At 72.9% G+C, this 46,940-nt stretch carries 33 protein-coding genes and 2 pseudogenes; 19 read left to right on the forward strand and 16 right to left on the reverse strand.

Going from position 1 to position 46,940, the window contains the following annotated elements; all coding sequences use genetic code 11:
* From ACIRYZ_RS14145 to ACIRYZ_RS14160, 4 genes are all read left to right on the forward strand, one after another.
* Positions 1-2,780 (forward strand): type I polyketide synthase (locus tag ACIRYZ_RS14145; RefSeq protein WP_402943453.1); only part of this gene is annotated, 2,780 nt, incomplete at its 5' end.
* 56 nt (positions 2,781-2,836) lie between these two features.
* Positions 2,837-7,249: a type I polyketide synthase gene (locus tag ACIRYZ_RS14150; protein WP_402944031.1), complete on the forward strand. Its 4,413-nt coding sequence runs from the start codon at positions 2,837-2,839 to the stop codon at positions 7,247-7,249.
* Positions 7,250-7,311: 62 nt separating this feature from the next.
* Positions 7,312-17,616, forward strand: coding sequence for an SDR family NAD(P)-dependent oxidoreductase (locus tag ACIRYZ_RS14155; RefSeq protein ID WP_402944033.1), 10,305 nt, complete (start codon positions 7,312-7,314; stop codon positions 17,614-17,616).
* Between the two features lie 56 nt (positions 17,617-17,672).
* The gene (locus tag ACIRYZ_RS14160) at positions 17,673-18,740 is read left to right on the forward strand and encodes an arylcarboxylate reductase (RefSeq protein ID WP_402943456.1); all 1,068 of its coding nucleotides are present in this window, start codon (positions 17,673-17,675) and stop codon (positions 18,738-18,740) included.
* A 45-nt stretch (positions 18,741-18,785) separates the two neighbouring features.
* Here the strand turns inward: ACIRYZ_RS14160 and ACIRYZ_RS14165 are convergent, their stop codons facing one another.
* Complete coding sequence (locus ACIRYZ_RS14165) at positions 18,786-21,224, reverse strand: AAA family ATPase (RefSeq protein ID WP_402943459.1); 2,439 nt, start codon at positions 21,222-21,224, stop codon at positions 18,786-18,788.
* 158 nt (positions 21,225-21,382) lie between these two features.
* Between ACIRYZ_RS14165 and ACIRYZ_RS14170 the strand changes: the two genes are divergently transcribed.
* A complete protein-coding gene (locus tag ACIRYZ_RS14170; protein ID WP_402943462.1) occupies positions 21,383-21,517 on the forward strand; it encodes a hypothetical protein in 135 nt (44 codons plus the stop codon).
* Between the two features lie 1,436 nt (positions 21,518-22,953).
* Here ACIRYZ_RS14170 and ACIRYZ_RS14175 read toward each other — a convergent pair.
* Both ACIRYZ_RS14175 and ACIRYZ_RS14180 read right to left on the reverse strand, forming a co-directional pair.
* Positions 22,954-24,189 (reverse strand): hypothetical protein, encoded by a 1,236-nt coding sequence (locus tag ACIRYZ_RS14175; RefSeq protein WP_402943465.1) that lies wholly within the window; start codon positions 24,187-24,189, stop codon positions 22,954-22,956.
* 87 nt (positions 24,190-24,276) lie between these two features.
* Entirely contained in the window at positions 24,277-24,570 is a 294-nt protein-coding gene (locus ACIRYZ_RS14180) for an AAA family ATPase (protein ID WP_402943467.1), read from the reverse strand.
* Between the two features lie 1,881 nt (positions 24,571-26,451).
* Between ACIRYZ_RS14180 and ACIRYZ_RS14185 the strand changes: the two genes are divergently transcribed.
* From ACIRYZ_RS14185 to ACIRYZ_RS14195, 3 genes are all read left to right on the forward strand, one after another.
* Positions 26,452-26,580: a hypothetical protein gene (locus tag ACIRYZ_RS14185; RefSeq protein WP_402943470.1), complete on the forward strand. Its 129-nt coding sequence runs from the start codon at positions 26,452-26,454 to the stop codon at positions 26,578-26,580.
* Between the two features lie 33 nt (positions 26,581-26,613).
* Entirely contained in the window at positions 26,614-27,486 is an 873-nt protein-coding gene (locus ACIRYZ_RS14190; RefSeq protein ID WP_402943472.1) for a tyrosine-type recombinase/integrase, read from the forward strand.
* A 415-nt stretch (positions 27,487-27,901) separates the two neighbouring features.
* The gene (locus ACIRYZ_RS14195; RefSeq protein WP_402943475.1) at positions 27,902-29,851 is read left to right on the forward strand and encodes a hypothetical protein; all 1,950 of its coding nucleotides are present in this window, start codon (positions 27,902-27,904) and stop codon (positions 29,849-29,851) included.
* Between the two features lie 274 nt (positions 29,852-30,125).
* Here ACIRYZ_RS14195 and ACIRYZ_RS14200 read toward each other — a convergent pair whose 3' ends face one another.
* From ACIRYZ_RS14200 to ACIRYZ_RS14210, 3 genes are all read right to left on the reverse strand, one after another.
* Entirely contained in the window at positions 30,126-30,332 is a 207-nt protein-coding gene (locus ACIRYZ_RS14200) for a helix-turn-helix domain-containing protein (protein ID WP_402943478.1), read from the reverse strand.
* Between the two features lie 83 nt (positions 30,333-30,415).
* Positions 30,416-30,886, reverse strand: a complete 471-nt coding sequence (locus ACIRYZ_RS14205) for a pyridoxamine 5'-phosphate oxidase family protein (RefSeq protein ID WP_402943481.1) — start codon at positions 30,884-30,886, stop codon at positions 30,416-30,418.
* Positions 30,883-31,608, reverse strand: a complete 726-nt coding sequence (locus ACIRYZ_RS14210) for a sigma 54 modulation/S30EA ribosomal C-terminal domain-containing protein (protein WP_402943483.1) — start codon at positions 31,606-31,608, stop codon at positions 30,883-30,885. Before ACIRYZ_RS14210 ends, ACIRYZ_RS14205 begins: the two co-directional genes overlap by 4 nt.
* 735 nt (positions 31,609-32,343) lie before the next feature.
* Between ACIRYZ_RS14210 and ACIRYZ_RS14215 the strand changes: the two genes are divergently transcribed.
* Together ACIRYZ_RS14215 and ACIRYZ_RS14220 are read left to right on the forward strand one after the other, a co-directional pair.
* Entirely contained in the window at positions 32,344-32,685 is a 342-nt protein-coding gene (locus tag ACIRYZ_RS14215) for an STAS domain-containing protein (RefSeq protein ID WP_402943486.1), read from the forward strand.
* Between the two features lie 116 nt (positions 32,686-32,801).
* On the forward strand, positions 32,802-33,149 hold the full coding sequence (locus ACIRYZ_RS14220; RefSeq protein ID WP_402944036.1) for an ArsR/SmtB family transcription factor: 348 nt from the start codon (positions 32,802-32,804) through the stop codon (positions 33,147-33,149).
* A gap of 31 nt (positions 33,150-33,180) precedes the next feature.
* Here ACIRYZ_RS14220 and ACIRYZ_RS14225 read toward each other — a convergent pair.
* Positions 33,181-33,552: pseudogene (locus ACIRYZ_RS14225) on the reverse strand (hypothetical protein); the annotation flags it as partial.
* 247 nt (positions 33,553-33,799) lie between these two features.
* Here ACIRYZ_RS14225 and ACIRYZ_RS14230 point away from each other — a divergent pair.
* The 7 genes from ACIRYZ_RS14230 (at position 33,800) to ACIRYZ_RS14260 (ending at position 37,300) form a co-directional block, all read left to right on the forward strand.
* Positions 33,800-33,997: a hypothetical protein gene (locus ACIRYZ_RS14230; protein WP_402943488.1), complete on the forward strand. Its 198-nt coding sequence runs from the start codon at positions 33,800-33,802 to the stop codon at positions 33,995-33,997.
* Positions 33,998-34,000: 3 nt separating this feature from the next.
* Positions 34,001-34,354, forward strand: coding sequence for an ArsR/SmtB family transcription factor (locus ACIRYZ_RS14235; RefSeq protein ID WP_402943490.1), 354 nt, complete (start codon positions 34,001-34,003; stop codon positions 34,352-34,354).
* Entirely contained in the window at positions 34,351-36,063 is a 1,713-nt protein-coding gene (locus ACIRYZ_RS14240; RefSeq protein ID WP_402943493.1) for a SulP family inorganic anion transporter, read from the forward strand. The genes ACIRYZ_RS14235 and ACIRYZ_RS14240 overlap by 4 nt, the downstream gene beginning before the upstream one ends.
* Before the next feature lie 106 nt (positions 36,064-36,169).
* Positions 36,170-36,568 carry an ATP-binding protein gene (locus tag ACIRYZ_RS14245; RefSeq protein WP_402943495.1) on the forward strand — a complete coding sequence of 133 codons (399 nt, stop codon included), beginning with the start codon at positions 36,170-36,172 and terminating at the stop codon, positions 36,566-36,568.
* 8 nt (positions 36,569-36,576) lie between these two features.
* Positions 36,577-36,753, forward strand: coding sequence for a hypothetical protein (locus tag ACIRYZ_RS14250; protein WP_402943498.1), 177 nt, complete (start codon positions 36,577-36,579; stop codon positions 36,751-36,753).
* Positions 36,750-36,881 (forward strand): DUF6126 family protein, encoded by a 132-nt coding sequence (locus ACIRYZ_RS14255; RefSeq protein WP_360429680.1) that lies wholly within the window; start codon positions 36,750-36,752, stop codon positions 36,879-36,881. Before ACIRYZ_RS14250 ends, ACIRYZ_RS14255 begins: the two co-directional genes overlap by 4 nt.
* Before the next feature lie 59 nt (positions 36,882-36,940).
* Positions 36,941-37,300: a zinc ribbon domain-containing protein YjdM gene (locus ACIRYZ_RS14260; RefSeq protein WP_402943502.1), complete on the forward strand. Its 360-nt coding sequence runs from the start codon at positions 36,941-36,943 to the stop codon at positions 37,298-37,300.
* A gap of 487 nt (positions 37,301-37,787) precedes the next feature.
* On the opposite strand, the gene ACIRYZ_RS14265 is transcribed toward ACIRYZ_RS14260, so the two are convergent.
* The 8 genes from ACIRYZ_RS14265 to ACIRYZ_RS14300 form a co-directional block, all read right to left on the reverse strand.
* On the reverse strand, positions 37,788-38,501 hold the full coding sequence (locus ACIRYZ_RS14265; protein ID WP_402943505.1) for a VIT1/CCC1 transporter family protein: 714 nt from the start codon (positions 38,499-38,501) through the stop codon (positions 37,788-37,790).
* Between the two features lie 93 nt (positions 38,502-38,594).
* Complete coding sequence (locus ACIRYZ_RS14270; protein WP_402943508.1) at positions 38,595-38,807, reverse strand: ferredoxin; 213 nt, start codon at positions 38,805-38,807, stop codon at positions 38,595-38,597.
* Positions 38,804-40,093 carry an NADH-ubiquinone oxidoreductase-F iron-sulfur binding region domain-containing protein gene (locus tag ACIRYZ_RS14275; protein WP_402943510.1) on the reverse strand — a complete coding sequence of 430 codons (1,290 nt, stop codon included), beginning with the start codon at positions 40,091-40,093 and terminating at the stop codon, positions 38,804-38,806. Before ACIRYZ_RS14275 ends, ACIRYZ_RS14270 begins: the two co-directional genes overlap by 4 nt.
* Positions 40,090-40,782 (reverse strand): ferric reductase-like transmembrane domain-containing protein, encoded by a 693-nt coding sequence (locus tag ACIRYZ_RS14280; protein WP_402943512.1) that lies wholly within the window; start codon positions 40,780-40,782, stop codon positions 40,090-40,092. Before ACIRYZ_RS14280 ends, ACIRYZ_RS14275 begins: the two co-directional genes overlap by 4 nt.
* Entirely contained in the window at positions 40,779-41,720 is a 942-nt protein-coding gene (locus tag ACIRYZ_RS14285) for an FAD:protein FMN transferase (RefSeq protein ID WP_402943515.1), read from the reverse strand. The genes ACIRYZ_RS14280 and ACIRYZ_RS14285 overlap by 4 nt, the downstream gene beginning before the upstream one ends.
* On the reverse strand, positions 41,717-42,139 hold the full coding sequence (locus ACIRYZ_RS14290; RefSeq protein ID WP_402943517.1) for a hypothetical protein: 423 nt from the start codon (positions 42,137-42,139) through the stop codon (positions 41,717-41,719). The genes ACIRYZ_RS14285 and ACIRYZ_RS14290 overlap by 4 nt, the downstream gene beginning before the upstream one ends.
* A 100-nt stretch (positions 42,140-42,239) precedes the next feature.
* Entirely contained in the window at positions 42,240-43,595 is a 1,356-nt protein-coding gene (locus ACIRYZ_RS14295) for an ATP-binding protein (protein WP_402943520.1), read from the reverse strand.
* The gene (locus ACIRYZ_RS14300; RefSeq protein ID WP_402943522.1) at positions 43,592-44,281 is read right to left on the reverse strand and encodes a response regulator transcription factor; all 690 of its coding nucleotides are present in this window, start codon (positions 44,279-44,281) and stop codon (positions 43,592-43,594) included. The genes ACIRYZ_RS14295 and ACIRYZ_RS14300 overlap by 4 nt, the downstream gene beginning before the upstream one ends.
* A 414-nt stretch (positions 44,282-44,695) precedes the next feature.
* On the opposite strand from ACIRYZ_RS14300, the gene ACIRYZ_RS14305 reads away from it, so the two are divergent.
* A complete protein-coding gene (locus ACIRYZ_RS14305; protein WP_402943525.1) occupies positions 44,696-45,250 on the forward strand; it encodes a hypothetical protein in 555 nt (184 codons plus the stop codon).
* 187 nt (positions 45,251-45,437) lie between these two features.
* Here ACIRYZ_RS14305 and ACIRYZ_RS14310 read toward each other — a convergent pair.
* Positions 45,438-45,604 (reverse strand): annotated as a pseudogene (locus tag ACIRYZ_RS14310) (IS21 family transposase); the annotation flags it as partial.
* Between the two features lie 193 nt (positions 45,605-45,797).
* Here ACIRYZ_RS14310 and ACIRYZ_RS14315 point away from each other — a divergent pair.
* On the forward strand, positions 45,798-46,748 hold the full coding sequence (locus tag ACIRYZ_RS14315) for a ferritin family protein (RefSeq protein ID WP_402943527.1): 951 nt from the start codon (positions 45,798-45,800) through the stop codon (positions 46,746-46,748).
* Positions 46,749-46,940: the final 192 nt, after the last annotated feature.

Below are 46,940 nucleotides of genomic sequence, written 5' to 3' on the forward strand. Positions count from 1 at the left end.
CCCACGGCATCAAGGTGGCCTGGCACGACCTGCTGCCCACAGCCGCCGCCCCCATCGACCTGCCGACCTACCCGTTCCAGCGCCAGCGCTACTGGATCGACCGCGAGCCGGGGGCGACCGACCTCTCCGGCGCCGGACTGGCCTCCCCCGACCACCCGTTCCTGCTGGCCGGCCTCGAACTCGCCGACTCGGACGGGCTGGTGCTGACCGGCCGGATCTCGCTGCACACCCACCCCTGGCTGGCCGACCACACCGTGCTGGGCGCCACCCTGCTGCCGGGCAGCGCCTTCGCCGAACTGGCGCTGCACGCCGCGGACCAGGTCGGCTGCCGGCAGGTCGAGGACCTGGTCCTGCAGGCCCCGCTGGTGCTGCCGGAGACCAGCGCCGTCGACCTCCAGCTGACCGTCAGCGGCCCGGACGCCTCGGGCCGGCGCAACCTGGCCGTGCACTCCCGGCCCGCGGGCGCCCCCGGCGCCCCCTGGCTGCAGCACGCCGCCGGCACCCTCTGTGAGGAACTGCCACCCGAGCCGGAGGAGTTGGACGTCTGGCCGCCGGCCGGGGCGGTCCCCGTCCCGCTCGACGACCTGTACGCGCAGATGGCCGAGGCCGGCGTGGAGTTCGGGCCGGCCTTCCAGGGCCTGCGGCAGGCCTGGCGGCGCGCCGACGAGATGTTCGGCGAGGTCCGGCTCGACGACCGGCAGCCGGGCTTCGGCCTGCACCCTGCGCTGCTGGACGCGGCCCTGCACCTGGTCAGCATCGGCGAGTTCTTCCCCGGCGCCACGGCCGGCCGGCGCCCCTTCGCCTGGAACGGGGTGTCGCTGCACGCCACCGGAGCCGCCACCCTGCGGGTCCGGCTGGCCCCGGCGGGCGAGGACGCGATCTCGGTCCAGCTCGCCGACCACACCGGCGCCCCGGTCGCGGCCGTCGAATCGCTGGTGCTGCGCGCCATGTCGCCCGACCAGCTGCAGCCCGCCGCGCCCACCGACGGCCTCTACCAGCTCGACTGGGTGCCCCTCGCGGTGGACCGGGCCAAGGCCGAGCGGCCGGTGCTGATCGGCTCCGCGCCCGCCGGCAGCGCACTGCCGGCCTACCCCAGCCTGGCCGCACTCGCCGAGGCGGTGGCAGCGGGGCAGGCGCCCCGGCCCGAGCTGGTCCTGCTCACCATCGCCGCGGGCGACCACCCGGCCGGGGCCGCCTCCGTCCGCGAGGCCACCGGGCGGTTGCTGGAGCAGCTGCGCGACTGGCTCGGCGACGAGCGGTTCGCCGCCGCCCGGCTGGCCGTGGCGACCACCGGCGCCGTGGTCACCGGTGACGGCGACCCGGCGGTGGACCTGGACGCCGCCCCGCTCTGGGGCCTGGTCCGTTGTGCCCAGGCCGAGCACCCCGACCGGTTCGTGCTGCTGGACCTGGACGGGCACCCCGACTCCTGGCGCACGGTGCCGGCGGCGCTCGCCACCGGCGAGCCGCAGCTGGCGCTGCGGGCCGGCGCCGTGCGGGTGCCGCGGCTGGCCCGGGCGCAGGCGGCGTCCCCGGCCGTGCCGGTGGCGCTGGGCGAGCCGGCCGGCACCGTGCTGGTGACCGGCGGCACCGGCGGGCTGGGCGCGCTGGTGGCCCGCCACCTGGTGCGGCGTCACGGCGTGCGGCGGCTGCTGCTGGTCAGCCGGAACGGGCTGGCCGCGCAGGGCGCGGCCGAGCTGCGGGACGAGCTGGCCGGGGCCGGCGCCGAGGTGACCGCGGCCGCCTGCGACGTGGCCGACCGGGAGCAGGTGGCCGCGCTGCTCGGCGGCATCCCGGCCGAGCACCCGCTGACCGCCGTGGTGCACTGCGCCGGCGTCTTCGACGACGCGCTGGTCACCTCGCTCACCTCGGAGCAGGTGGACCGGGTGTACCGGCCGAAGGTGGACGCGGTGCTGAACCTGCACGAGCTGACCGCCGGTCTGGAGCTGTCGGCCTTCGTGCTCTTCTCCTCGGTGGCGGGCACCTTCGGCGGCGGCGGCCAGGGCAACTACGCGGCCGCCAACGCCTTCCTGGACGCCTTCGCCGAGCACCGCAGGGCCCAGGGCCTGCCGGGCCTCTCGCTGGCCTGGGGCCTGTGGGCGGAGCGGCGCGGCATGGCCGGCCAGGTCGGCGACGGGCACATGGCGCGGGCCACCGGCCGCGGCGCGATGGCGATGTCCGCGGCTGAGGGCCTGGCCCGGTTCGACCTCGGGCTGGCGGCGGACCGCGCGGTGCTGGCGCCGGTCCGACTCGACCTCGCGGCGCTGCGCGCCAAGGCGGCCACCGGCGCCCTGCCGGCCCTGCTGCGCGGCCTGGTCCGAGTACCCGCCCGCCGGGTCGTGGGGGCCGAGGCGCAGGCCGCCGGGCTGGGCCACCGGCTGGCCGGACTGACCGCGGCGGAGCGGCAGCAGGAGCTGCGCGCACTGGTCCGGAGCCAGGTCGCCTCGGTGCTCGGCTACCCCGACGCCGGCGCGGTGGACCCGGAGAAGCCGTTCCGGGAGCTGGGCTTCGACTCGCTGACCGCGGTCGAGCTGCGCAACCGGCTCGGCGCCGCGACCGGCCTGCGGCTCCCGGTCACCGTGGTCTTCGACTACCCCCGGCCGGACGCCCTGGTCCGGCTGCTGCACGAACGGCTCTTCCCCGAGGCCCGACCCGAATCGGCCGCGCCGGCCGCCCGGCCACAGCAGCCGGCCGACCGCAGTGACGACATCAAGGCGATGGACGCCGATGCCCTGATCCAGCTGGCGCTGGGCACCGCCGGCACCGACTCCACCGCAGGTTAGGACGACGACGCATGGACACTTCCACGGACAAGATGGTCGAGGCCCTCCGGGCGTCGCTGCTGACCAACGAACAACTGCGGCAGGAGAACGAGCGGTTGGCCGCCAGGACCGGCGAGCCGATCGCGATCATCGGGCTCTCCTGCCGCTACCCCGGCGGCACGCACGGGCCCGAGGGCCTGTGGGCGCAGGTGGTCGAGGGCGTGGACACGCTCTCCGCGCTGCCCCGCGACCGCGGCTGGCAGGTGCCCGAGCCCGACGACCACGTCGGCGGGTTCCTGTACGACGCGGGTGACTTCGATCCCGGCTTCTTCGGCATCTCCCCGCGGGAGGCGCTGGCCATGGACCCGCAGCAGCGGCTGCTGCTGGAGACGGTGTGGGAGGCGGTGGAGCGCGCGGGCATCGACCCCCGGACGCTCGGGGAGAGCCGCACCGGAGTCTTCGTCGGCGGCACCCCGCACGAGTACGTCGCCGTCCTGGCCGCCGCCGAGGAGGCCGAGGGCTACCAGGTCACCGGCGCCTCGGGCAGCGTGCTCTCCGGCCGGATCTCCTACGCCCTCGGGCTGGAAGGGCCGGCGGTGACCATCGACACCGCCTGCTCCTCCTCCCTGGTGGCGATTCACCTGGCTGCCCAGGCGCTGCGCAACGAGGAGTGCTCGCTGGCGCTGGCGGGTGGCGTCTCGGTGCTCTCCACGCCAGGTGTGTTCGGCGAGTTCATCAAGCAGGGCGGGATGGCGAGCGACGGCCGCTGCAAGGCCTTCGCCGCGGCGGCCGACGGCACCGGCTGGGGCGAGGGCGTCGGCGTGCTGCTGCTGGAGCGCCTCAGCGACGCCCAGCGCAACGGGCACCAGGTGCTCGCCCTGGTCCGCGGCAGCGCCGTCAACTCCGACGGCGCCAGCAACGGCCTGACCGCACCCAACGGCCCGGCCCAGCAGCGGGTGATCCGCCAGGCACTGTCCAACGCCGAGCTGACGGCCGGTGAGGTGGACGCGGTCGAGGCGCACGGCACCGGCACCGCCCTCGGCGACCCGATCGAGGCCCAGGCCCTGCTCGCCACGTACGGCCAGGACCGCGAACAGCCGCTGCTGCTCGGCTCGGTGAAGTCCAACATCGGCCACACCCAGGCGGCTTCCGGCGTGGCCGGAGTGATCAAGATGGTGCTGGCCATGCGGCACGGCCTGCTCCCGAAGACGCTGCACGTGGACACGCCGACCCCGCACGTGGACTGGTCCGAGGGCGCGGTGGAGCTGCTGACCGAGCAGCGGCCGTGGCCTCAGACCGGCCGCCCCCGCCGGGCCGGGGTCTCCTCGTTCGGGATCAGCGGCACCAACGCCCACGTGATCCTGGAGGAGTCCCCGTCCCGGCCTGCCGAGGAGCCCGCGGCCGGGGCCGAACTCCCGGCCGTTCCCGTGCTGTTGTCGGGCCGGACCGAACCGGCGGTGCGCGCCCAGGCCGAGCGGGTCCGGGCGGCCGTCGAGGCCGACCCAGAGCTGCGGCTGGTCGACCTGGCCCACTCGCTGACGGCCACCCGCACGGCCTGGGAGCACCGGGCCGCCGTGGTAGCCGCGGACCGGGAACAGCTGCTGGCCGGCCTGGCCGCCGTGGCCGCGGGCGAGGCCTGGGCCGGGGTCAGCTCAGGGAGCACGGGCAGCGGCTCGCTCGCCTTCCTCTTCTCCGGACAGGGCTCGCAGCGGCCTGGCATGGGTCGCGAGCTGTACGCGGCGTTCCCGGCCTTCGCCGCGGCGCTGGACGAGGTCGCGGCCGAGCTGGACCCGCACCTCGACCAGCCACTGCGCGAGGTGCTGTTCGCCGCCGAGGGCACGGCCAAGGCCGCCCGGCTGAACCAGACCGCCTGCACCCAGGCCGCGCTGTTCGCCTTCGAGGTGGCGCTGCACCGGCTCTTCGAGTCCTGGGGGGTGGTGCCGGACCTGCTGATCGGCCACTCGATCGGCGAGCTGACGGCGGCCCACGTCGCCGGGGTGCTCTCGCTGCCCGACGCCTGCACCCTGGTCGCCGCGCGCGGCGCGCTGATGCAGGCGCTGCCTGCCGGCGGGGCCATGGTGGCCATCCGGGCCACCGAGGCCGAGGTGCTGCCGCTGCTGGACGAGCGGGTCAGCCTGGCGGCGGTGAACGGGCCGACCGCGGTGGTGGTCTCCGGCGAGGAGGAGGCCGTGCTGGCGGTCGCCGCGCGATTCGCCAGGACCACCCGGCTGCCGGTCAGCCACGCCTTCCACTCGCCGCTGATGGAGCCGATGCTGGCCGAGTTCGGCCGGATCGCCGGGACGCTGGCCTTCCACCCGCCGCGGATCCCGATCGCCTCCAACCTCACCGGGAAGCCGGCCGACCCGGCGGAGCTCTGCTCGGCCGAGTACTGGGTGCGGCACGTCCGGGAGACCGTCCGGTTCGGGGACGGCGTCCGGGTGCTGGCCGCAGTCGGCGTCGGCACCGTGCTCGAACTGGGCCCGGACGGCCGACTGGCCGGCACGGTCGCGGCCAACTGCGGCGACGGGGAGCCGATCGCCGCCGTCGCCGCGGTGCGGCACGACCGTGCCGAAGGCCCGGGCGCCATCGAGGCGCTGGCCCGGCTGCACGTGCGCGGGGTGCGGGTGGACTGGCCGACCGTCTTCGCCGGGACCGGCGCGCGGCAGGTCGCGCTGCCCACCTACCCGTTCCAGCACCAGCGGTTCTGGCTGGCCGCACCGGCGCGGGCCGCCGAGGCCGGCGACGCGCTGTTTCGGCTGGACTGGGTCGAGGTGCCGACGCCTGCGGCAGGCGAGGCGCCGCAGGTGCTCACCGTCCCGCACCGCGAGCTGAAGGACCCGGCCGGCACCACCGTCGCCGCCCTGGAGCTGGTGCGCGGGCTGCTCGCGGCCGGTCCGGCGGCCGGTCCGCTCCCGGTGGTGCTCACCCACGGCGCGATGGCCGCCCGCGACGGGGACCTGGCCGACCCGGCCGGAGCCGCCGCCTGGGGCCTGCTGCGCGCGGCCCAGGCGGAGCACCCGGACCGCTTCGTGCTGCTCGACTCCGACCGGGCCGACCCCGACCCGGCCTTGCTGGCCGCTGCGGCGGCCGCCGAGGAACCGCAGCTGGCGCTGCGTCAGGGCCGATTCCTCATACCGCGCCTGGCCGAGGCCGGCCCGGCCGAGGAGACGCCGAGCCCGTTCGACCCGGACGGCACTGTGCTGGTCACCGGTGGCACCAGCGGACTGGGCGCGCTGGTGGCCCGTCACCTGGCACGGCGTCACAGCGTCCGGCACCTGCTGCTGGTCAGCCGCCGCGGCGAGGCGGCCGAGGGCGTCGAGGCGCTCCGCGCCGACCTGGCCGAGGCGGGCGCCGAGGCAACCATCGCCGCCGCGGACGTCTCCGACCGCGCGGCGCTGCGCGGCCTGCTCGACGGCATCGCGCCCGAGCACCCCCTCACCGGCGTCTTCCACTGCGCGGGTGTGGTGGACGACGGCGTGGTCGAGGCGCTGACACCGGGGCGGATCGACCGGGTCTTCGCCCCCAAGGCGAACGCGGCCGTCCACCTGGACGAGCTGACCCGGGAGGCCGAGCCGGCCGTCTTCGTGCTCTTCTCCTCCGCCGCCGGCACCCTCGGCGGCCCCGGCCAGGCCAACTACGCGGCGGCCAACGCCTGCCTGGACGCACTGGCGCAGCAGCGCCGCGCCGCCGGCCGGCCTGCCGTCTCGCTGGCCTGGGGCCTGTGGGCCGAGGAGACCGGGATGACCGGGCGGCTCGGCGAGGCCGAGCGCTCCCGCATGGCCCGCTCCGGCCTGCTCGGGCTGACTACCCCGGAGGGCCTGACGCTGCTGGACGCCGCGTTGGCCCGGCCGGAGGCGGTGCTGCTGCCGGTGAAGTTCGCGCCCGCGCTGCTCCGGACCCCGGCGGACCTGCTGCCGCCGCTGCTGCGCGGCCTGGCCCGCGCCGAGGCCGAGCCGGGCGGGCGGGCCGACGCCTTCCTCGCCCGGCTGGCCGAGCTCCCGGGCCCGGAGCAGGAACGGGCCGTACTGAACCTGATCCGCGACCACACCGCCGCCGCGCTCGGCCACCCGTCGGCCGACCAGGTCGAGACGGGCCGCGGCTTCCTGGAACTCGGGCTCAACTCGCTCAGCGCGGTCGAGCTGCGCAACAGCCTGGGCGCGGCCAGCGGGCTGCGCCTCCCGGCGACCTTGATGTTCGACTACCCGACCCCGTCGGAGCTGGCCGCCCACCTGCTGGAGCAGCTCCGCCCGGAGCAGGCCGCGGCAACCGCCGAGCCGGTGCTCCGACAGCTCGACGAGATCGCCGACCGGCTGTCCGAGCTGGACCCGCGGGTGGACCTCGCCGCGACGGTCACCGCCCGGCTGCGGGACCTGCTCACGGCCTGGACCGACCGACAGACGGCCGACTCGTCCGTTGACGCACTCGACTTCGAGGCCGCCACGGCGGACCAGATGTTCGAGTTCATCAACAAGGACCTTGGACTCAGCTAACTACCACGCGAGGGCACTCCCCCATGGCAAACGAACAGAAGCTCCTGGACTACCTCAAGCTGGTGACCACCGAGCTGGGCCAAACCCGCACCAAGCTCCAGGAGGTCGAGGCCGAGCGGCACGAGCCGATCGCCATCGTCTCGATGAGCTGCCGCTACGCCGGCGGCATCGCGTCGCCGGACGACCTGTGGCGGCTGGTCGCCGACGGCCGTGACGCGATCACCGGCTTCCCCTCCGATCGCGGCTGGGACCTGGACGACCTCTACGCGAACGATCCGGAGCGCCGGCTCGGCGGCGGCTTCCTGCACAACGCCGCCGAGTTCGACCCGGAGTTCTTCGGGATCTCGCCGCGCGAGGCGCTGGCCATGGACCCGCAGCAGCGGCTGCTGCTGGAGACCGCCTGGGAGGCCTTCGAGCGGGCCGGCATCGACCCGGCGGAGGTGCGCGGCAGCAGCACCGGCGTCTTCGCCGGCGTCAACTTCAGCGACTACGCGACCCGGCTGCAGTCGGTGCCGGAATCCGTCGAGGGCTACCTGGGCCTCGGCAGTTCGGCCAGCGTGGCCTCCGGCCGGATCTCCTACGTGCTGGGTCTGGAGGGCCCGGCCGTCACGGTGGACACGGCCTGCTCCTCCTCGCTGGTGGCGATCCACCTGGCCGCCCAGGCGCTGCGCAACGGTGAGTCGACGCTGGCGCTGGCCGGCGGGGTGGCCGTGATGTCGACGCCGGGCTCGTTCGTGGAGTTCACCCGGCAGGGCGCGGTGGCACCCGACGGCCGCTGCCGGGCGTTCGCCGACGCGGCCGACGGCACTGGCTGGGGCGAGGGCGTCGGCCTGCTGCTGCTGGAGCGGTTGAGTGACGCCGAGCGCAACGGGCACCCGGTGCTGGCGGTGATCCGCGGCAGCGCCGTCAACCAGGACGGCGCCTCCAGCGGCCTGACCGCGCCCAACGGCCCGTCCCAGCGCCGGGTGATCCGTCAGGCGCTGGCCGCCTCCCAGCTGGCGCCCGCCGACGTGGACGTGGTGGAGGCGCACGGCACCGGCACCAAGCTCGGCGACCCGATCGAGGCCCAGGCCCTGCTGGCCACCTACGGCCAGGACCGGCGCGCGCCGCTGCTACTCGGCTCGGTGAAGTCGAACCTCGGGCACACCCAGGCGGCAGCCGGGGTGGCCGGCGTGATCAAGATGGTGATGGCGCTGCGGCACGAGACGCTGCCGCGGACCCTGCACGTGGACCGGCCCTCGGAGCAGATCGACTGGTCGGCCGGCTCGGTGGAGCTGCTGACCGAGGAGCGGTCCTGGCCGCGGACCGAGCGGGTGCGCCGGGTCGGCGTCTCCTCCTTCGGGGTGAGCGGCACCAACGCGCACCTGATCCTGGAGGAGCCGCCGGTCGCCGGGCCGGCGCCGCAGGCCGCCGAGCCGCCCGTGCGCGGCGTCACCCCGTGGGTGGTCTCGGGCGCCTCCGACGCCGGGCTGCGCGCGCAGGCGGCCCGGCTGCTGGAGGCCACCGACGGCCTGGCGCCGCTGGACGTGGCCCGGTCGCTGGCCGTCGGCCGGGCCCGACTGCCGCACCGCGCGGTGGTGCTGGACCCGGAGGGGCTGGCCGGCGTGGCCGGCGCGGTCCCGGCGGCAGGCGTCGTCGAGGGCGTGGCCGACCCGCGGCCCCGGGTGGCCTTCGTCTTCCCCGGCCAGGGCGGGCAGTGGGCCGGCATGGCGCTGGAACTGCTGGAGTCCTCGCCGGTGTTCGCCGCTCGGATGGCCGAGTGCGCCGAGGCGCTGGCCCCGTACGGGGACTGGTCGCTGACCGAGGCGATCGGCGATCCGGCGCTGCTGGAGCAGGTGGACGTGCTGCAGCCGGTGCTGTGGGCGGTGATGGTCTCGCTGGCCGAGCTGTGGCGGGCCTGCGGGGTGGAGCCGGTCGCGGTGGTCGGCACCAGCCAGGGCGAGATCGCCGCCGCCTGCGTGGCCGGCGCGCTCTCGCTGGCCGACGGCGCCCGGATCGTGGCGCTGCGCAGCAGGCTGGGCGCCCGCGAGCTGGCCGGCAAGGGCCACATGGCCTCGGTGGCCCTGCCGGTCGAGCAGCTGCGCGAGCGGCTGGCCCGCTGGGGCGAGCGGCTGTCGGTGGCGGGGGTGAACGGGCCGTCCGCCACGGTGGTGGCCGGTGAGCCGGCGGCGCTGGACGAGCTGCTGGCCGAGTGCCAGGCCGACGGGGTCCGGGCCCGACGCATCCCGGCGGCCTTCGCCTCGCACTCGGTCTGGGTGGAGCCGGTCCGCGAACAGCTGCTGGAGGCGCTGGCGCCGGTGGCGCCCCGCCCGACCGAGGTGGCGTTCTTCTCCTCGGTCACCGGCGGCCCCATCGACCCGGTCAGCCTGGACGCCGGCTACTGGTACCGGAACCTGCGCGAGCCCGTGGCGTTCCAGCAGGCCACCCGCGCACTGCTGGAGCACGACTGCACCCTGCTGATCGAGGTGGGCCCGCACCCGGTGCTGGTCCCGGCGATGCAGGACACCCTGGACGAGGCCGGCTCCGAGGCAGTAGCGCTCGGCACGCTGCGGCGCGACGAGGGCGGCCCGGCCCGGTTCGCCACCGCGCTGGCGCAGGCCTGGGTGCGCGGCGCCCGGGTGGACTGGGCGGCGCTGGCAGCCGGCGGTCGGCAGGTGGAGCTGCCGACCTACGCCTTCCAGCGCCGGCGCTTCTGGTTGGAGAGCACGGCCAACCGGCCTCGCACGACGGACTCCTGGCGCTACCGGGTGGTCTGGAAGCCGCTGGCCGCGCCGCAGGGCACGCCGGCCGGCCGCTGGCTGCTGGTCGGCGACGGCGTGGAGCTGCGCCCGGCGCTGAACGGCGCCGAGTTGGTCGAACTGCCGCTGCCCGAGCCGGTGTCGACCGGACTCCCGGACCGGACGGCGCTGGCCGAGGCGCTGCGCGCGTCGGCCGCCGAGCACGGCCCGTTCACCGGCGTGCTGCACCCGGCCGGGCCGGATCCGCGGACCGCGCTGACGCTGCTGCAGGCGCTCGGCGACGCGGGGCTGACCGCGCCGCTCTGGCTGCTGACCCGCGGCGCGGTGGCGGCCGCCACCGGCGACCGGGTGCTGGCCGAGCCGGCCGGGCTGTGGGGCCTCGGCCTGGTGGCCGGTCTGGAACTCCCCGACCGCTGGGGCGGCCTGGTCGACCTGCCGCCCGTGCTCGACGAGCCGGCGCTGGCCCGGCTCGGCGCTGTGCTCGCCGGTGCCGGCGGCGAGGACCAGCTGGCGCTGCGACCGGAGGGTGCGCTGGTGCGCCGGCTGGTGCGGGCACCGCTGCCGGACCGCGCCGCGCCCCGCGAGTGGCGCCCGCGCGGCACCGTTCTGATCACCGGAGGCACCGGGGCGATCGGCGGTCACCTGGCCCGCTGGCTGGCCGCCGGCGGCGCCGAGCACGTGGTGCTGACCAGCCGCCGCGGTCCGCAGGCGGCCGGCGTGGCCGAGCTGACGGGCGAGCTGGAGGAAACCGGCTGTCGGCTCACCGTGGCGGCCTGCGACGTGGCGGACCGGGCGGCGCTGGCCGAGCTGCTGGCCCAGGTCGGCCCGGTCACGGCGGTCTTCCACGCCGCCGGGGTGACCGCCTCCGGCCCGCTGACCGAGCTGACCGCGGCCGAGTTCGACGCCGTCGCCGCCGCCAAGGTGGCGGGCGCCCGCCACCTGGACGAGCTGCTGGCCGGTCAGGAGCTGGACGCCTTCGTGCTCTTCTCCTCCGGCGCGGCCGTGTGGGGCGGCGCCGGCCAGGCTGCCTACGCCGCGGCCAACGCCTACCTGGACGGCCTGGCCCGACAGCGTCGCGACCGCGGCGAGCCGGCCACCTCGGTGGCCTGGGGCGGCTGGGCCGGCGGTGGCATGCTCGGCGCCGAGGCCGAGCACGAGCTGCGCCGTCGCGGCGTCGGCGCGATGGCCCCGCACGCCGCGCTGCAGGTGCTGCAGCAGGCGCTGGACCACGACGAGACGGCGTTGACCGTGGCCAGCATGGACTGGGAGCGGTTCGCCCCGACCTATGCGATGGCCCGCCGCCGCCCGCTGATCGAGGACCTGGCCGAGGTCGCCGCCACGGCCGCCGAGGTGCCCGAGACGGCGGCGGACCCGCGGCTCGCGGCGCTGCGCCGGCGGCTGGCCGAGGCCGGCGACCCCGAGCAGCTGGTGCTGGACCTGGTGCGCACCGAGGCGGCGGCCGTCCTCGGCCATGACGGCCCGGACGCGCTGCACGCCCGCCGGGCGTTCCGCGAGTTGGGCTTCGACTCGGTGCTGGCGGTGGAGTTCCGCAACCGGCTCACCGCGGCGACCGGCCTCAAGCTTTCCGGCGCGGTGGTCTTCGACTACCCCACGCCCGCCGAGCTGGCCCACCATCTGACGGCCCGGCTACTGGAGCAGGCGGAGCAGCCGACCGTGGTCCAGGCCGCCGCGGGGAGCGACGAACCGATCGCCGTCATCGGGATGGCCTGCCGGTTCCCCGGCGAGGTGCGCTCCCCGGAGGACCTGTGGGAGCTGGTGCTCTCCGGCACCGACGCGGTCGGCGGCTTCCCCACCGACCGCGGCTGGCAGGCCGACGGGGTCGGCGGCTTCGTGCACGAGGCGGCCGAGTTCGACGCGGCGTTCTTCGGCATCTCGCCGCGTGAGGCGATGTCGACGGACCCGCAGCAGCGGCTGCTGCTGGAGGTGGCCTGGGAGGCGCTGGAGCGGGCCGGCATCGATCCTGCCGGCCTGGCCGGCAGCCCGACCGCGGTGCTGGCCGGCGCCTCCTCGATGGACTACACCACGCTGCTCGCCACCTCCACCCAGGCCGACGACGGCTTCGCGATCAGCGGTAACTCCGGCAGCGTCATCTCCGGTCGGATCTCCTACACCCTGGGCCTGGAGGGGCCGGCGCTGACCATCGACACCGGCTGCTCCTCGGCGCTGGTCGCGATGCACACCGCGGCCGCCTCGCTGCGCGCCGGCGAAGTCTCGCTGGCGCTGGCCGGCGGCGTCGCGGTGATGACCACCCCGGTGGCCTTCGCCGAGTTCGAGCGGCAGAACGGCCTGGCCGGCAACGGTCGTTGCAAAGCCTTCGCGGACGCGGCCGACGGCACCGGCTGGGGCGAGGGCGCCGGCATGCTGGTGCTGGAGCGGCTGAGCGACGCCCGGCGCAACGGGCACCCGGTGCTGGCGGTGATCCGCGGCAGCGCGATCAACCAGGACGGCGCCTCCAACGGCCTCACCGCGCCCAACGGTCCCTCCCAGCAGCGGGTGATCCGCCAGGCCCTGGCCAACGCCGCGCTCACCCCGCAGGACATCGACGCCGTCGAGGCGCACGGCACCGGCACCACCCTCGGCGACCCGATCGAGGCCCAGGCGCTGCTGGCCACCTACGGCCAGGACCGCGAACGGCCGCTGCTGCTCGGCTCGATCAAGTCCAACATCGGCCACACCCAGGCCGCGGCCGGCGCGGCCGGCGTGATCAAGATGGTGCAGGCGCTGCGGCACGGCGTGCTTCCGCGCACCCTGCACGTGGACCGGCCGTCCACCCACGTGGACTGGACGGCCGGCTCGGTCGAGCTGCTCACCGAGCAACTGGACTGGCCGGAGACCGGCCGCCCTCGCCGGGCCGGCGTCTCCGCCTTCGGCATCAGCGGCACCAACGCCCACCTGGTGCTGGAGCAGGCGCCGGCGGACGAGTCACCCACCGCCGACCCGGCGGCCCCGGTCCCGCCCTTCCTGCTCTCCGCCCGCAGCCGGGAGGCGCTGCGCGCACAGGCACGCGGCCTGCTCGGCTTCCTCGCCGACCAGCCGGAGCTGCCGCTGCCCGCGCTGTCCCGGTCGCTCGCCGTGGGCCGCACGGCATTCGAGCACCGCGCGGCGATCGCCGCTGAGGACCGGGACGGGCTGCTGCAGGCGCTGACCGGGCTGGCCGAGGACCAGGCCGAACCCGGACTGGTGCAGGGCCGGGCCGGCGAGGGCCGACTGGCCGTGCTCTTCTCCGGTCAGGGCTCGCAGCGCGCCGCCATGGGCCAGGAGCTGTACGCGGCCTTCCCGGTCTACGCCGCCGCCCTGGACGAGGTCTGCGCCCAGCTCGACTCTGACGTGCGGTCCGTGCTGCTGGCCCCGGCGGGCTCGCCGGACGCCGACTCGCTCGACCAGACCGGCTACGCCCAACTCGCCCTGTTCGCAATCGAGGTGGCGCTGTTCCGGCTGCTGGAGTCCTGGGGCGTGCGCCCCGACTACCTGCTGGGCCACTCGGTCGGCGAGATCGCCGCGGCCCACGTGGCCGGGGTGCTCGACCTGCCGGACGCGGCCGCGCTGGTCAGTGCCCGGGCCCGGCTGATGCAGCAGCTGCCGGCCGGCGGCGCGATGCTCGCCGTGCAGGCGGGCGAGGCCGAGCTGGCCGAGCTGCTGGCCGGGCCCGGGAAGGAGCTGAGCCTGGCCGCGGTCAACGGCCCCCGGGCCGTGGTGCTCTCCGGCACGGCGGAGGCGGTCGAGGCCGCCGGGGCCGCGCTCGCCGAACAGGGGCGCCGGACCAAGAGGCTGCGGGTCAGCCACGCCTTCCACTCCGCGCTGATGGAGCCGATGCTGGCCGAATTCGCCGAGGCCCTGGCCGGGTTGACCTTCGGCCAGCCGCGGATCCCGGTGGTGTCCAACGTCACCGGCCGGCTCGCCGACGAGCGCATCGCCACCCCGGAGTACTGGGTCGAGCACGTGCGCGGCACGGTGCGCTTCGCCGAGGGCGTCGCCACCCTGGCCGAGCACGGGGTGACCAGCTACCTGGAGGTCGGCCCGGACGGCACCCTCACCGCGCTGGCCGAGGAGTGCGTCCCCGACCCGCAGGCCGCCCGGTTCGCCGCCACCCAGCGCAAGGACCGCCCGGAGACCGCGACGCTGTTCGGCGCGCTCGGCACGCTGCACACCGCCGGCACCGGGATCGACTGGCCCGCCGTCCACCGGCCCGCCGGCCACCTGGTGGACCTGCCCACCTACCCGTTCCAGCACCAGCGGTTCTGGCCCACCGCCCGCGCCGGCTCGGCGGCCGACGTGGCCGCTGTGGGCCTGGCCGCCGACGGTCACCCGCTGCTCGGCGCAGCCGTGGCGCTGCCGGACTCGGGCGGGTTCCTCTGCACCGGAACGCTCTCCCTGGACCGCCAGCCCTGGCTGTCCGGCCACTCGGTGGCCGGCCGGGCGCTCTTCCCCGGCACCGGGCAGGTCGAGATGGTGCTGCACGCCGCCGCCCAGGTGGGCTGCGAGCGGATCGAGGAGCTGACCCTGGAGGCGCCGCTGCTGCTGCCCGAGCGTGGCGCGGTGGCAGTGCAGGTCGCCCTCGGCGCACCGGACGAAGCCGACCGCCGCACGGTGAACGTCTACGCCCGACCGGAGGCGGCTCCGGCCGAGCAGCCCTGGCAGCGGCTGGCGACCGGCCTGCTCGCCCCGGCTGGTACCCGCCCGGCCGCTGAGCTCGCCGCCTGGCCGCCGCCGGGGGCCGAGCCGCTGCCGATCGAAGGCGGCTACCAGCGGTTCGCCGAGTGGGGCCTGGACTACGGCGGCCCGTTCCGCGCGGTGCGCGCGCTCTGGCGCCGGGACGCCGAGCTGTTCGCCGAGCTCCAGCTGCCCGAAACCGACGTGACCGGCTTCGGCCTGCACCCGGCGCTGTTCGACGCGGCGCTGCAGGCGGTCGGCATGGACCCGGCGGCGACCGACCCGTCCGGCGTCCCGTTCGCCTGGTCCGGGGTCACGCTGCACGCCACCGGCGCCACCGCGCTGCGGGTGCGGCTCGCCCCCGGCGGGTCGGGCCTGGCCCTGCACCTGGCCGACCACACCGGCGGCCCGGTCGCCACCGTGGAGTCCCTGGTGATGCGCCAGATGACAGCGCAGCAGGTCGCCCCGGCGGACCGGCCCGGCTCGCTGCTCCGGCTGGACTGGGTGCCGGTGCCGGTCACCGCGTCGGTCCGGTCGACCGAGCCCTGGGCGGTACTCGGCTCCGGACCGCTGCCGGCCGGCCTGCCGCTGTTCCGCTACGCCGACCTGGCTGAGGCGGCCTGCGCGGTGCGGGCCGGCGTGCCCGCCCCGCCGGTGGTGCTGCTGCCCTTCACCGGCCCAGGCGCCGCCGGCCCCGAAGCGGTCCGCGCCGCCGTGCACCAGGCACTCGAGACGCTCCAGGCCTGGCTGGCCGACGACACGTTCGACCGCTCCCAGCTCGTGGTGCTGACCCGGGGCGCGGTCGGCGAGGCCGAGGACCTGGCCGGCGCCGCCGTCTGGGGCCTGGTCCGCACCGCCCAGTCCGAACACCCGGGCCGGATCCTGCTGGTGGATCTGGACACCGACGGCTACGAGGCGCTGCCCGCCGCCCTGGCGACCGCGGCCGCGGCGGACGAGCACCAACTGGCGGTACGTGGCGAGGCACTGCTGGCACCCCGGCTGAGCCCGGTGCGCCTCGCCGCCGACCCGGTCCAGCCGGCCTGGGACCCGAGCGGCGCCGTGCTGGTGACCGGCGCGACCGGCGCCCTGGGCCGGTACACCGTGCGCCACCTGGTGGTCGAGCACGACGTCCGGCACCTGCTGCTGGTCGGCCGACGCGGCACCGACGCCCCTGGCGCCACCGAACTCCTGGAGGAAATCGCCGAGTTGGGCGCCCACGCGGAACTGGTGGCGTGCGACGTCGCCAACCGCGAGGCGCTGGCCCGGCTGCTCGCCGCCCACCGGGTGACCGCCGTGGTGCACATCGCCGGCGTGCTCGACGACGGCGTGGTCACCGCGCTGACCGCCGAGCAGCTGGACGCGGTGCTGCGGCCCAAGGTGGACGCCGCCTGGAACCTGCACGAGCTCACCGAGCACCTCGAACTCACCGACTTCGTGCTCTTCTCCTCCATGTCCGGGGTGATGGGCAACCCGGGCCAGGGCAACTACGCCGCGGCGAACACCTTCCTGGACGGCCTGGCCGAGTACCGGCGTACCCGCGGGCTGCCGGCCCGGTCGCTGGCCTGGGGCATGTGGGACACGGCCGACGGGATGGCCGGCGCGCTGGCCGCCCGGGGCGACGCCACCCGAGGTGGCGCCGCCCTCACCCCGGAGCAGGCGCTGGACCTCTTCGACCTGGCTCGCACGACGGAGCCTGCGGCGCTGGTTCCGGTCCGGCTGGAGCTCTCCCGGAGGCCGGCCGACGGGCCGGTGCCGACGCTCTTCCGCGGCACCGCTGCGCCCCGGCGCACGGTGGCGGCCGATCCGGCCGCCGACTCCGCAGCGCTGCGCGAGCGGCTGGCCGGGCTGGCCTGGCCCGAGCAGCGCGAGCTGGTACTGCGGCTGGTGCTGGCGGAGACCGCCCGGGTGCTCGGCCACACCGGCCCGGAGGCGATCGCCGACGCGGCCGCCTTCGGCGAGCTGGGCTTCGACTCGCTGATGTCCGTGGAGCTGCGTAACCGCCTGGCCGCGGTCACCGGCCTGCGGCTGGGTGCCACGATGATCTTCGACCACCCGACCTTCGCCGCCCTGGCCGAGGAGTTGACGGCCCGACTGGGCCCGACACTGCCGGACGCCGAGGCCGAACAGGGCCCCGGCGGGATCGCCGACCTCTACCGGATCGCCTGCGAGCAGGGCAAGTTCGAGGAGGGCCGGATGCTTCTGCAGGCCGCCTCCCGGCTGCGCCGCACCTTCTCCTCCCCCGAGGAGGTCGGGCCCGGCGAGCTGGTCCGGCTCTGCGCCGGTGCCGGGGACGCACCGGCACTGGTCTGCCTGCCCTCGACCACGGTGTTCGGCGGCATCCACGAGTTCACCCAGCTGGCCACCGCGTTCCGCGGCAAGCGCGACCTCTGGTCGCTCTCCTACCCGGGCTTCGCGGCCGGGGAGCCGCTGCCGGCCGACCCGGAGGTGCTGACCGGCCACCTGGCCGCGATCGTCCGCCGGGGCCTGGGCGACACACCGTTCGTGCTGGTCGGCCGCTCCTCCGGCGGCACCGTCGCCCACCTGCTGGCCGCCGAGCTGGAGCGGCTGGGCGCGCCGGTCACCGCCCTGGTGCTGCTGGACACCTACGAGCCGGGCAGCGCCTCGACCGAATTCATCCTGCCCGCCCTGGAGGCCACCTCCCTGGACGACGAACGCAAGGTCGGTCCGATGACCGACACCCGACTGACCGCGATGTTCGGCTACTTCGGCCTGTTCGGCGGCTGGCGGCCGGCCGAGTTGGCCGCGCCCACCCTGCTGGTGCGCGCCTCCGAGCGGGCCGGTGGCGTGGCCTCGAGCGACCCGGCCGAGGCGTGGCAGGCCACCTGGTCGCTGCCGCACGCCACGATCGACGTACCCGGTGACCACTTCACGCTGATGATGGAGCACGCCGAGCAGACCGCGGCAGCCGTCAACGCGTGGCTGCGTCCCTCCTCTTGACCGCCGGGCCGACCCCGTTCCCGTTGCCCCACCGATACCGCTTTGGAGGACTTCCCGTGCTTCTGGCCGATGAGAGCGTCGACGAGCTGCTGGCGCAGGACTTGGACACCTGGACCCGGCGCGTCGTCCGCCGCCACTTCGACCCGGTGGGCGGCAGCCCCTACTGGCTGCGCCGGGCGGCCGAGCTGCCGTTCCACCCGATGGACGTCACCCGCTATGAGGACCTGTGCGCCTTCGGGCCGTTCCCGATGGAGGAGCTGCGCGAGCTGGACCCGGCGGACCTGGTGCCGCAGGCCGTGCCGCGCCCGCTGGCCGGCAAGGTCTGGGAGTCCGGAGGTACCACGGGCAGCCCGTGCCGGGTCTTCTACACCGAGCCGATGCTGCGCAATCGGGCCACCTGGCTGCGCTGGGCGCTGCCGCGCGAGGGCTTCCAGCCCGGGCGCAGCTGGCTGCAGGCGACCCCGACCGGACCGCACCTGATCGGCCACCGGAGCTGGCACCTCGTGGAGCACTACGACTCCCGGGTGTACGGGGTGGACTTCGACCCCCGGTGGGTCAAGCGCCTCGTCCGGACCGGGCGGATGAAGGAGGCCCAGGAGTACACCGACCACGTCCTGGAGCAGATCGCCTCGATCCTGCGCAGCCAGCAGGTGGACTACCTGATGTCCACGCCGGCGCTGCTCCAGGCGCTGATCCGCAAGCAGCCGGAGCTGGTGGCCCGGCTGCGCGGGGTCCGGCTCAGCGGCACCCACGTCACCGCGGCCATGTACCGCTCGTTCACGGCGGCGATGCCGGACGGGGTGGTGGTCACCATGTACGGCAACACCTTCGGCAACGGGCTCGCCCTGCCAGTGGTCGGCGACGGCGAGCTGATCCCCTACCTGTCCACCTATCCGCAGGTCACCCACACCGTGGTGGACCCCGGGGACTGGACCCGCATGGTGGAGTACGGCCAGACCGGCCAGGTCCGGCTGACCGTGCTGCACGACGACCTGTTCTTGCCGAACATCCTTGAACGGGACGCGGCCGTCCGCCACGACGCCGGCGGCGCCTGGCCGTTGGACGCGGTCGCCAATGTGCGCCCGCTGCAGAACGCCCGGGCCGTGCCGGAGGGCATCTACTGAGCGCGCGGTGCCGGGTCCGGCCGGGGGACCCCTGGTGCGATCGGATCAGGAGGTCTGCCGCAGCAGCGCCTGGGAGAGCTGGTGGCGGTTCTGCACCTTCAGCTTCCGGTAGGCCCGGGTCAGGTGCTGCTCGACCGTGCTGGTCGCGATGTAGAGCTTGCGGGAGATCTCCCGGTTGCTGTGCCCCGCTGAGGCCAACTCGGCCACCCGGTACTCGGCACCGCTGAGGATCGCGGCCGGCTCCCTGGTTTCTTCGACCACGACCGACGGTTCGGGTTGGGCTCGCACCAGTTGCTCGGCCAGCGCCTGCTTGTTCGAGTGCGTGAGGACCGTGCCGCCGAGCCAGCCCATGGCCGTGGTGACCGAAGCATGGCCGGGTAGGAGCACTGACGGGGCGAACCCCCACTGATGCAGACGGCGGCCGCAGGCAAGGAAGTCTTCGAACGCCAGCTCCGCCCGGCCGGTTGCCAGATAGTGCTCTCCGCGGGCATATTGGTACATCAGCCCGAACCGGGTCTGGAACATCGCCGCCGGGACCGGCCGGGTCAGCCACTTCGCGGCCGTATCGTGGTCGCCGCGCGCAGTCGCGGCCCGGATCATGCTCGCCAGCGGCACGCCGGCGACCACGCCCCAACTCGGCAGCGGTATGCACGCCAACGCCATGTCCGCGAATTGCTCTGCCCGTTCCGGGTCCCCCTGCCGCAGGGCGATGTCCGAACGCACCGCAGCGAATCTCGCCTGCCAGGCGGGGGCGTTGAGTTCGGTCATCCGGACCAGGAGCAGATCGCACCAGGAGGCGGCCTGGCTGATGTGGTTCGAATAGGCCAGGGCGAGCACCGCAGATTCCACCGAATCGACGGTCCGGTCGTCCAGCGGGGTGTTCTGCAGGAACTGGTCGGCAAGCCGCGCCACGTCCGCGAATCTCCCCACCATCAAGGATTTCGCCAGCAGTAGTTCCGCCGGATCCGGTGCCGCCTGGGTCGACTGAAGGGTGGCGGGCAGCGACTCCGGCGGCAAGCGCGCGATCAAATCCGGATAGGAGACCTGGAGCCAGGCGAAGAATCCGGGCGAGGGCTCGCTGCTGCGCTGCACCAGCCGCTCAACGATGCTCACCCCCTCATCCATCCGGCCGTCCCAGAGCAGACCCCTGATCAACTCTTCGGTGCGGTAATCGGAAAGCTGACCGTCCTGCGCGGCCGCGATCAACTGGCTGTGCCGCCGGGCGGCCGTCATCGGCGAGACCCGCCATTCCGCCGCCGCCAGGTTCGCGGTTATCTCAGGGTGCGGCTCGGAATCCGCCGTGGTTCCGCCTGCCAATTGCAGGCATTGGATCGCGAAGGACACCTGTCCCTGCCCCAGCGCGGCTTCCGCCGCCTTACAGAGCACCTCGTCGGCCCACGGATCGCCGTGGTCGTTCGCGGCCAGCAGGAACTGGGCGACCGGAATCAGCGGCAGACCGCAGCTGTACGCGGTCGAGGCCGCCCGCAGGTGGAGCGAGGCGTGGTCCGCGGGGGTCATGTCGTTCAGCAGCGCCAGCCGGGCCCGCGGGTGCCGGAACCGCCCGTCCGCCAGGATCCCCGCCTGGGTGAGGGTCTCCATGACCTGGGCGACCGTAAAGGAGTTGACCGCGAGCAGCGCGGTGAGCAGCGTCGGCGTGGCGTGCTCGCCGAGCGCTGCCAGACCCCGCGCGACGTCGAGCGCGTGGTCCAGCGCACAGCGCCGGACGCACTCCAGGATGGCCCGCCCGTAGGCGCTCCCCGCGATCGGCCCCTCCGACTCGACGCCGGTGCCCAGGTTGTCCTCGATCAGCGCCCGGGCGAGCAGCGGGTTCCCTCCGCTGAATTCGTAGCAGGCCCGGCTCAGCCGGTGCCCGACCTGGGCCTCCAATCCGGAGTTGAGCAAGTCGGCGACCCCCGCCGGACTGAGCGGCGCCAGTGCTATCCGGGTGCTCAGCTTGCCGCGGAGCAACTCCGCCCGGAACTCCATGTAGCCACTGCTACCTTGCTCCTGGTCGGTGAAGAGCAGCAGCGTCGGAATCGATCGGAGCCGGCGCGAGAGCCAGAGGAAGAACTGCAACGACGCCGCATCGGCGTGGTGGATGTCGTCGACCCCGATCAGAACGATCCGATCGACCGCCAGTCTTGCCAGTACCGACGTGAGTTGCTGCAGCACCCGGTTGTCGAAGGGATCGTCCGCCTCCTCCAGGATCCCGCGCACCTCGTCCCGCAGCTCGAACGGCAGCGAGACGGGTTCGAAGAGCTGGGTCACCACACCAAGCGGAATATCCTGCTCCATCCGCGACCCGATGGCGCTGAGAAATAGCACGTCGTTTCCCACGGCATGCTCGGCGAGCATGTTCAGGAGTTCCGTCTTCCCGCTACTGATCGGCCCGCTGAGCACTGCCGCATGACCTGTTCCTTTTCTACTCGACGTGAGCAGGCGGTTCAATTCGGCGAAAACGCTTCCGCGTTCGATGAGCTGCATGACTACCCGTTCAATCAGTAAGTGTGCGAGCAAATTCCTACGGGACCGCCGGTCGGCATGGTCGCTCCACAGCATGGTGCGTCACCGTTCGCCGACTCACTGAAACTGAGAATGAGGATCCACTGGCGGACGATTTCTGTTGCGCTTTGCATCAGTTCGTGGTCAATCTTCATTTGCCTGGAAATCCCGAGGCCATGCACGATCCAAGCCTGCGGTATCTTTCTGGCATCCTGGCGAAAGATATGCCTGCACTGCGCAAGTCGCTGATCTACATCTCCCCCGAGCACAGTTGAGCAGCCTACCTCGTCATCGCCCTCCACGGGAGATCCGACTTTGGACCACCTCGCCACTAACCAGGGGCGATCAATCCTTGTCATGCTTCCACGACACTGCGCGCCTTCCGTACGAGACAGTTGATTGACCATCACATTCGATGCTTGACGCCGTCATCACTGGCCTTCGGGGGGAACACCCCGCCCCCGCTCTTCGCCAACGTGGCCACTGCACCCAGGGGCACCGTTCTTCTTCACCCGGGCGGTGTGTTCTGAGTCACCATCAGCGCGCCGTCCGGCCGGCGACCATGGGCGAAGTCCCACTGGTCGTCGGCCTCGACGGGGAGGGGGGCGCCGGACGGGATATTGTGGAGGAATTGTTCGATTGAGCGTCAGTTCCGGTGTCCGCCAGAACGGGACCAGCGGCAGCCGCCAACACTGCCTTGCCGAGAACCTCATCCGGCCTGCGGCGGGGGGCATCCCAGCATCCGCCACCCGGCCGACGCCGGGGCCGCTCTCACCAACTACCTCGTCGGCAGCCCCCAGCACCCCATCCCCCGCCGCTGGTAGCGGCCCTCACTATCAGGCCTCGCTCGTTACGCTTCCCTCCTCCGTCCACCCCGCTTGAGCGTCCGCGCCTCCACGCCGTCCCACGCCATGCGCAGCGCAGGCAGGAACTGCTCGCGGGTCAGACCGCCGTCCATGAAGCCGTTGCCGAAACCATGGAGCTGCCAGTCGAGCCTCGACGACGGCCGGTCGGGGGCAGTTCGGCGCCCCTCCGGTGGCGATCTCCTCCAACCATCGTGGACGTGTCCCCTGATTCACGTAGAGCCTTGAGCCGATTACCGGGGTGATGCCGCGGGAGTCGAATTCGCCCTCGAGTACGGCAAGGAAAGCGTTGTACCGATCCTGATGCTTCCGTGGGGTCTTGCCGCTCAACACCCACGCTGCCGCCAGCATCACTGGCAGCCGCCCCTCCAGGGCCCTTTGCACCTTCGCCCACAGCGCGACCTGCGCACCTGCCCACGGCCCCAAGGGCACCGCGTCGCGCGAGAGGCTGCCCGCGCCGGCCTGACCACTCGACAGTCCCACTTCCGGCATGCTCCGTCCTATCCTGACGTTCCGGGTCGCGCAGGAAGACTAAGCACACCCACTGACAGGACCGGGCGTATCCGCCCAACCGGCGAGCGCCGCCCGGCTCGCCTGATCGCGGGCGACGAAGCGACAGTCACAGCGCTGAGGCCGAAGCGTGCAGGCCGCCCAGCGCTAACCCACTTGACTCGCCAGAGACCCCACTGGTCACACAATCCATGGACAGATAGCATCATTACCATGCTATCCATGGCTAGCGCTGGAACGATTCTTTGATTCACAGGACGCGATGGAGCGTCACTGCGCTCTGAACATCCTCGCCGGCCCCCAGAGCTCGACCCGGACGACAGAGAGGGAATAGGGCCTCACTCCGCTGCCCGGGCCCGGTTCAGGACGTACGCGCCGCGTTCGATCGGCGCGGCGTAGGCGCAGATGGCCAGCCGCCACGGATCCAGTTCGTCCGTCACCATGCGCTCGACGGCCGCCAGGACCTCGCGCCGGACCTCGGGGCCCGGGTCGGACCAGAAGCAGAGCTGGGCCGCACTCCACAGGATCCGCAGCGCGAGCACCGGTTCCTCGGCGGCCATCTCCTGCGCCAGGGCCGTGAGCGAGAGGGCGCCGGAGGAGTGGCTGTGCAGCCCTTCGTCGCAGGCGCCGCGCAGCCACACCGCCCTGGCGTGCTGCTGCCGGGACAACCGGCCGGTCAGGGCCCGGTCCAGCAGCCTCGTCACGGTCTCCGGCCGGCCCGGTTCGGCGGCGAAATCGGCTGCCAGCAACAGGCGTTCGGCACGTCGGCCGACGTCCTCGCTGAGTGCGGCGGCCTGTTCCAGCGCGGTGACGGCCGCGGCGATGCCGCCGCGCCGGGCGGCCCGTCGCGCCGCGTCCTGCAGGGCGACGGCGACGGACTCGTCGGGGGTACCGGTGGCGGCGCGGTGCCGCACCTGCCGATCCGGCTGGCCTTCGAGCACCGCGGCGAGCGCGGCGTGCGCGGCGTGCCGGACGTCGGCCGCCATCGCCTGCTCGATCGCCGACCGCATCAGCGGATGTCCGAAGCGCAGCTCGGTCCCGACGACTTCGACCAGGCGGGCCCGGACGGCCGGCTCCAGGTCGGCCGCACCGACGGCCGCGCCCGTGAACACCCCGGTCGCACAGTAGATCTCCGGAAGTGAGGAGGCGTCATCCAGGGCGGCGACCTGCAGCAGGCTGCGGGTGGCCTCCGGCAGCATCCTGAGCCGGTCGGTGAAGGCGCGCTCGAGCCGCTCGGTGAGCGGGATCTCGGCGAGCTGCGGATCGGCGGCACCCACCGCGCTCGACAGTTCTGTCAGCGCCAGCGGATTGCCGGCCGCGGCGGCGAGCAGCCGCCGGTGGGCGGTGGGGCGCAAGTGCGGGACCCGGTCCGCGAGCAGCACGGTCGCCTCGTCGTCGGACAGCGGCTCGAGCAGCACGGTGGTCATCTCGTCGGGGTTCAGGCGTGACCGGTAGCCGTCCCGAGCGGCTCCCACCATCACCACCGGCTCGGTGCCGACTCGGCGCGCCATGAACGCCAGGATGCTGACGGTGGCGTCGTCGAGCCACTGCACGTCGTCGGCGAGCACCAGCACCGGGGCAACCGCCGCGGCGTCCGCGATCAGGTTGAGGGCCGCCAGGCCTACCAGGAAGACGTCCGGGATGTCAGCCTCGGCGTGCCCCTAGGCTGCGTCCAACGCCTGTCGGTGCGGCGCCGCGAGCTCCGACCTGCCGGCGGCCAGTGGGCGCAGCAGCAGCTGCAGGCCGGCGTAGGGGATGTCGCTCTCGGCCTCGACACCGCTGGTGCGCAGCACCCGGCACCCGCGGGCTTCGGCGAGGATGGCGGCTTCGGCGAGCAGAGCCGACTTCCCGATCCCGGCCGGGCCGCGGACCAACACGGCACTGCCCCGGCGCCGCGACTCGGACAGCAGCCGGGCCAGGAGGTTCAGCTGCGCTTGCCGGCCGACGAGCTCCACGGTCCTCCATCCAGTCGGTTCACTGGGGGCGGGCGTGCCCGAACGGTGATCCTACTGCGCCGCGCCGACGCCCCAGGGCCCTGCCACCGCCATTCCGAATCAGCCACCAACACCCGGTGTCAGTCGAGCAGATACGGGTGGCGGACGGGAATGTACTGGTCGTCGACCGGACCGGAGTGACGTTGCGATGCCCTCTCCGGACGGTGGGAGACCGAGCAGTCGGGTCCACAGCCGCTACCCGCGCACGGTGCGTGAATGCCCGGCCAGCTGCGGGCCGGTCGTCATCGCCCTGGAGGTCCGGCGCCTGTTCCGCAACGCCCCGGCTTGCGATCGCCGCACTTTCGTCGAGCAAGTGGAGCAGCCAAGCTTCAGCTCCGACAGCTCGCTGCGGCACGCCCAACCACTTGTGTGCGCCTCGCCGGCAGCAGCCGCGAGACCGCAGACACCCTCGGCTTCACCTGCCCATTGGAACCCGACTGAACCCGACCCCTCGGCACCGTCGGCCCCACTCTACGGAGCTGGGGCCGACGGTGGTGTGGAGCGCGCTCCGGCTCGCCACCGCATGCACCTGACGCCCTGCCAGGAGTGCCGCCCGCTTTCGACGAGGGCAGCTGCGGCTGCTTCATCGTCGCCCAACCCACCTGCCCCTGGCCAACTACCGGACCCTGCCAACGCGCACTTGACCGACGACAGATGCGTCAAGTGCGAACCCTCTGGCCAGAATCGTCGATTACAGCGAGCAACCATCCAATCCGTTGAAGTGATCAAGAAATCCGACATGCGGAAGAAATGGCTCACATAACCACCAGCCCACGGCACCGAGCAGTCTCCAGCGTCGCCATCGGGCCGTGAAACCGTGAGACGAATGTGAGAGGCGGGTTCCGGAGCACGCCGAAGGCCGCTCTCTCGCGAACGAGAAAACGGCCTCTGACCTGCGACAATGGAGCGAACTCCAGTCGGGACGACAGGATTTGAACCTGCGACCCCTTGACCCCCAGCGATCGAAAGGGTGTCCGACCAGTGTTCACCAGTCCGAATCCCGCAGGTCAGGGCCTACCTCGTCCACTACGCATGACGCCTGATGACACCTCATGACGCCCAGTCCGTGAGAAGCGCGTGAGAGGCGGCGATCGAGGGGAAGTTCGAGAGTGATCTGCCTCACACCCCCATGGTGGTCGAGCAGCGCCCCCGAAGTGACTCTTCTGTTCCCCGTCCTGGCGCGACCGACAGTCGACTCCAAGCCACGATGCGGCAATCATTACTGGTCAGTCGAAGTATCGCCAGCCCAGACCTACGAAACAGCGCACCATCCAGGGATCCCGCCCTGCAAACTGGCCACGCAGCTTAATTTCGTTTGGTGAGGTCGCGGGCAGTCTCCAAATACCCCAGCCGCGGCGAAAGGTGCTGTCGTCGGTCCACCGCTGCTGTAGTCACCGGCCACCCTTCCGGGCGGTGAACTCGCGAAGGCCAATGCTGCGCGATCAAGCAGGCCTACCCACCATCCGCCCACCGCGATCATCCTCGCGGCGTGTCTCCGGGCGCGTGTCCCGGCCAGTCGATCTTGCCGTGCTCCACGCCCCGCCCCGCACGCCCTGCCGCAACACCCACCACTCCCGCAACTCTGGACACGCCATCACCACTCGGTTCAAGGAGGAGCCCATGGCGCAGCGTCCCAGGCGTGGTCGGGTGTATCGGCGGTGCGGGTGCACAGACGGGAGCAGTGGGAAGCAGTTGGGTTCGTGGTGTCCGCGGCTGGCCGCCGACGCCACGCATGGCCGGTGGACGTATGCGGTGGATCTGGCGCCGGAGGACGGCATGCGCCGGACTCGGCGCCGGGGTGGGTTCGCCAGTCGGGCGGAGGCGGCCAGGGAGATGGCGCGGGTGTTGGATGCCGAGTACCGGGGCGTGTACGAGGACCGGACGCTGCGCGTCGGGCTGTTCCTGTACGAGTGGCTGGAGTCGAAGCGCCCGGCGCTGGCCCCGAACACCTGGACGGGCTATCGGGCATGAATTGAGCGTGACCTGGTCCCGGCGTTCGGCGGCATGCTGCTCGTCGACCTGCGGCCCAAGCACATCGACGCCTGGGTGAGCACGCAGCTCGCCGCCGGCCGCGGGCACACCACCGTTCACCACGCCGTGGCCATGCTTCGCAACGCCCTGAACCACGCGGTGCGGACGTGGCGGCTGCGCTACAACCCGGCCAAGCACTCCGTACCCGCCAAGCCCCGCGCCGCCGTACGCATCTGCTGGACCCCCGACGAGGCCGCGGCCTTCCTGCGGCACAACGCCGAGCACTACGCCGACCGGCTCACTGACCTGTTCGAGGTCATGCTCGGCACCGGCATGCGCCGCGGTGAGATCCTCGCCCTGCACTGGTCCGACGTGCACCTCATGGACCGCCAGCTCTACGTCCGCTGGACCCTGACCGCCGTGAACAACGGGACAATCCACCTCAGCGAGCCCAAGACCGAGGCCAGCCGCGCCTGGATCAGCCTCTCCCCCAGAGTCATGGCCGCCCTCCACCGTCAGGCAGACTTGCAGATGGCGGCCCACCCCGACGGTCGGCTCGAGGGCCTGGTCTTCGCCCGTCCGGCGGGCGAGCCCCTGCGCCCCCAGTGGGTCCTCGACCAGCTCCGTAAGCGCACCGCCGAACTCGACCTGCCGAAGATCGGCCTTCACGACCTTCGCCACACCGCGGCCAGCATCATGATCGCCGCCGGCATCCCCCTCGCCGTCGTCTCCAAAACCCTGCGCCACTCCAACCTCGCCATCACCGTCGACCTCTACGGCCAGCTCCTCAAAGACTCCGCCGACGAAGCCGTCACGGCACTCGCCGCCGCCCTCGACCGGGCAGACGCCGAGGTGGCCGGCCAGCCCGGTTCCGCCGTCGGCCACCGCTTCGGTAAGGCAGCGTGAGCAGTCCGGCATCAGGCCTTCATACCCGGCTGCTGATCGGCCACTTCCGGGCCGCTGGCGTGCGGTCGGCTTCCTCTTCGTCCGTGTCCGGCTGGAGGAGGTCAGGCAAGTCCCGTGCTGCCCAGTCCGGAAGGGCACCGCTGTTGGGGACCAGCACCAGGGTGCCCCATCGGAGGGTCTGAGTAACCTCCGCGAACGCGGGGCTGACCCGCGCAGCCTCCGTCCTGGCGGCATGGTCGGCGGGTACGGAATGCCCGGTCGGCCGCCGGGCAGTCCGGCGAGCGGGCTGCCGTGCACCAATCGGCCAGCGCCGACTCGCGCTTTCGGTTCGTCCGCCCTGGCCCTGCAGCCTCAGATGTCGGAGCCGTGGAGCAGGATAGGAGCGACAACTCATCTCCGGGGAGGGAGGCACGCCATGACCACCGACGGCCCCCGGCTGCCTGTGGAGTTCCTGCTCGCCGTCGCGGCCGAAGCCGAGCCCGAGTCCGCTGCGGCAACGATGGCCGCTGAACAGGCACACGGCATGGCCGAGACCAACGGCCGGCAGTACGGACAACTCCTCGAAGCACTTCTCAGGAGGCCGTACCGGGAGAAGGCCCCTGCCTGGCTCCTGGAGGCCGCAGTGACGAACGGCCTGCGGCAGGCAGCCGAGTCCGAGTATCTCCTCGGGACGACGACCGAGCTCCTGGCACTCGCCCTCGCCCACCCCGAATACGACGAGAGCATGCGGGCCGACGCCCTGCTGCGCTGCCTGGACAGTCTGCTCGGCGCCCTCGGCACCGCCGACCGACCAGCTGCTCTGTGCGCAGCCGTCGCCGCCGAGTTGCGTAGGAGGGTACCGCAACGGTCGTGCATGACACCCGGCCTGCTCAAGGAGCCGACGCCGGCGCAGCTGGCCCTGCGAACAGAACGACTTCACGACGACGTGTTCGACGTGGCCGTCGCTCTCCTCCCTGGGGAACCCGACTTCGGCCAGCCGGACGATGAGAGTTTCGATGCCTGGTCGGAGCGGATCAAGGAAGCGGTCGCGGCCTGGGAAACCATGTGGTCGATCGTGCTGAAACGCCATCCCGACCGGCACACCCAGCTGGTGGACTGGGGCGAGGACACCGCCGCACATCACGTCATCAGGGGTCAACTGCTCGGCAGCCTGCCCTGGGCGGTCGAACCGGCTCTGCTCAAGCGGATCGCCCTGGAAGATCTCGGCAACTTCACCCAGGCCATGACCGTGACCCGGGTCTGCCGGCACATCCTGGAAGGGTCCTCACCAGAGGAAGCCCGGGAGCGCTTCGCCGATGTCATCGGCGCACTCGGTGAGAACGACCGCAAGCGCCTCGACTTCTGCGTCGACGGCGGCGAACGCCGGGCCGCATGGGGCGCTCGTGCCGCCGTCTCCTGGGTTTCCGACGCAGCGAGCAGCAGGTGGCGCCTCCTGCTCAACCCCGCCGAGGCCAAGCCGTCGTACGGCGACCCCTACACCTGGCTGACGCCCGCAGGTGAACTCGCCGAGCTGGGGCGCCGCTTCGCCGATGTGGCCGTGCAGGCGCTCCAGACCTGGCAGTCGAACGACTTGCTCGGCATCAGCCAGGTAGCTGACCTCCGCTGGGTGCATGCCATGCTGATCCACCTGCCCGAGGTGACACCCGCCGTCAAGAAGACGGTGCAACTCATGGTCCGCGACGCCCACCGCAGCCATGCCCGGCCCCGGTCCTACGCCTACCGGGCGCAGGAGGACCACCGGCAGTTCACCGGACTCCTTGACGCGATCAGCCGGATCGTCGCCGACCCCCTCCCGCAGGCACCCGCCACCCGGCGCTCAGCCCTCGGCGATCCCGCGCAGGTGACGCCCCGGAGCCTGTCCGCCGTCACTCCGGAGGTCCTCGACGAGTACCTGGACCGGCACACCGGCGACGACCAACTCGTGGAGAAGGCCCTGCTGTCCTTCGCCTGGCGCAGCAGCCACCGACACGACCCGTCTTTCACCGATGTCCTCGCGCGCCACTCGGACCCTCAGCAGGCCGTCTACACCCTCACCCATGACCTGCGCAGCAGGCTCGGCGGCAACCCCGCCAACCGGGAAGCCTGGGCACAGCACATCCTTGCCCTGCCCGGCTGCCGCAGCGAGACCATCCTCGCGCTGCCCGCCTGGACGGCGCTCAAATCACGGGGAAGCCACTACGACCGCACACACCCCACCGTGCTCGCTCTCGTGGCCGACATGCTCGGAGACGACCACCAGGCCTGGCACCGACTCACCGACAGCCCGATCAGCAACTCCGGCCCCAACGCCTGGCTCCGCCTGGGAGACATCCTCAAAGCCGCCGCAGACGGCACCGATTGGCCGAAGCCACCAACTCCCCGATAACGGCCTCGCGCGCCACACGCCCGGGAAGGCCGACGCACCCGTAGTGCCCTGAGCGGGGCTGCCTGGCTGGGTTGGGGTATAGCACTTTCTCAACCTCTTCTTGATGATCTTCATCATCCGTGCGGGACTGCAGATTTTCGCCGATCACCCCCGGCTGTACTGGTGCGCATCCACCCTGAGCTCGTCACCGGGTTCCTCCTCATCGACGGGCTCACCGCTGGCGACGCCGCGGCAATCTGACGTCACCGGTCGCCGAGGGCCTGCGAGGACTTGCTCACCCTCGGGCCCGGGATGCCGCACCGCTGGAGCCGCCGCGCGGGCGGAAGACCACCCCGGCGCGCGCGAGCAGCCGGTGCACCGTCCCATAGGACTTGCCGTAGGCCTCGCCGATCTCGCGCAGGGAGGCACCGGCTGCGTACATCGTCCGCATGTCGCGCGTCAGTTCCTCGCGATCCTGCTCGGTCTCGTCGCTTTCGGACATCGCGGTGACGTTCCCCTTTCTCACGGTCGCCGGTCGGACCGGCCGGGTATCAGCTGACGCTGTGCGGTGCCGGGTCGCCGTCGCTACTCGGGTTGGGCAATGAGGCAGAAGCCGGTGACGAGTTCAGGACTGATCCGCACGACGTAGTGCATGGCAGCGTCCACCCAGGGAGTGACCAACTGCTCGTAGCGCTGTACCTCGGCCGGATCGGTGACCAGTTGGGCGTAGTCGGTGGCGACGACGCTCCAGCCGAGGCGGGTGTCGGGGTCGATGGCGTCGGCCTCGTAGGCTACGACCGGGCAGGGGGCGTCCGGTCCGGTCGCGACGGCGGTCAGTGCGGCGCCGTCGTGGGTACGGATGATGATCGCGCCGTCGACGACCACGTGGTTGACCGGGCGGATGGCCGGCAGGGCGCCCTTGGTGAAGACGACCCAGCCCAGCGGGACGGCGGTGAGCAGGCGCAGGCACTCCGCCCTCTCCAGCGCGGCCATGTGCCGAGCCGGGGCCGCCTGCTGGCGGGCCATGATGAGTCGGCGGACCGCTTCGTCGTTCATGACCGGCCCGCGATCAGGCCGAGGTGTCCGTCGTAGCGGCGGTACAGCACGCGGCCGCGCCCGCTGTCCGGGGCGGCGTAGAACAGGAACGGCAGGTCGGCGGCCTCCAGCCGTGCCACGGCCTGTTCGGCGCTCAGCCGACGGGCACCGTGGGGGCTGAGCGTCAGCGGGACGGCGCAGCGGCTCGGCGGAGCGGCGGTGGTGCGGGCGAGCCGGTAGCCGGTCGGCCCGGTGCGGTAGACGACGGCGTCCGTCTCGGTGGCCGGATCGATGAACAGGTGGATGTCGTAGTCCATCGCGTCCAGGGTCCGTACTGCGGCCTCCGGTGAACACCACACCAGCGACGGGGACTTGACGCGGGTGATCTGCCGGTCCCGGGACGACGCGACCGCGCCGGCGAGCTCGGCAGGCGGGCCGGGCTGGGGCCAGGGCTGGGGTTTCCAGGTGCCGTTGACCGCCGCGATACGTCGGCGGAGCTGCTCGCCGATCCGGTCCACCGCCTTGGCGAAGCCCTGCGAGGTCTCCTGGACCCGGACCCGCCGACCGTCCACCTCGGCGTTCACCTGCGCCAGCACGCCCGATCCGGTGGCCGACAGCCTGACCTTCAGCGCCTCGACCAGCGCGTTGGCCCCCTGGGCGGCCGCCGCGATCCTGGCCCGTCCCTCGGCCAACACCTCACGCGGAACCCTTCCGACCGCCACCACCGCGACCTCCGCGCTCACGTCCGATCTCCTCCTGCTGATGCCTGCGGGCCCCTTGCCCGGCTGCAGCGCAACAACGGTGCAGGCGGGCACTTCCCGTGACCAGGGCCCAACGGCCCCATTGCCGGGTGACGGCGGCGCGCTTGCTGTTGACGCCGGGCTCCCGCCGGGACACAGCGGATGGAGCCCCTCAGCAGAAGATCGTCTCCCTGGCGTCGTCGCCGCGAACCGCGTCCACTGGGCCGGGGGCGCCTGCCAGGGGGTCACCGGCCTCCGGCTCACGGGCGCTACTGCCGCTCCAGGCCCCTTCTTCCGGGCAGATGGCAGCAGCTCTCTCGCGGCCTCGGCGGCCGGTGACGGCGTCGTCCATCGGTGACCTCGCGGTGTGCCTCGGCGGGACGTGGGAGAGCGCGTTTCCTCGAGACCGGCGGGGCCGCCCCGGCGTCGGTTCCAGGGCGGCCCCCGGCGGCAGCACGCTTCCGGTGGGCTGTCGCATGACGACCTTAGCAGTTGCTAACATTATCAATTGCATGCATGGCCAGGAGGAGGAATGCGTATCTCACCGCAGTGCCGCACGGCGGCGCCGTCCGCTCCGTACCCGGTACGGGCAGTGGTGGTGTGCCGCCATGTGCCGGGTGGGCGCGGCCCGTGCGGGTGCTGCGGGCGCTCTTCTCTTCTGGCCGTCCCTGCTGGTCGCGAGGGGTGCATGCCCGCTCGCCGCCGCCCCTGGAGTTGTGCCCGGGGGCGGCGGCGAGCATGCAGTGGGAGTTCGCGACGCAGCGCGACGTGGGCGTGATGACACTGACCGGGTTCCTCGGTCAGGACGCGACGCACCGTTTCCAGGGGGCGTTCGACTGGGCCGTCGCCCGTTGCTCCGGTCCGCTGGTGGTCGACATGACGGCGCTGATCGGCTGGAACTGCTCGGGCGAGGACGCGATCCTCGACGCCACCGGCCGCCTGTCGGCCGACCGCGGCCCGCTGGCGGTGTGCGGCCTCGGGGAACGCGGCGCCCATGTCCTGGCGACGGCCGCCGCCCTGTCCGTGATCCGGGTGTTCCCGGACCTCGATACGGCCGTCGCCGCCCTCGCGGCGTCCTGACCGGCCCGAACAGCCGAGTCGATCATCCGGTTGCTAAAGTCAACCCTGGAAAGAATGCTGTGCCCGATGGAGACGGTGACGACGTGAACGCCGGAACGCCCACCCCGCCTCGCGTGATGGGCGCGCCGCTGTACCAGTTGAAGGCGGAGTTCTTCAAGACGCTGGGGCATCCCGCGCGGATCCGCGTCCTGGAACTGCTGAGCGAGCGTGAGTACGCCGTCGCCGAGATGCTGCCCGAGGTCGGCATCGAGGCCTCGCACCTGTCCCAGCAGCTCGCCGTCCTGCGCCGTTCCAACCTGGTCGCCACCCGCCGGGAAGGCTCCACCGTCTACTACCGCCTCACCAATCCCCAGGTGGCGGAGCTCCTGCGGGTCGCGCGCACCATCCTCAGCGGCGTCATCAGCGACCAGGCCGAACTCCTCAACGGCCTGCGCGCCGAGCCCGAGCATCCCACCCGGGGCTGAACCGGCCGCCCCTGCCGTGTGCCCGGCCTCGGACGCCCAGTTGCGCGTCGATGCGCCGCACGTGGTGGCGGGCCATGGCGAGGTCCGCCCGGGCGCGGTCGAGGACCAGCTAGAGGAACAGGTCCTTCCCGCCGGGCGACGTGAGCGGACGCACCAGGTGGTACTGGTGGGTGAGCGTGGTCAGGCTGTCCTCCAGCACCTCCCCGTGCAGCCCGAGGGCTTCCGCCGCCCGCTGATGTGCGCGGACGACGTCGGTGGTGCCGGCCGCGGCGAGCTGCAGGTCCAGGCCCGCGGAATCCCCGACCGCGCCGAGCGCCATCCCGCTCGTGGAGTCGACCAGGGCCGCGCCGAGCGCCCCGTCGATCGCCATCGCGTCCTTGAGCGCGCCGTCGATGCCTGCCATCCGGAAGTCCTCCCGACTGTTTCGCGTCGCGGCCGGCCCTTCGCGCCGACCGCGCACCGAGCGTAGGCAGCCGGCACCGTCTCAACAGCCCGGTGATCGCTACTGATCACAAGAGATCACCACTGTCGTAATCCATCACATGCGAAACAAGCGATTTGAAAAATTCTTCATGTTCATACATGCTGGCGTGCTGTTGGATCGGCACAAGGTGCGTCCGGTGTCGTGCCGGCGACCGGGGAGGGTGGTCGTGACCGCGGTGTTCGACGAGGAGCTGCGCGAGCAGCTGGCCCAGGCCCGCCAGGCCCTGAACCAAGCCCGCGAGCGCGGGGACGACGACGGTGCCCAGGCGTATGCCGGGCGCGTCGCGGGTCTGCTGCGGATCGCGGCCGACCACGGCATCGACGTCCCGCGCACCGCCGAGGAAGCGGAGCAAGGAGAGAGCTGAGACATGGCCGTCCCGCTGTACCAGGCGAAGGCGGAGTTCTTCCGCACCTTGGGCCACCCGGTGCGCATCCGGGTTCTGGAGCTGTTGCAGGACGGCCCGCTGCCGGTGCGCGATCTGCTCGCTGCTCTGGACATCGAGGCGTCCAGCCTCTCGCAGCAGCTCGCGGTGCTGCGCCGCACCAACCTGGTCACCGCCACCCGGGAGGGAAACACGGTGGTCTACGCGCTCAGCACGCCGGACGTCGCCGGGCTGCTGCGTGCGGCCCGCCGCATCCTCGGCGAGATGATCACCGACCAGCGCCAGCTCCTCAACGAGCTGACCGCGACCACCGCCGCCGTCAGGGAGGTCCGGGCATGAGTGCCGCCCACGCCGTCCTCGACCGGGTGCGTTCCGTCCTGCCCAACCGGCAGATCCTCGCCACCATGGGCCGCTCGCCGCGCAAGGACCTGCTCTCCGGCCTCACGGTGGCGATCGTCGCCCTGCCGCTGGCCCTCGGCTTCGGCATCTCCTCCGGCGCGGGCGCCGAGGCGGGCCTGGCCACCGCCGTCATCGCCGGTGCGCTCGCCGCCGTCTTCGGTGGCTCCAACCTCCAGGTGTCCGGGCCGACCGGTGCCATGACCGTCGTCCTGGTCCCGATCGTCGCCCGCTACGGCACCGGCGGTGTGCTCACCGTCGGGCTGCTGGCTGGCGTCATCCTGGTCGCGCTGGCGCTGGTACGGGCGGGGCGCTGGATGGCGTACGTCCCCGTCCCGGTCGTCGAGGGCTTCACCGTCGGCATCGCCGGCGTCATCGCGCTCCAGCAGGTGCCCGGCGCCCTCGGAGTGAAGAAGCCCGACGGCGACAACCCGGCCGTCGTCGCGGCCAAGGCCGTACACGACTTCGCCTCCGCACCGCACTGGGCGGCGCTCGCGCTCGCCCTGGGCGTCGCGGCCGTGATGCTCGTCGGCGTGCGGCTGAAGCCGTCCCTGCCGTTCTCCCTCATCGCCGTCATCGCCGCGACCGTCACCGCCAAGCTCGCCGAACTGCCGGTGGCCACCATCGGCCACCTGCCCGCCGGACTGCCCATGCCCTCGCTGGGCTTCCTGGACCTCTCCGCCGTACCCGCACTGCTCCCCTCCGCCCTCGCCGTGGCGGCACTGGCCGCCCTGGAGTCGCTGATGTCCGCGACCGCCGCCGACGCCATGAGCGTCTCGGAGCGCCACGACAGCAACCGCGAACTCTTCGGCCAGGGCCTGGCCAACCTCGCCGCCCCGCTGTTCGGCGGCGTCGCCGCCACCGGCGCGATCGCCCGCACCGCCGTCAACGTCCGCTCCGGCGCCGCCTCCCGCCTCGCCGCCCTCGTCCACGCCGCCGTCCTGGCGGTGATCGTCTTCGCCGCCGCGCCGCTCGTCTCGGGAATCCCGCTCGCCGCCCTGGCCGGCGTGCTCATCGCCACCGCCGTCCGCATGGTCGAGGTCGGCTCGCTGCGCGCGCTCGCCCGCACCGGACTTGGCGAGGCCGCGGTCCTGGCCCTCACCGCCACCGCCACCCTCGCCTTCGACCTGGTCACCGCCGTCGTGGTCGGCCTGCTCGTCTCCGGCGTCCTGGCGCTCGCCGCAGTCGCCAAGGCGGCCCGCGTCGAGCAGGTCCCGCTACACGCCGACCTGCCCCCGGCCGACCACCACGACGAAGAACAGTCGCTGCTCGCCGAGCACATCGTCGCCTACCGCATCGACGGCCCACTGCTGTTCGCCGCCGCCCACCGCTTCCTGCTGGAACTCACCGAATCCGCCCAGGTCAAGGTCGCGATCCTGCGGATGTCCCGGGTCAGCGCCGTCGACGCCAGCGGCGCCACCGTCCTCGGCGACGCCATCACCAAACTGCAGCGCCGCGGCACCCTCGTGCTCGTCTCCGGCATCCGCGACGAACACCACCGACCCCTCGACGCCCTCGGCACACTCGACCGGCTCCGCGCGGACGGCCACGTGTTCGCCACCACCCCGGACGCCATCGCCTACGCCCGCAACCACCTGCACGACCAGACCGAGTCCACTGCTCTCCCCCTCGCCGCAGGAGCAGCCCGTTGACCCGAGCCGAGGCGCCATGGTGATCCGCCGCTGGCGCGACCGGGGCCGTCGTGCTGACCGCGTCTCACCCTTGGCCGCCCCATCCGGTCGGAATCGGAAGTACCGGATGAGCCTGGCCAGCACCTGGCTCGCCGCCAAAGTGAGCCGCCGCATCACCGTGACCGTCCTCACCGGCTGGGGCGTACGGCCGAGGACCACCGTCCACGACGCCGCAGTCCTCGCCGTCACCGAACTGGTCACCAACACCGTCCGCCACGCGGCACACCGCTCCCCGTTCTTCGAACTGCTGCTCGCCGTCACCGACACCGACCTCGAAGTCGCCGTCCAGGACAGCCACCCCGGCCTGCTCGACCTCCCGCCCGAGGGCGCCACGGGCGGCCTCGCCGCCGTCGCCGACCTCGCCCGCCACCTGGGTGGCGAACTGACCGTCCAGCCCGACCCCGACGGCGGCAAGACCGCCCTCGTCCGCCTCCCGCTCACCGCGCCCACCACGACCCCGGAATAACACCGCCCTTGCGCTTCACCATCACCTCCTACGACGACCACGGCACTCCCACCGCCCCGCAGACCGTCGACCTCACCTCCCTCAAGACCCTCCTCGCCGAAGCCGCCACCACCGGCCGACGCCTCCACATCCGCCCCCAGCCCCGAGAAGACCGGCCCTCCGCAACCGTCCAGGAGCCCCGATGAGCGACAGCACCAACGACGAGAAGAGCCGCCGCAAGGCCATGCTCATCCGCGCCTCGGTCTACATCCTCGGCACCCACCTGTTCGCCGGCTTCGTCATCCTGCTCTTCGCCCTCGGCAACCGCCACTGAGCCCTTCCGTGCCCGCTGACCACGGAAAACGCCCCGCCACGACTGGATATCCTGAACACATGAGCGACAACCTCCCCCCGTGCCCGCAGTGCTCCAGCGAGTACACCTATGAGATGAACGCCCTCATGGTCTGCCCGGAGTGCGGCCACGAATGGGTGCCCGCCGAGGGTGACTCCGCCGCGTCGCCCGGCGCCGGCGAGCGGGTCATCAAGGACGCGGTCGGCAACGTGCTCAGCGACGGCGACACCGTGACCGTCATCAAGGCCCTCAAGGTCAAGGGCAGCGTCTCCGGCATCAAGGCGGGCACCAAGGTCCGCAACATCCGCCTGGTCGACGGCGTCGACGGCCATGACATCGACTGCCGCATCGAGGGATTCGGCGCCATGCAACTCAAGTCCAGCGTGGTCAAGAAGGCCTGACCCCGCCCCTGGACGACCTTTGACGGGAACCGAAAGCAAATCGCCGGCTCGCCACCACGGTGAGCCGGCCGCGGCACGACACCCGTCCAAGTCCTTGCCCTCGGCCGCCGCTCAGCTCGCGCCCTGTCCTCCGGGCTCGCGACGCCGTCCTTCGGGGCCGCGACCCCATTCTCGCGAGCCAGCCTCAGCGCGTCGGTCAGCTCGTCGAAGGCCTCCTCGGCCGCAAAGAAGTCCTGCCTAGTACAGCCATCATCCACGGCTCGCCGGGCCTGCTGACCTGGCGCGTGCCCAAGCCCTCTACCACCCCTGAACGCGCCTGAGCACCGCCGAGGGCGCGGGCCTCGTTCTGTCCATCGTCCGCGCCGTCACCCACGCCCACCGCGGCCGCCTGACCGCCACCGCCCGCCCCGAGGGCGGACTGACCATCACGATCCTCTTCCCCGAGGTCATCTGGAAGGGGTGCCGGGCGATCGGACCGGTCGGCGGATCAGACGCCGGAGACGTGGGCGATCTGGCCGACGGCCGCGGTGATGGCCATCGCGAGCCCGCCTCCGACCACCACCCGCACCGCGGGCCGGAGAACGCTCGTGCCGGCGGCGCGCGCGGCGAGTACACCTGCGAGAGCGAGGCCGCAGAGGGTGAGGGCGACGATGAGCCACAGCCGTGCCGTGTCGGATCCGGCGAGCAGGCCGAGGAAGGGCACGAGTCCGCCGCCGAGGAAGCTGGCGGCGGAGGCGATCGCGGCCTGGAGGGGGTTGGCCGCGGTGTGCTCGCTGTGGCCGAGTTCGTCGCGCAGGTGGGCCTGGAGCGGGTCGGCCTCGTGCAGGGCTTCGGCGACCTGGCGGGCGAGGTCGCGGGGGACGCCCCGGTCCTCGTAGATGGCGGTGAGTTCGGCGAGTTCGGCCTCGGGGGCTTCGGCGAGTTCGCGGGCTTCCTTGGCGCGGTCGGCGGTTTCGACGTCGACCTGGGAGCTGACGGAGACGTACTCGCCGGCGGCCATGGCCATCGCGCCCGCGGAGAGGCCGGCGAGGCCGCCGGTGACGACGGTGGAGGTGCTCGCGCCGCTGGCGGCCAGGCCCACCATCAGGCTGGCGACGGATACGAGGCCGTCGTTGGCTCCGAGGACGGCGGCGCGCAGCCAGCCGGCGCGGCTGGCGGCGTGTCCTTCCTGGTGGGGGTTGAGCCTGTCGAAGAAGGTCATCGGGTCGGGTGCTCCTGTCCGGTCTTCAAGATCAGTTTCGTGGGGAGCCGGTCGGCTGTCGTTTCGGGGCGGCCGTTGGGGGCATGGCGTGGGTCACCGTCGGCCGGTGCGCAGGGCGAGTCGCGGGCAGGCCCGGATGGCACGGCGGGCGTGAGCGTGCAGGTCGGGCGGGACGGTGGCGTCGTGCTGGACGGGGTAGCCCCATTCGTCGAGGGTGATGAGCTCGGGGAGCAGTTCGGCGCACTGGCCGTGGCCGGTGCAGGCGATCCGGTCGATGCGCAGGGTCTCGCGGTCGGCGGCGGTCATGTCCAGTGCTCTGTTCGGGTGGCCGGTGGGACGGGCAGGGTGGTGGGGCGTCGGCAGTGGCCGTGGCGCAGGTGGTGGTCGACGTCGGCTTCGAAGGCGGTGAGGGCGCTGGCGGCGAGGCGGGCGGCGCCGTCGGGGTGGCGGCAGGCGCCGCGTCCGGGCAGCAGGCCGATCCGGTGGTGGAGGCGGTCGAGGAGGTCGGGGGTGGCGTGGCCGTCGGCGAGGGCGGTGAAGTCGTCGGCGACGGCGGGCAGGCCGAAGAGGCAGGGGCCGCACTGCCGGGCGCCGTTGGCGGCGAGGTAGGCAAGGATGCGGGCGGTCTCGGCGAGGGGGCATGCGTCCTGCGGCAGGGTGATGACGACGCCCGCTCCGGGCGCGGCGTGCGGGGCGAGGCCTTCGCGGCTGAACGGCAGGCCGAGGGCCCGCGGGACACTGAGCCAGGTGCCGGCGAAGCCGCCCAGCAGGATCGCTTGGAGCGGCTGGGCGGGACCGCCGGCCTGCTGGAGGATCGCCCCGACCGGGGTACCGGGCTCGATTTCGAGGACGCCGGGCCGGTGAACGGCTCCGGCGACCGTGACCAGGGTGGTGCCCGGTGACGCCGTGGTGCCGGCCTGGCGGAACCAGTCGGCGCCGTGGCGGGCGATCAGCGCGAGGTGGGCGAGGGTCTCGACGTTCTGGACGAGGGTGGGCCGCCCGCGCACGCCCTTCTCGTAGGTGCGGGGAGGGGTAGTGGTCGGGCGGGCGGGCCCGCCGTTCAGCCAGTGGACCAGGGCGGTCGACTCGCTGGTGACGTAGCCGTGCGGCAGTGCCTCCAGCCGGACGACCACGGGGTCGACGCCGACATCTCGGCGTTCGTCGACCGCGGCGGTCAGGGCGGGCAGCTGGGCGGTGCGGCTGCGGGGCACGCACAGGTGGATGCGGTCGGCGCCGACGGCCTCGGCCGCCAGGACCGCGCCGTCCAGGACCAGGTGCGGGGCGACGGCGAGGAGGGTCTGGTCCTTGCGGCTGAGTGGCTCGCTCTCCATGCCGTTGGCGACGACCACGGCCCGGCGGCGTCCCTCGGCGACAGCGCGGAGCTTGCGTCCGGTGGGGAATCCGGCTCCGCCTCGCCCGGTCAGGCCGGCCTCCTCGACGACTTCGATCAGGGCTCGCCCCGGCCGGGGTACGGGGCCGTGGTGTCGAAGGTGCTCGGTGAGACCAAGTGGCCTGCCAGTGGCGGACCAGCTGTCCAGCAGCTGGAGGGTGGTGCTCGGCTCGGTGAGCGCGCGGGCCGGTGCGGGGTTCATCGGATGCCTCCGAGGGCGGTGACGGAGAGGGCGGCAGCGCGGTGGGACCAGCCGGGTTGCAGCGGTCCGGTGGCCAGGAACGCGGTGGCCAGCAGCGGTACGGCCGTGACGAGGAGACCGGCGCTCAGACGCGCCGCGATGTGGCCGGGTCCGGCCCGGTAGAGCCGCCAACCTGCGGCTGCGGCCACTGCGGCCAGGCAGGCGGCGTAGAGCCACAGTTGCAGCGGTAGACGGGTGTCGCTGCCGGTGCCGGCGGCGTGGAACAGGCCGATCGGCCAGGCCGCGTACGCCAGCCAGTGCACCGTTTTCCATCGTCGTTGGCCTAGGCGCAGGCGAAGGGCGCTGGTGATCGCCACGGCGAGCAGCAGGTCGAGGGCGACGGTGCCCAGGCCCAGCCACAGCGGCCGGTAGGAGGCGTCGAACGGAATGATGGCGGTGGCCCAGGAGAGGTGGACGTAGGGGTCGGTGATCGCGGTGGTGATGTGCAGGGCGAGGAAGGCGAGGGTGAGGACGGCCAGGTTGCGGTGGAGCAGGCCGATCTCGAAGCGGCCGATCCGGTGCGGTCGGGCCTTGCCGCTGACGGCGATGCCGAGGGCGACGGTGGCGGTCATCAGCAGGAGGGCGATGGTGCCGCCGGCGCGGCTGGCGTACCAGAGCGGGCTGGCGGCGAGGGCGGTCGCGGTGGTCATCTCGGGCCTCCTGTCTGGTCGTGGGGCCATCCGCCGAGGCGGGTGACGGTGCCGTCGAGGCGGACCAGGCGGGCGGGCAGTCCGGTACGTTCCAGCCAGGCGGTGGCGGCGTTGCCGAGCACGATCGCGGCGGTGGTGGCGGTGTTGGCGTCCACGCAGGTGTCGGCGGCGACCGTGACGGTGCGCCAGTGCGCTTCGGTGGAGCGGCCGGTGGCGGGGTCGACGATGTGGTGGACCACTTGGCCGCCGCGGCGCCACATGCGCACGCTCACGCCCGAGGTCGCCAGGGCGCCCGAGGTGACGGCGACGACCGGGCCGGGGCCGGTGGCGGCGTGGTCGTCGGCCAGGCCGATGGCCCAGCCCCCGTGCGGGGCCTGGCCGGCGGTGGCGAGGTCACCGCCGAGGTTGACCAGCACGCCGCTGCCGGTGGCGTCGGCGATCCGGCGGGCGGCGCGGTCGGCGGCGAGGGCCTTGGCGGTCGCGCCCAGGTCCAGGGCGGTGCCGTGCGGCACCAGCAGGCGCCGGGTGCCGGGATCCCAGTCGATGGCGTGCCAGCCGGTGGCGGGCCGGGCCGTGGGCAGCGGTGTGGTGTCCTGGGGGCGCAGGGAGGTGAAGGTGCGGTCGTAGCCGAGGGCGATGACGGCCCGGCCCACGGTCGGGTCGACGGCTCCGCCGGTCAGTTCGGCAGCGCGCAGTGCGGCGTTCAGGGCCTGGGTGAAGAGTTCGCTGACGGTCGTGGTGGTGCCGGCGGTGGCGTTGATCCGGCTGAGTTCGGAGCCGGGTCGGAAGCGGCTGCACGCGTGGTCGATGGCGGCGAGTTCGTCCAGGAGGATCCGCTCGGCTTCGGTCAGCGTTCGCTGGTCGGTGGTCAGCAGGGTGGCGGTGGTGCCGAGGGCGGGGAAGGAGGTGGCCGCGCCGGGGACATGGTGGCGGTTCATGACGCGCCGGTCCGGGTCTGCGGCATCTGGTGAGTGGGGGCCGGGGCTTGCGCCGGTGGGGTGAGAGTCGTGCAGGTGGCCTTGGGCTGCGGCGTGGCGGCGCTCTGTGCCGCAGCCGCGAGTTCCTCGTGGTCCTCGCGGCCCTGTTCCTTGTCGCCGCGTGGCGGCGTGTTGGCCGGGGCGGGAGCGGCGGGTTGCTGGGTGCAGGTCACCTCGGAGGGCGGCGTGCTCTGTGTCGGTGCGGGTGCCGGCGCGGGCGTGCTGGTGGCGCCGGGGGCGAGGTTGACGTAGGTGAGGCCGAGGGCGGCGGACCCGGCGGCGGCGGCCGCGACGGTCCAGCGGGTGGCGGTGGAGACCCGTCGTATCCCGTGCTCGCGGCGCCCGGGCCCTTCCTGTTGGGGCTGGTGGAGGTTGGCCATGGCGGGCGCTCCTCGTGGTCCGGCTCGGGTGTTTCCACTGACCACGATGCGTCGGGGCGCTTCTCGGACCTGCTCACAAGCTGCGTGGAACCGGTAAAGATCAAGGTGTTCGGCGGCCGTGCCACCTGGGCAGGTCGAGGACGACGGTCAGGCCGCCACCGGGCGTGTCCTCCAGGGCGATGGTGCCGCCGTTGGCGGTGATGAGGCGGTGCACGATCGCCAGGCCGAGCCCGCTGCCCCGGGCCTTGGGGTTGCCGAAGCGGTGGAAGGCGACCGCGCGTGCCTCGGGGGTCATGCCGGGGCCGTCGTCCGCCACCCGTACCCGCAGGGCGCCGGACACGGAAGTACTGTCGATCGTCACCGTCCCGCCGTCCGGGACGGCCTCCAGGGCATTGGCCAGCAGGTTGTCCAGCACCTGCTCCAGGTCGCCCTTCCCCAGGGCGGCCGGATGAGCGTCCGGGCAGTGGCTGACAAGGTGGATTCCGCGTTCCCGCGCGACCGGCTCCCAGGCCGCCACTCGGTCGGCCGCGACCTCGCCAGCGCGCACCGGTACCGGTTTCGGTACGGCCTGTTCGGCCCGTGCCACCGCGAGCAGCCCGTCCACCAGGCGCGAGAGCCGGGCCAGTTCCTCCTGGGCGGAGGCCAGCAACTCGGGTTCGCTCTCCGGTGTGGCGGTGGCCAGCAGGTCGAGCCGCAGCCGCAGGGCCGCGAGCGGGGTGCGTAGTTGGTGCGAGACGTCGGCGATGACGGCTTGGTGGCCGTGGATCAGCGCCTCGGTGCGGGCGGCCATGGTGTTGAACGTGGCGGCGAGGCGGCGCACCTCGGGGGGACCGCCGGACACCGTGGCGCGTTCGCCGAGCTGGCCCTCGCCGAGCTTGTGGGCGGCGGCGTCGAGTGTGGTCAGGGGCCGGTTCACCCAGCGGGCGAGGCGGACCGAGACCAGGGCGGAGGCGGCGATCCCGGCGACGGCGACCAGGCCGATCCAGGCCCAGGTGGCCGCGATCCGGGTGTCCAGCGGGGTGGCGGAGCGGGCCAGGACCACCGCGCCGTCCGGCTGCCGGAAGGTGCCGACGGGCTCGGCGGCCAGCAGCCGCCCGTCGGTCTCGGGCGGTTCCGGTTCCCGGCCGGTCAGGGTCTCGGCCGCCAGCTCGTGGGCCTCAGGCACCTGGGCGGCCTGGCACTGTGTCGCGGCCACCAGTCGGCCGTTCGCGTCGTAGACCGCAGCGCAGTCCCCTGCCTTCTCCGCGTTGGAGAGATCGGTGTTCATGGCGTCCGCCGGTGCCCGGTCGGACAGGTATTCCTCGGCGGAGGCGGCGATGACCCGGGTGGCGGCCTGGGCCTTGTCGCGGAAGGCCAGGTGTTCGCGCTGTGTGATCGACAAACCCAGCGGTACCGCCGCGGCGGCCACCAGGACGACCGTCAGCGCCAGCAGCGCCACCACGATTCGGCGGGTCACGGGGTCTGTGCGACCTCACCGAGTCGGAAGCCCCGCCCGTAGGCGGTTTCGATCAGCCCGGTAACGCCGAGCTTGCGGCGCAGCGCGGCGACGTGCACGTCCACGACCTTCGTCGGGCCGTACCAGTGCGCGTCCCAGGCGCTCTCCAGGATCTCCTGGCGTGTCACCACTCGGCCCGGGTCGGCCGCGAGGCAGGCCAGGATGTCGAACTCCTTGGGCGTCAGGGCGACCTCCTGGCCGCTCACGGTCACCCGGCGGGTGCGCCGGTCGACCGTGAGGGGGCCGTGGCGCACCGGCTCCTGCTCCGAAGGGCGGGTGCGGCGCAGCACGGCGCGAATCCGGGCGAGCAGCTCAGCCAGGCCGAAGGGCTTCACCAGGTAGTCGTCGGCGCCCTCGTCCAGCGCGAGGACGCGGTCGGCCTCCTCGCCGCGCGCGGTGACCGCGATGATCGCCGCGTCCGAGCGCTGCCGGATCCGCCGGCACACCTCGACGCCGTCGAGGTCCGGCAGGCCGAGGTCGAGCAGCAGGACGTCGGGGGTGGGTGCGGTCAGGGCGGCACGGCCGGTGTCGACGCTCTCCGCCCGGTACCCGGCCTGCCGCAGACCCCGGACGAGGGAGTCCGCGATCACCGGGTCGTCCTCCACCACCAGCACCCTCAGCGTCCCGGTGTCCGTCGCCGTACTCATCTCGTCCCGCTTCCGTGCCCAGACCGCCGGGCATCCGATTCGGCGGTCATCGCCATCATGCTCGGAGCCAGCGCCGACCGCTTGGGCCGAACAGCCCGACTTCATCCGCAGCCGCGTGAGCGCGTGTTTCTGAACCCTGCCGTTGTGTCCCAGCGGATTGATCGTCGAAGGGGGCGAGGATCTGCCTCTCCTCCAAGTGAGGGTCGCGCCTGCGCGGGTGCGGCCGCTCATTGCTCTGTTGTCTCTGGTCTGTTCGGGTGGTTTCACCGTCTCCGGGGCTGACTGAGTGGTGACGTGAGCGTGGTTCCTGCGGGAGGCAGGGCATGAGTCGTCGGGTGTGCGTGCTTCATGGACAACAGGCCACACGGTGCCCGAAATGACATGTACTACTCCGAATGTGCCTGAGGAGATCCCGTGGATGTCGGGCTGATCAACGGCCTTCCCGGCCATCCCCTCTTCGTTCACGGCGCAGTGGTGCTGGTCCCTCTGACGGCGTTGGCGCTCGTCGTCTGTGCGCTGTGGCCTGCAGCAGCGCGCCGGCTCAGCTGGGTGCTGCCGGTGCTGGGGCTGGTCACTCTTGGCTTGGTGCTGCTGACCACCGAATCCGGCGAGTGGCTGGAGGAGCGAGTGCAGGAGAGCGCGCTGGTGGAAAAGCACGCCGAGATGGGCTCCGGTCTCACTCCGTGGGCGATCGCCCTGTGTGTGCTGACGGTGGCCGTCTGGCTGCTCGGCCGCGCCGGCCTTCGCTGGGAACGTGAGCGCAGCGGTGCGGCTGGTAGTCCCACCAAGGGCGGGGCGTCCGCCCTGGTTCGGCGAGCCTCTTCCGTTCCCGTGCGTGTCGCGGTGATGGTGATCGCCCTGGTCGTGGCCATCGGCGCGGTGCTTGTCGCGTACCGCATCGGCGACTCGGGTGCGAAGGCGGTCTGGCAGGGTCGTTTTTCGACAAGCCAGTCGGACGGCGGACGGTGAGGCGGCAAGAGCTGCGCCTGGACCCGCGCGGCGGTGGGCGGGCATGGCGACACGGCGGGCGATCGGTCACCTGATCGCCCGCCTGGACGCGAAGCCCGGGGTGGTGCGCCGCCACGCCCGCGGCTCCCGCTGGCCGGCCGCGTCCTGCGCGAACAGGTGGAGCGCCGGTTGCACGGAGCCTGGCCGAGTCCGACACCGAGCGGTCACGGTGGTGGCGCTGGTCGGGCTGCCGGGTCGGCGGCCCGCGTGGGCCACTATGTGGTGGTCGCACCTGGTCGGCTCAGTCGCGGCACGGTAACTGCCTGTGAGGTCGTACGCCGCCAGGATCGCCGTGATCTCCCTGCTGTTCTTCACCCGCTCCAGCGTCGCCGAGCGGGACTGACCGCGATGAGCGGGGAGATTTCCGGCCGTACGCGGGGGCACCGCCGTCAGCGCGTCCGTCATCCCGCGTAATCACCTGAATGGGTGATACCGGATGGCCGTATCCGGGGCGTCTTGCTGTGATGGGCGAGGGTGCCCGACGAATGCGTCCGTCAAGGAGGTTGAGATGACCGCCTACCCGATACGTGCTCTGGTCACCGGTACATTGGCTGTGAGCGTTGTGCTGTGTGCCGGCGCCACCGCGTCCGCCGCCCCGGCGGTCGGGACCGCGATTCCGGCGCTGCAGCAGCAGACGCGCACTAACCTCACGCAGGCCATGCGGGGCGAGGCGTTCGCCAACGCCTCCTACACCCTCTTCGCGGCCCAGGCTCAACGCGAGGGCCGGCCGGCCGTGGCCGACCTGTTCCGGAAGACCCCCGCCGTGGAGCTGGACGAGCACTTCACTCAGGAAGCCGCGCTGAGCGGCCTCGTGAGCAGCAACGAGGCCAACCTCACCGACGCCATCACCGGTGAGGGGTACGAGTCCACCACCATGTACCCGACGTTCGCCCAACAGGCCAAGGCGGCCGGCGACACCGCCGCTGCCGACCTCTTCACCGAGATCGCCAAGGACGAAGCGGCCCACCAGGCCGCGTACCAGGCCGCCCTCACCAAGCTCCGCACCGGCAAGGGCGCCATCCCGACACCCCCGGCCGTCAACCCCGTGACGGTACCGGCCGGGCAGCCCAAGGTCACCTCGGCGCAGACCAAGGCCAACCTCGACACCGCCATGCACGGCGAGGCCCTGGCACACGCCAAGTACACCCTCTACGCCCAGCACGCCCAGCAGAGCGGCAACCCCGCTCTGGCGCGCCTGTTCACCGCCGTCTCCGACGTGGAGCTGCAGGAGCACTACTCCGGCGAGGCGGCACTGGCCGGAACGGTCGGCACCACAAGCCAGAACCTGGCCACAGCCATCACCGGCGAGACCTACGAGTCCCAGACCATGTACCCGACGTTCGCCCAACAGGCCAAGGCCGCCGGCGACACCGCCGCGGCCACCCTCTTCCAGCACAACGCCACCGACGAGGCCGGCCACGCCCAGGCGTTCCAGACCACCCGCAAGGGCCTCAGCTGACCCGACGGTGACCCGCCGTTTCCGGACGGCTCCCACCAGGAGCCACCGGACGGTGCCGGAGAAGTTGGGGGGGGGGGGGGGGGCCCCCCCCCACAAATATGTTGGGTAGTGGTTGGGGTGGGTAATTTTTTTGCTCCACCAAGGGGGGGGGGGGGGGCCGCCCCCGGTGGGGGGGGGGGAGTACGGGCCCCC

This window comes from Kitasatospora sp. NPDC101155, assembly GCF_044768305.1.
Taxonomy (GTDB): Bacteria; Actinomycetota; Actinomycetes; order Streptomycetales; family Streptomycetaceae; genus Kitasatospora.

What these genes read in the sequence shown, in the direction of transcription:
- ACIRYZ_RS14165 (WP_402943459.1), bottom strand. Translation starts at nt 21,224, where the DNA reads ATGCAGCTCATCGAACGCGGAAGCGTTTTCGCCGAATTGAACCGCCTG.
- ACIRYZ_RS14190 (WP_402943472.1), top strand. Translation starts at nt 26,614, where the DNA reads ATGCTGCTCGTCGACCTGCGGCCCAAGCACATCGACGCCTGGGTGAGC.
- ACIRYZ_RS14195 (WP_402943475.1), top strand. Translation starts at nt 27,902, where the DNA reads ATGACCACCGACGGCCCCCGGCTGCCTGTGGAGTTCCTGCTCGCCGTC.
- ACIRYZ_RS14200 (WP_402943478.1), bottom strand. Translation starts at nt 30,332, where the DNA reads ATGTCCGAAAGCGACGAGACCGAGCAGGATCGCGAGGAACTGACGCGC.
- ACIRYZ_RS14205 (WP_402943481.1), bottom strand. Translation starts at nt 30,886, where the DNA reads ATGAACGACGAAGCGGTCCGCCGACTCATCATGGCCCGCCAGCAGGCG.
- ACIRYZ_RS14215 (WP_402943486.1), top strand. Translation starts at nt 32,344, where the DNA reads ATGCAGTGGGAGTTCGCGACGCAGCGCGACGTGGGCGTGATGACACTG.
- ACIRYZ_RS14220 (WP_402944036.1), top strand. Translation starts at nt 32,802, where the DNA reads ATGGGCGCGCCGCTGTACCAGTTGAAGGCGGAGTTCTTCAAGACGCTG.
- ACIRYZ_RS14235 (WP_402943490.1), top strand. Translation starts at nt 34,001, where the DNA reads ATGGCCGTCCCGCTGTACCAGGCGAAGGCGGAGTTCTTCCGCACCTTG.
- ACIRYZ_RS14240 (WP_402943493.1), top strand. Translation starts at nt 34,351, where the DNA reads ATGAGTGCCGCCCACGCCGTCCTCGACCGGGTGCGTTCCGTCCTGCCC.
- ACIRYZ_RS14245 (WP_402943495.1), top strand. Translation starts at nt 36,170, where the DNA reads ATGAGCCTGGCCAGCACCTGGCTCGCCGCCAAAGTGAGCCGCCGCATC.
- ACIRYZ_RS14255 (WP_360429680.1), top strand. Translation starts at nt 36,750, where the DNA reads ATGAGCGACAGCACCAACGACGAGAAGAGCCGCCGCAAGGCCATGCTC.
- ACIRYZ_RS14260 (WP_402943502.1), top strand. Translation starts at nt 36,941, where the DNA reads ATGAGCGACAACCTCCCCCCGTGCCCGCAGTGCTCCAGCGAGTACACC.
- ACIRYZ_RS14265 (WP_402943505.1), bottom strand. Translation starts at nt 38,501, where the DNA reads ATGACCTTCTTCGACAGGCTCAACCCCCACCAGGAAGGACACGCCGCC.
- ACIRYZ_RS14270 (WP_402943508.1), bottom strand. Translation starts at nt 38,807, where the DNA reads ATGACCGCCGCCGACCGCGAGACCCTGCGCATCGACCGGATCGCCTGC.
- ACIRYZ_RS14275 (WP_402943510.1), bottom strand. Translation starts at nt 40,093, where the DNA reads ATGAACCCCGCACCGGCCCGCGCGCTCACCGAGCCGAGCACCACCCTC.
- ACIRYZ_RS14280 (WP_402943512.1), bottom strand. Translation starts at nt 40,782, where the DNA reads ATGACCACCGCGACCGCCCTCGCCGCCAGCCCGCTCTGGTACGCCAGC.
- ACIRYZ_RS14285 (WP_402943515.1), bottom strand. Translation starts at nt 41,720, where the DNA reads ATGAACCGCCACCATGTCCCCGGCGCGGCCACCTCCTTCCCCGCCCTC.
- ACIRYZ_RS14290 (WP_402943517.1), bottom strand. Translation starts at nt 42,139, where the DNA reads ATGGCCAACCTCCACCAGCCCCAACAGGAAGGGCCCGGGCGCCGCGAG.
- ACIRYZ_RS14300 (WP_402943522.1), bottom strand. Translation starts at nt 44,281, where the DNA reads ATGAGTACGGCGACGGACACCGGGACGCTGAGGGTGCTGGTGGTGGAG.
- ACIRYZ_RS14315 (WP_402943527.1), top strand. Translation starts at nt 45,798, where the DNA reads ATGACCGCCTACCCGATACGTGCTCTGGTCACCGGTACATTGGCTGTG.